General features: G+C 65.6%; 52 protein-coding genes (2 of these 52 only partly in view). 27 read left to right on the forward strand and 25 right to left on the reverse strand.

Annotated elements, in window-relative coordinates; translation table 11 throughout:
• A protein-coding gene (locus MJ606_RS12770) for a primosomal protein N' (RefSeq protein ID WP_243049914.1) crosses the window boundary here: on the reverse strand, positions 1 to 1,912 show its 5' portion. Its footprint begins 257 nt before the window's first position; 1,912 of the gene's 2,169 nt are visible here — the first part of the coding sequence; it begins with the start codon at positions 1,910 to 1,912; its stop codon lies beyond the left edge, outside the window.
• Between the two features lie 462 nt (positions 1,913 to 2,374).
• The gene (locus MJ606_RS12775) at positions 2,375 to 3,484 is read right to left on the reverse strand and encodes a DUF3667 domain-containing protein (protein WP_243049915.1); all 1,110 of its coding nucleotides are present in this window, start codon (positions 3,482 to 3,484) and stop codon (positions 2,375 to 2,377) included.
• Positions 3,485 to 3,622: 138 nt separating this feature from the next.
• Between MJ606_RS12775 and MJ606_RS12780 the strand changes: the two genes are divergently transcribed.
• A complete protein-coding gene (locus MJ606_RS12780; protein ID WP_243049916.1) occupies positions 3,623 to 4,990 on the forward strand; it encodes an MATE family efflux transporter in 1,368 nt (455 codons plus the stop codon).
• Between the two features lie 130 nt (positions 4,991 to 5,120).
• Positions 5,121 to 6,986, forward strand: coding sequence for a signal peptide peptidase SppA (gene sppA / locus MJ606_RS12785; RefSeq protein WP_243049917.1), 1,866 nt, complete (start codon positions 5,121 to 5,123; stop codon positions 6,984 to 6,986).
• A gap of 59 nt (positions 6,987 to 7,045) precedes the next feature.
• Here the strand turns inward: sppA and MJ606_RS12790 are convergent, their stop codons facing one another.
• Both MJ606_RS12790 and MJ606_RS12795 read right to left on the reverse strand, forming a co-directional pair.
• Entirely contained in the window at positions 7,046 to 7,867 is an 822-nt protein-coding gene (locus MJ606_RS12790) for an ATP-binding cassette domain-containing protein (RefSeq protein WP_243049918.1), read from the reverse strand.
• A 48-nt stretch (positions 7,868 to 7,915) separates the two neighbouring features.
• Positions 7,916 to 8,134 (reverse strand): hypothetical protein, encoded by a 219-nt coding sequence (locus tag MJ606_RS12795; RefSeq protein WP_243049919.1) that lies wholly within the window; start codon positions 8,132 to 8,134, stop codon positions 7,916 to 7,918.
• A 102-nt stretch (positions 8,135 to 8,236) separates the two neighbouring features.
• Here MJ606_RS12795 and MJ606_RS12800 point away from each other — a divergent pair, with 102 nt between their 5' ends.
• Positions 8,237 to 9,019, forward strand: coding sequence for an SDR family oxidoreductase (locus MJ606_RS12800; protein ID WP_243049920.1), 783 nt, complete (start codon positions 8,237 to 8,239; stop codon positions 9,017 to 9,019).
• 228 nt (positions 9,020 to 9,247) lie between these two features.
• Here the strand turns inward: MJ606_RS12800 and MJ606_RS12805 are convergent, their stop codons facing one another.
• From MJ606_RS12805 to MJ606_RS12815, 3 genes are all read right to left on the reverse strand, one after another.
• A complete protein-coding gene (locus tag MJ606_RS12805) occupies positions 9,248 to 9,883 on the reverse strand; it encodes a DUF4124 domain-containing protein (RefSeq protein WP_243049921.1) in 636 nt (211 codons plus the stop codon).
• A gap of 38 nt (positions 9,884 to 9,921) precedes the next feature.
• A complete protein-coding gene (locus tag MJ606_RS12810) occupies positions 9,922 to 10,866 on the reverse strand; it encodes a DegV family protein (RefSeq protein ID WP_243049922.1) in 945 nt (314 codons plus the stop codon).
• Positions 10,867 to 10,969: 103 nt separating this feature from the next.
• Positions 10,970 to 13,384 (reverse strand): acyl-CoA dehydrogenase, encoded by a 2,415-nt coding sequence (locus MJ606_RS12815; RefSeq protein ID WP_243049923.1) that lies wholly within the window; start codon positions 13,382 to 13,384, stop codon positions 10,970 to 10,972.
• Between the two features lie 183 nt (positions 13,385 to 13,567).
• Between MJ606_RS12815 and MJ606_RS12820 the strand changes: the two genes are divergently transcribed.
• The 3 genes from MJ606_RS12820 (at position 13,568) to MJ606_RS12830 (ending at position 19,517) form a co-directional block, all read left to right on the forward strand.
• A complete protein-coding gene (locus MJ606_RS12820; protein ID WP_243049924.1) occupies positions 13,568 to 14,359 on the forward strand; it encodes an AMP nucleosidase in 792 nt (263 codons plus the stop codon).
• 342 nt (positions 14,360 to 14,701) lie between these two features.
• Entirely contained in the window at positions 14,702 to 17,623 is a 2,922-nt protein-coding gene (locus tag MJ606_RS12825; RefSeq protein ID WP_243049925.1) for a TonB-dependent receptor, read from the forward strand.
• A gap of 64 nt (positions 17,624 to 17,687) precedes the next feature.
• Positions 17,688 to 19,517 (forward strand): tetratricopeptide repeat-containing sulfotransferase family protein, encoded by a 1,830-nt coding sequence (locus tag MJ606_RS12830; RefSeq protein WP_243049926.1) that lies wholly within the window; start codon positions 17,688 to 17,690, stop codon positions 19,515 to 19,517.
• Positions 19,518 to 19,541: 24 nt separating this feature from the next.
• Here MJ606_RS12830 and MJ606_RS12835 read toward each other — a convergent pair whose 3' ends face one another.
• Together MJ606_RS12835 and MJ606_RS12840 are read right to left on the reverse strand one after the other, a co-directional pair.
• Positions 19,542 to 21,119, reverse strand: coding sequence for a tetratricopeptide repeat-containing sulfotransferase family protein (locus MJ606_RS12835; RefSeq protein WP_243049927.1), 1,578 nt, complete (start codon positions 21,117 to 21,119; stop codon positions 19,542 to 19,544).
• Positions 21,116 to 22,696: a sulfotransferase gene (locus MJ606_RS12840; protein ID WP_243049928.1), complete on the reverse strand. Its 1,581-nt coding sequence runs from the start codon at positions 22,694 to 22,696 to the stop codon at positions 21,116 to 21,118. The genes MJ606_RS12835 and MJ606_RS12840 overlap by 4 nt, the downstream gene beginning before the upstream one ends.
• 194 nt (positions 22,697 to 22,890) lie before the next feature.
• Here MJ606_RS12840 and MJ606_RS12845 point away from each other — a divergent pair, with 194 nt between their 5' ends.
• Positions 22,891 to 24,171: an aspartyl/asparaginyl beta-hydroxylase domain-containing protein gene (locus MJ606_RS12845; protein WP_243050107.1), complete on the forward strand. Its 1,281-nt coding sequence runs from the start codon at positions 22,891 to 22,893 to the stop codon at positions 24,169 to 24,171.
• A gap of 53 nt (positions 24,172 to 24,224) precedes the next feature.
• Here the strand turns inward: MJ606_RS12845 and MJ606_RS12850 are convergent, their stop codons facing one another.
• Complete coding sequence (locus MJ606_RS12850) at positions 24,225 to 25,148, reverse strand: sulfotransferase (protein ID WP_243049929.1); 924 nt, start codon at positions 25,146 to 25,148, stop codon at positions 24,225 to 24,227.
• A gap of 219 nt (positions 25,149 to 25,367) precedes the next feature.
• Here MJ606_RS12850 and MJ606_RS12855 point away from each other — a divergent pair, with 219 nt between their 5' ends.
• A complete protein-coding gene (locus MJ606_RS12855) occupies positions 25,368 to 26,330 on the forward strand; it encodes a quinone oxidoreductase (protein WP_243049930.1) in 963 nt (320 codons plus the stop codon).
• Between the two features lie 11 nt (positions 26,331 to 26,341).
• Here the strand turns inward: MJ606_RS12855 and MJ606_RS12860 are convergent, their stop codons facing one another.
• Genes MJ606_RS12860 through MJ606_RS12870 form a run of 3 tightly spaced genes read right to left on the reverse strand, consistent with a single transcriptional unit; the run spans position 26,342 to position 28,113 of the window.
• Positions 26,342 to 27,256 (reverse strand): ion channel, encoded by a 915-nt coding sequence (locus tag MJ606_RS12860; protein ID WP_243049931.1) that lies wholly within the window; start codon positions 27,254 to 27,256, stop codon positions 26,342 to 26,344.
• 54 nt (positions 27,257 to 27,310) lie between these two features.
• Positions 27,311 to 27,835: a YgjP-like metallopeptidase domain-containing protein gene (locus tag MJ606_RS12865; protein ID WP_243049932.1), complete on the reverse strand. Its 525-nt coding sequence runs from the start codon at positions 27,833 to 27,835 to the stop codon at positions 27,311 to 27,313.
• Entirely contained in the window at positions 27,832 to 28,113 is a 282-nt protein-coding gene (locus MJ606_RS12870) for a hypothetical protein (protein WP_243049933.1), read from the reverse strand. Before MJ606_RS12870 ends, MJ606_RS12865 begins: the two co-directional genes overlap by 4 nt.
• Before the next feature lie 64 nt (positions 28,114 to 28,177).
• On the opposite strand from MJ606_RS12870, the gene MJ606_RS12875 reads away from it, so the two are divergent.
• From MJ606_RS12875 to MJ606_RS12885, 3 genes are all read left to right on the forward strand, one after another.
• Entirely contained in the window at positions 28,178 to 28,636 is a 459-nt protein-coding gene (locus MJ606_RS12875) for a PIN domain-containing protein (RefSeq protein WP_243049934.1), read from the forward strand.
• A gap of 75 nt (positions 28,637 to 28,711) precedes the next feature.
• A complete protein-coding gene (locus MJ606_RS12880) occupies positions 28,712 to 29,134 on the forward strand; it encodes a hypothetical protein (protein ID WP_243049935.1) in 423 nt (140 codons plus the stop codon).
• A gap of 25 nt (positions 29,135 to 29,159) precedes the next feature.
• The gene (locus MJ606_RS12885) at positions 29,160 to 29,348 is read left to right on the forward strand and encodes a CPXCG motif-containing cysteine-rich protein (RefSeq protein WP_243049936.1); all 189 of its coding nucleotides are present in this window, start codon (positions 29,160 to 29,162) and stop codon (positions 29,346 to 29,348) included.
• A 5-nt stretch (positions 29,349 to 29,353) separates the two neighbouring features.
• Here the strand turns inward: MJ606_RS12885 and pncA are convergent, their stop codons facing one another.
• A complete protein-coding gene (gene pncA, locus MJ606_RS12890; protein ID WP_343214819.1) occupies positions 29,354 to 30,013 on the reverse strand; it encodes a bifunctional nicotinamidase/pyrazinamidase in 660 nt (219 codons plus the stop codon).
• A gap of 198 nt (positions 30,014 to 30,211) precedes the next feature.
• Between pncA and MJ606_RS12895 the strand changes: the two genes are divergently transcribed.
• Positions 30,212 to 30,583, forward strand: a complete 372-nt coding sequence (locus MJ606_RS12895) for a hypothetical protein (RefSeq protein WP_243049937.1) — start codon at positions 30,212 to 30,214, stop codon at positions 30,581 to 30,583.
• A gap of 81 nt (positions 30,584 to 30,664) precedes the next feature.
• A complete protein-coding gene (locus tag MJ606_RS12900; RefSeq protein ID WP_243049938.1) occupies positions 30,665 to 31,864 on the forward strand; it encodes an MFS transporter in 1,200 nt (399 codons plus the stop codon).
• Between the two features lie 2 nt (positions 31,865 to 31,866).
• On the opposite strand, the gene cls is transcribed toward MJ606_RS12900, so the two are convergent.
• Together cls and MJ606_RS12910 are read right to left on the reverse strand one after the other, a co-directional pair.
• Complete coding sequence (cls, locus tag MJ606_RS12905; RefSeq protein WP_243049939.1) at positions 31,867 to 33,270, reverse strand: cardiolipin synthase; 1,404 nt, start codon at positions 33,268 to 33,270, stop codon at positions 31,867 to 31,869.
• A gap of 65 nt (positions 33,271 to 33,335) precedes the next feature.
• Positions 33,336 to 34,265, reverse strand: coding sequence for a LysR family transcriptional regulator (locus MJ606_RS12910; protein ID WP_243049940.1), 930 nt, complete (start codon positions 34,263 to 34,265; stop codon positions 33,336 to 33,338).
• Positions 34,266 to 34,365: 100 nt separating this feature from the next.
• On the opposite strand from MJ606_RS12910, the gene MJ606_RS12915 reads away from it, so the two are divergent.
• Together MJ606_RS12915 and MJ606_RS12920 are read left to right on the forward strand one after the other, a co-directional pair.
• The gene (locus MJ606_RS12915) at positions 34,366 to 35,619 is read left to right on the forward strand and encodes an MFS transporter (RefSeq protein ID WP_279236839.1); all 1,254 of its coding nucleotides are present in this window, start codon (positions 34,366 to 34,368) and stop codon (positions 35,617 to 35,619) included.
• Positions 35,620 to 35,733: 114 nt separating this feature from the next.
• A complete protein-coding gene (locus MJ606_RS12920; RefSeq protein WP_243049941.1) occupies positions 35,734 to 36,753 on the forward strand; it encodes a zinc-binding alcohol dehydrogenase family protein in 1,020 nt (339 codons plus the stop codon).
• Positions 36,754 to 36,793: 40 nt separating this feature from the next.
• On the opposite strand, the gene MJ606_RS12925 is transcribed toward MJ606_RS12920, so the two are convergent.
• Both MJ606_RS12925 and MJ606_RS12930 read right to left on the reverse strand, forming a co-directional pair.
• Positions 36,794 to 38,161: an FAD/NAD(P)-binding protein gene (locus MJ606_RS12925; protein ID WP_243049942.1), complete on the reverse strand. Its 1,368-nt coding sequence runs from the start codon at positions 38,159 to 38,161 to the stop codon at positions 36,794 to 36,796.
• A 31-nt stretch (positions 38,162 to 38,192) separates the two neighbouring features.
• Complete coding sequence (locus MJ606_RS12930; RefSeq protein ID WP_243049943.1) at positions 38,193 to 38,771, reverse strand: cysteine dioxygenase family protein; 579 nt, start codon at positions 38,769 to 38,771, stop codon at positions 38,193 to 38,195.
• 224 nt (positions 38,772 to 38,995) lie between these two features.
• On the opposite strand from MJ606_RS12930, the gene MJ606_RS12935 reads away from it, so the two are divergent.
• Entirely contained in the window at positions 38,996 to 39,280 is a 285-nt protein-coding gene (locus tag MJ606_RS12935; protein ID WP_243049944.1) for a hypothetical protein, read from the forward strand.
• A gap of 72 nt (positions 39,281 to 39,352) precedes the next feature.
• Here MJ606_RS12935 and MJ606_RS12940 read toward each other — a convergent pair whose 3' ends face one another.
• On the reverse strand, positions 39,353 to 40,015 hold the full coding sequence (locus MJ606_RS12940; RefSeq protein WP_243049945.1) for an energy transducer TonB: 663 nt from the start codon (positions 40,013 to 40,015) through the stop codon (positions 39,353 to 39,355).
• Between the two features lie 173 nt (positions 40,016 to 40,188).
• Positions 40,189 to 41,016: a universal stress protein gene (locus MJ606_RS12945; RefSeq protein ID WP_243049946.1), complete on the reverse strand. Its 828-nt coding sequence runs from the start codon at positions 41,014 to 41,016 to the stop codon at positions 40,189 to 40,191.
• 303 nt (positions 41,017 to 41,319) lie between these two features.
• Here MJ606_RS12945 and MJ606_RS12950 point away from each other — a divergent pair, with 303 nt between their 5' ends.
• Entirely contained in the window at positions 41,320 to 41,748 is a 429-nt protein-coding gene (locus MJ606_RS12950) for a hypothetical protein (RefSeq protein WP_243050110.1), read from the forward strand.
• A gap of 101 nt (positions 41,749 to 41,849) precedes the next feature.
• Positions 41,850 to 42,518: a hemolysin III family protein gene (locus tag MJ606_RS12955; protein ID WP_243049947.1), complete on the forward strand. Its 669-nt coding sequence runs from the start codon at positions 41,850 to 41,852 to the stop codon at positions 42,516 to 42,518.
• A gap of 114 nt (positions 42,519 to 42,632) precedes the next feature.
• On the opposite strand, the gene MJ606_RS12960 is transcribed toward MJ606_RS12955, so the two are convergent.
• Both MJ606_RS12960 and MJ606_RS12965 read right to left on the reverse strand, forming a co-directional pair.
• A complete protein-coding gene (locus MJ606_RS12960; RefSeq protein WP_243049948.1) occupies positions 42,633 to 44,405 on the reverse strand; it encodes a DUF885 domain-containing protein in 1,773 nt (590 codons plus the stop codon).
• An 80-nt stretch (positions 44,406 to 44,485) separates the two neighbouring features.
• A complete protein-coding gene (locus MJ606_RS12965) occupies positions 44,486 to 44,965 on the reverse strand; it encodes a DUF456 family protein (protein WP_243050111.1) in 480 nt (159 codons plus the stop codon).
• 109 nt (positions 44,966 to 45,074) lie between these two features.
• On the opposite strand from MJ606_RS12965, the gene MJ606_RS12970 reads away from it, so the two are divergent.
• Positions 45,075 to 45,728, forward strand: coding sequence for an RIO1 family regulatory kinase/ATPase (locus MJ606_RS12970; RefSeq protein WP_243049949.1), 654 nt, complete (start codon positions 45,075 to 45,077; stop codon positions 45,726 to 45,728).
• Between the two features lie 18 nt (positions 45,729 to 45,746).
• Here MJ606_RS12970 and MJ606_RS12975 read toward each other — a convergent pair whose 3' ends face one another.
• Positions 45,747 to 46,523 carry a ferredoxin--NADP reductase gene (locus MJ606_RS12975; RefSeq protein WP_243049950.1) on the reverse strand — a complete coding sequence of 259 codons (777 nt, stop codon included), beginning with the start codon at positions 46,521 to 46,523 and terminating at the stop codon, positions 45,747 to 45,749.
• Between the two features lie 362 nt (positions 46,524 to 46,885).
• On the opposite strand from MJ606_RS12975, the gene MJ606_RS12980 reads away from it, so the two are divergent.
• The 5 genes from MJ606_RS12980 to MJ606_RS13000 all read left to right on the forward strand — a co-directional run bounded on the left by MJ606_RS12980 (position 46,886) and on the right by MJ606_RS13000 (position 52,465).
• Positions 46,886 to 47,518, forward strand: coding sequence for a TMEM175 family protein (locus MJ606_RS12980; protein WP_243049951.1), 633 nt, complete (start codon positions 46,886 to 46,888; stop codon positions 47,516 to 47,518).
• Positions 47,519 to 48,992: 1,474 nt separating this feature from the next.
• Positions 48,993 to 49,973 carry a tRNA dihydrouridine(20/20a) synthase DusA gene (dusA, locus tag MJ606_RS12985; protein WP_279236842.1) on the forward strand — a complete coding sequence of 327 codons (981 nt, stop codon included), beginning with the start codon at positions 48,993 to 48,995 and terminating at the stop codon, positions 49,971 to 49,973.
• A gap of 95 nt (positions 49,974 to 50,068) precedes the next feature.
• Complete coding sequence (locus MJ606_RS12990; RefSeq protein WP_243049953.1) at positions 50,069 to 50,389, forward strand: hypothetical protein; 321 nt, start codon at positions 50,069 to 50,071, stop codon at positions 50,387 to 50,389.
• Positions 50,389 to 51,081, forward strand: a complete 693-nt coding sequence (locus MJ606_RS12995) for a response regulator transcription factor (protein WP_243049954.1) — start codon at positions 50,389 to 50,391, stop codon at positions 51,079 to 51,081. Before MJ606_RS12990 ends, MJ606_RS12995 begins: the two co-directional genes overlap by 1 nt.
• Positions 51,047 to 52,465: an ATP-binding protein gene (locus MJ606_RS13000; protein ID WP_243049955.1), complete on the forward strand. Its 1,419-nt coding sequence runs from the start codon at positions 51,047 to 51,049 to the stop codon at positions 52,463 to 52,465. The genes MJ606_RS12995 and MJ606_RS13000 overlap by 35 nt, the downstream gene beginning before the upstream one ends.
• A 3-nt stretch (positions 52,466 to 52,468) precedes the next feature.
• Here MJ606_RS13000 and MJ606_RS13005 read toward each other — a convergent pair whose 3' ends face one another.
• Positions 52,469 to 53,236, reverse strand: coding sequence for a M90 family metallopeptidase (locus MJ606_RS13005; protein WP_243049956.1), 768 nt, complete (start codon positions 53,234 to 53,236; stop codon positions 52,469 to 52,471).
• 11 nt (positions 53,237 to 53,247) lie between these two features.
• On the reverse strand, positions 53,248 to 53,490 hold the full coding sequence (locus MJ606_RS13010; RefSeq protein ID WP_243049957.1) for a hypothetical protein: 243 nt from the start codon (positions 53,488 to 53,490) through the stop codon (positions 53,248 to 53,250).
• A 313-nt stretch (positions 53,491 to 53,803) separates the two neighbouring features.
• Between MJ606_RS13010 and MJ606_RS13015 the strand changes: the two genes are divergently transcribed.
• The 3 genes in view from MJ606_RS13015 to MJ606_RS13025 are tightly spaced (at most 38 nt apart) and all read left to right on the forward strand, a layout consistent with a single transcriptional unit that may run on beyond the window.
• Positions 53,804 to 54,775 (forward strand): biotin--[acetyl-CoA-carboxylase] ligase, encoded by a 972-nt coding sequence (locus MJ606_RS13015; protein ID WP_243049958.1) that lies wholly within the window; start codon positions 53,804 to 53,806, stop codon positions 54,773 to 54,775.
• Positions 54,772 to 55,530: a type III pantothenate kinase gene (locus MJ606_RS13020; protein WP_243049959.1), complete on the forward strand. Its 759-nt coding sequence runs from the start codon at positions 54,772 to 54,774 to the stop codon at positions 55,528 to 55,530. Before MJ606_RS13015 ends, MJ606_RS13020 begins: the two co-directional genes overlap by 4 nt.
• A gap of 38 nt (positions 55,531 to 55,568) precedes the next feature.
• Positions 55,569 to 55,981 carry the 5' portion of an SPOR domain-containing protein gene (locus tag MJ606_RS13025; RefSeq protein WP_243049960.1) on the forward strand. The gene runs 310 nt beyond the window's last position, so the window shows 413 of its 723 coding nt (coding positions 1-413); the start codon lies at positions 55,569 to 55,571; its stop codon lies beyond the right edge, outside the window.

The raw sequence follows: 55,981 nt of genomic DNA on the forward strand, positions 1-55,981 counted from the left end.
GCGCATCGGCGCGCAGCAGTACCTGATGGCCATAGGGTGGCAACTGCACGCTGCGCCGTTCGTCCAGCAGCGTGGCCGCTGCTGCGGCATAGCCTTGTGCGAGCAGCTGGCGCAGCAGCGGGTGTTCGGGATGGTGTGTCTGCAGCAGCACGCGGCCGGGTTTGCTGGCGCGACCGGCACGCCCCGCCACCTGCACCACCAGCTGGGACAGGCGCTCGCTGGCGCGGAAGTCCACGCTCAGCAGCCCTTCGTCCACGCCAACGATGGCGACCAGGGTGAGGTTGGGCAGGTCATGGCCCTTGGCCAGCATCTGGGTGCCGACGAGGATCGCGGGGCGGTCTTCGTGCAAGCCTTCCAGCAGCTGTTCGAAGGCATCGCGGCGGCGCGTGGTTTCACGATCGATGCGCAGCACCGGCACGTCGGGGAAGCGCGCGAGCAGCGCTTCCTCCAAACGCTCGGTGCCCTGGCCCTGCGGCTTGAGATCCGGCGCCTTGCACGCGGGGCATTCGGTGGGCACGCGCGTGGTGTAGTCGCAGTGATGGCAGACCAGCTGGCGCCGGCCGGCATGCAGCGTCATCGGATGTTCGCAGCGCGGGCAGTCGGCATGCCAGCCGCAGCTGTAGCACAGCAGCACCGGCGCATAGCCACGGCGGTTGCGGAACACCAGCACTTGCTCGCCGCGCGCCACGGTGTCGCCCACGGCGGCGAGCAGCGCGGGCGACAGGCCATGCTCCAGGCGTTGCGCACGCATATCCACGATCTGCACCTGCGGCGCGCGAATGGCCCCCGGGCGTGCGCGCAGATGCAGCGCGCGGTAACGCCCCGCCTGCACGTTGGCCAGCGATTCCAGCGATGGCGTGGCCGAACCCAGCACCACCGGCACGTTGAGCGCGCGGGCGCGCAGCAGGGCGAGATCGCGTGCGTGGTAGCGGAAGCCTTCCTGCTGCTTGTAGGCGCCGTCGTGTTCTTCATCGACGATGATCACGCCGGCGTTGGGCAATGGCGTGAACACCGCCGAGCGGGTGCCCAGGATCACCTTGGCCTCGCCGCTGCGGGCGCGCAGCCAGGCACGCGCGCGGTCGCCCTCGGCCAGGTTGGAGTGCAGCACCTGCACCGCCACGCCCAGGCGCTCGCGCAGGCGGCGCACGGTCTGCGGCGCCAGGCCGATTTCCGGCACCAGCAGCAGGGCCTGCCTGCCCTGGGCGATGACCTGTTCGATCAGGGCGAGATAGACCTCGGTCTTGCCGCTGCCGGTGACGCCATCGAGCAGGAACGGCTGGAAGCGGCCCAGGGCTTCGCCGATGTCGCTCACGGCCTGCTGCTGCTCGGCGCTCAGCGCAGGGGCGCTGGTGACGGGGTTTGGCACCGCGGCTGCGGTCTGCGCGCGCTCGATCAGCCCGGCCTGGTCGAGCCGGCGCGCGGCGTCGCGCCAGTGGGGCAGCATCTCGTGCAGCAGCTCGGCGGTCTGCGGGCCACGTGCCAGCGCCTCCAGCAGGGCGCGGCTGCCACCGCGGCGGCTGCCGGCGTCCAGCGCGCTGCGGCCGGCGGCGGTGAGCATCCAGGCTTCCTCGCGCCACTCGGGCAGGGGGCGGTCTTCGCGCAGGGCCAGCGGCAGGGCATTGGCATAGGCCTCGCCTGGGGCACCCAGCCAGTAGTCGGCGGCGCGGGCCAGGGTGGCCATCAGTTCGGCATCGAGCAGCGGGGTCTCGTCCAGCACCCGCAACACCTGCTTGAGCCGCGTCTGGCCCACGGCGGCTTCCACCCCCGTCTCGACCACTACACCCACCGCCTTGCCCTTGCCAAAGGGCACCAGTACCCGGCTGCCCACGTCGGCATGACCCGTGGCAGGGGGCAGGTAATCGAACAGGGTCGGTAGGGGAACCGGGAGGGCGACGCGTAGGACGGCGGGCATGAAAACCTCGTGGCGGCCCAGTGTAACCGGCCTGACGCACATCCGGATGGCCTGGCGGGTTGGGCACATGCGCCAGCGAATGGTCTGCTGGCGGCGGCTTGCGGCCGGTTGCTGCCCCGTCATCTAGGAAGCGAGGCTAAGTGGCTAACGGAGCGGCGCTTTTGCCGTTATCCACAGCAGCTGTGGATAAGTCTGTGGATGGTCCGTTGAGGGAGCCCCTCCAGGCGCATGAAAACGGCCTTCATGACGTTCTGCGCAAGTTTTAACCATGAAAAAAAGGTCTTTCAATTCAGTTGATTATAATTTTTACTCGGCTGGCGTTCATACAACTGCCATAGGCACGGGACTTGCCTTGACAGCCATGTGACGCTGTGCAAAACCCTCCCGCGAACCCTCTTGAAGTCGCTCGTCGCCCGCTCGTTTGCGGGCCAGGTGTGTGATCGCCATCACGATGGCGACGTTTCATCGCGTGAGCCCAAGCAGGGTGGCGAAGGCCAGCGCCAGTACGATCAACCACAGGTAGCACCAGCCCACGAACAGGTATTTCACCGTCGTCATGAACCAGCCCTGGCGATAGACCCGCTTCTGCATGAGCAGCAGGTAGAGCGGCACCCAGATCAGCAACGCCCAGATGATCACGCTCAGCGGCGCGGCGGCCCAGCCGGCGTGGGGCACCAGCCAGCCGCGCAACAGGGTCACCAGCATCACCAGCAGGACGGACAGGAAGATCATGGCGTGGCTATGCAGCGCCACGATCAGGTGCTCCATGTACAGGCGTCGCTTGAACACGTAGGTGAGCTTCAGCAGCAGCGCGAACAGCGGCATCAGGATGAACATGGTCTGCGGCAGCACGGCGAAGGCGCCCGCCATGACGCGCTCGCGGGCTTCGGCCGCCGCCTCGCCGCCCTCGCTGATGCCCTTCATATTGGCCACGGCATGGCCGATCGCGCGATTGAGGCTGGCGTTCATGCCATCGGTCATCCAGCTCACGTGGACCTGGTCGGGCAGCTTGGTCCAGCCCGTGCCACTCAGCGGCGCGGCGCCCAACTCGGTGAGCCGATGGTCGGCGTGGTCGCGATCGGTGCTGAGCAGTTTTTCCAGCTTCTTGGCGCTGAGATCCGCGTTGCCGGGAACGGCTTCGATGTCCTTGCGCTTCTGCTCGAAATGCGCGCGCACCGCTTCGGGCGTGGTGTCCTTGGCGAACTCGCCGGTCCCCGGGTTGGCGCCCGTGTCGACCTGGATGAAGTTGAAGTTGTCTATGGCCAGGTGGCAAACGAAGAAGGCCAGCAGGCATAGCACGAACATCAGGCGGAACGGCGGCACATAGCGCTGGCGCCGGCCGGCGAAGTATTCCAGGGTAAGAAAGCCCGGCCGGCACAGCAGCGGCGGCACCGTGTGCACCACGCGGCCATCCACGTGCAGCAGCATCTCCAGCGTGTCCTCGACCATGTGATGCATGGGCCGCAGCGCGGTGTGGATGGATTGCCCGCACTCGTGGCAGAACTCGCCCTGCATCGGCGCGGCGCAATTGGCGCAGTGCACGCCCTCGAACGACACCAGTTCCTTCTTCATGTGTCTCCCCCGAGCTGACAAGCCGGTGATCTTGGCACAAGCCGATGACGCCGGCAGCTTCCGTCAGTGGATCGCTGGTGAAGGTGCAAAGGGGTTCCGCGGGCGGTGAGCTAGAATGCGCGGCCCAGGAGTTTCCATATGCTGTCTTTCCGCCCCGATCGCGCCAGGGTGGCGCACGAGGTTGGCGCCATCATGCGCCTCGCCCTGCCCCTGATGGCCGCGCAGCTCGCCGCGGTGGGGCCCAATTTCGTCGATGCCGTGCTGGCGGGCCACCTCAGCGCGCATGTGCAGGCTGCCGTCACCACCGCGGTCAGCATCTGGGCGCTGGCCCTGGTCAGTGGCCTGGGCATGATGATGGCGGTGCCGCCTTCGGTGGCGCAGCTGGACGGCGCCGGCCGTCGCCGCGAAGTGGGCGCGGTGTTCGTGCAGGCGCTGTGGCTGGCCTGGGGCATGGGCATCGTGATGTGGTTCCTGGTGCGCCATGCCACGCCGATGCTGGACTGGATCGGCGTGGTGCCCACGCTGCGCACCGACGTCATGCACTTCCTGCATGCCATCAGCTGGGCGGGGCCGGCGCTGACCAGCTACTTCGCGCTGCGTGGCCTCTCCGAGGGGCTGTCGATGACGCGCCCGTCGATGTATTTCAGTTTTGGTGGCCTGCTGGTGCTGGCGCCGCTGGGCTACGTGCTGATGTACGGCAAGTTCGGCTTGCCCGCGCTGGGTTCGCTGGGCAGCGGCATCGCCACCGCCGCGGTGCTGTGGCTGGAGATGCTGGGCTTTGGCCTGTATGTCGCCAGGCATCGGGCCTATCGCGACCTGGGCCTGCGCGAAGGCCTGGCCTGGCCCAGGCCGAAGATGATCCTGGAGCTGCTGAAGATCGGCGGCCCGATGGCGGTCACCCTGCTGGCCGAAGGCGGCCTGTTCGTGGCCGTGGCGTTGGCCATCGCGACGCTGGGCGAGACGGTGGTGGCGAGCCACCAGGTGGCGCTGAGCGTGGCGACGGTGGCCTTCATGATTCCGCTGGGGCTGTCGATGGCGATCACCGTGCGGGTGGGCAATGCGGTCGGCCGTGGCGATGCGCGCGGCGTGCGCTATGCGGGTTTCTGCGGCATCGCCCTGGCGCTGTGCATCCAAACGGTGTCGTCGTCGGTGATGCTGGGCATGCCGCAGGTGCTGGCGCGCCTGTACACGCACGACGCCGGGGTGATCGCGCTGGCGGCGCAACTGATGCTGCTGGCGGGCTTGTTCCAGTTTTCCGATGGTATCCAGGTGACCTCCAACGGCGCGTTGCGCGGCCTGAAGGACACCCGCGTGCCGATGGTCATCACCTTGTTTGCCTATTGGGCGGTCGGCATGCCGGTGGGCTGGTGGCTGGCATTCCACCAGGGCATGGGCGCGCGCGGCATGTGGATGGGGCTGATCGCCGGGCTCAGCATGGCGGCCGTGCTGCTGTTCACGCGCTTCTGGCGCAACGCGTTCCGCGAGAGCTGGCGCTGCCCGGGCTGAACCGCGCCGGCCGCTTGCGCCTGGCCGGCGCGGGTGGACTCCCTTCGCCCATAGACATGTGTCATCAGCACCACATGACCTTCATCGCGCGAACGGCTACGCTGTTGCGGACATCTTGAGGAAACTTCGCATGACGGAGCGCCGCCCCAACGGTTTCTGGGCTTTTCTCTGCGTCCTCGGGCGCGGCATCAACGCGGTCAGGCTGGTGATCCTCAACCTGATTTTCTTCCTGTTCCTGTTCATCGTGCTGTTGCTGTTGTTCGGCGGCTACCTGGGCAGCCGCAGCGAGCACCTGATCCAGGGCGACAGCGTGCTGGTGATCAAGCCGCAGGGCGAGTTGGTCGAGCAGTACAGCATCGATCCGCTGCAGCGCGCGCTGGCCCAGCTTTCCGGCAACCCGCCCAAGCAGGTCCAGTTGCGTGACCTGGTGGCCGCCATCGATGCGGCGGCCAAGGACACGCGCATCACCCGCATCCTGCTGGAACCGGGCGAGCTGCAGGGTGGCGGCTTTGCCGCGCTGAGCGAGGCTGGCGCAGCGCTGGATCGCTTCCGCGCCGCCGGCAAGCCGGTGATCGTGTGGGCGCCCAGCTATGACCAGGGCCAGTATTACCTCGCCGCGCATGCCGACCGCATCCTGGTCGATCCGCAGGGCGGCGTGATGATCACCGGCCTGGCCAACTATCGACTGTTCTACAAGGACTTGCTCGACAAGCTCGGCGTGGACGTGCACCTGTTCCGCGTGGGCCAGTTCAAGAGCGCGGCCGAGCCGTACATCCTCGACCATGCCTCGCCCGAATCGAAGGAAGCGGACAGCTTCTGGATGGGCGGCCTGTGGGACACCTACGTCAACGAGGTGGCCAAGCTGCGCAAGCTGGACGCCACCGCCCTGCGCACGGATATCGACACGCTGCCGGAGACCATCGCCAACGCGCGTGGCGACCTGGGCCAGCTGTCGCTCGACCAGCATCTGGTGGACGGCCTGGCCACGCCGGCCGAACTGGAAGCGATGATGCGCAAGGAAGGCGTGCCCGCCGGCAAGAAGGGCGAGGGCTTCCGCCAGGTATCGCTGCAGCGCTACGCCACCAACCTGCCCGACGATGACAATGGCACGGCGCCGGGCGTGGCCGTGGTGGTCGCCGAGGGCGAGATTTCCGGCGGCAAGCAACCGCAGGGGACGGTGGGCGGCGAGTCCACCGCCGCGCTGGTGCGCGCCGCGCGCGAGGACAAGCGCACCAAGGCGCTGGTGCTGCGCGTCAACTCGCCGGGTGGCGAGGTGTATGCGGCCGAGCAGATCCGCCGCGAAGTAGCGCTGACGCGCGCGGCCGGCATTCCGGTGATCGTGTCGATGGGCAACGTGGCCGCCAGCGGCGGCTACTGGATCTCGATGAACGCCGATCGCATCTATGCCGAGCCCAACACCATCACTGGCTCCATCGGCATCTTCGGCATGGTGCTCACCGTGCCGGGCACGCTGGACAAGCTGGGCGTGAAGAGCGACGGCGTGGGCACCAGCCCGCTGGCCGGGGCGTTCGACATCACCCGTCCGCTCGATCCCAGGGTGGGCACGGTGATCCAGGCCACCATCGAGAAGGGTTATCGCGATTTCGTGGGCCAGGTGGCCAAGGCGCGCGGCAAGCCCTACGACGCGATCGACACCATTGCGCAGGGCCGCGTGTGGACCGGACAGCAGGCACTCGATCGCGGGCTGGTCGACCAGCTCGGTGGCCTGGGCGAGGCTGTGGCCGATGCGGCGACGCGCGCCAAGCTGGGCAAGCAGTATCCGGTGCGCTACGTGGAAGAACCGCTCGGTGGCTTCGAGCAATTCCTGATGGGCCTCAACGAGAGCGCCATGGTGCAGGTGGCGCAGGCTTATGGCTTGCACCTGCCCGCGTGGGCGGCGCATATCGACACGATGGCGCCGGAGTTGAAGCTGTTGCGTTCGGCGCCGTCGGGCCGTCCCAACGTCTACGCCTATTGCTTCTGCACGCCGCGCTGAGCAGCTAGTCCCTCCCCAACCCTCCCCTGCAAGCAGGGGAGGGCGTCCGGGTGCCGGGTTTATTCGATCGCCGCGCTGTAGTACTCGCCATGCCGCTGCACGCGCACGGGCATGCCGAAGGTCGCCGACAGCGTGGCGTCGTTGAGCACCTCGGCCTTGTCACCCTGGCGAAGCAGACGTCCATCGCGCAGCGCGATCACCTGCCCGATCTCCGGCAGGATCTCCTCGATGTGGTGGGTCACCAGCAACAGCGTGGTGCCGCTGCGGGCGAGGCCGCGCAGGCTTTCCAGGAAGTGCCGGCGGCTGGCCATGTCCAGGCCCGCGCAGGGTTCGTCGAGCAGCAGCGCGCGGGGGCGATGCACCAATGCACGGGCGATCAGCACGCGGCGGGCTTCGCCGGTGGACAGGCTGGCCATGCTGCGGCCGAGCAGGTGGGTGGCGCCGGCCTGTGCCAGCGCTTCGTCGGCGCGCTGGCGCATGGCCGGGGTCACCTGATGGTCGAGGCCCAGCCGGCGCGCGGCGAAGAAACTCGACAACACCGCTTCGGCGACTTCCAGCGTCGCATCGCTGGTGCAGTCGTCCTGCAGCGAAGGCGAGACGATGCCGAGCAGGCCGCGCAATTCTGATACGTGCCAGCGCTCGCGTCCGAATACACGCATCGACGCGCGCCCGTCGTCGCGCGCCAGTGGATAAAGCTCGCGGGTGATCAGGCGCACCAGGGTGGATTTGCCCGCGCCATTGGCCCCGAGGATGGCGGTGTGCTCGCCCGCACCGATGCGCAGGCTGAAGCGGTCGAGGATCAGGCGATCGCCACGCATCACGCTGGCGTCGTCGATCTCCAGCAGGGGCAGGGCGTGCAGGTCAGGGTAAGCGGCATTCATGCCCCACACCATGCCGGTTGGGACGTCGATTTGCCAAGCCCCCTCCGGTTATTGCCCGGCCGCATCGATTTGTTGTTGCTGTTGCCTGGCCTGGTCGTCGACGGTCTTCTGCACGTCGCGGGCGCGTTGCTCGTCCTTCTTCAGGTCATCCCATGGCGTGGCCACGCGTGCCGTGCTGGCCGTCGCGGGTTGCGACTCGGGGGCGGGCGGCTTGCCGGAGCAGGCGGCGAGCGCGCACAGGCAGAACATCGGGACGAGCCATTTCATGGGCGATCCTCGCGGGACGGAGCATGAGTGTCCCGCGCGGCGCCGGGTCCGGCAAGCACGTCTCACTAGGCGTCAGGCCGGAACAGGTTTTAAGCTCGGCGCATGAATACACGCATCGATGCCTGGCAGCTGCAAGGTCACACCGCTTTGATCACCGGCGCCAGCAAGGGTATCGGCTACGCCACTGCACGCGAGCTGGCCGGCCTTGGCGCCAACCTGCTGCTGGTGGCCCGTGATGCCGATTATCTCGAGCAGGTACGGGTGGAGCTGGTGGATGATTTTCCGGGCATCGAGGTGCTGGCGTTCGGTGCCGACCTCAGCGAACAGGAAGAGCGCCTGGCGGTGTTCGACTGGATCGCCGACCTCGGCGCGCCGTTGTCGCTGCTGGTCAACAACGCCGGCGGCAACCAGCCGGCGCCGACGCTGGCCTATCGCGAGGACGAGTACCGCGCGATCTTCGAGCAGAACCTGTTCTCGGCCTTCGAGATGTGCCGGCTGGCGCATCCGCAGCTGGTGCAACACGCCAATGCGGCCATCGTCAACGTGGGTTCCGTCTCCGGCGAAACGCATGTGCGCACCGGTTCGCCCTATGGCATGACCAAGGCGGCGCTGCACCAGCTCACGCGCAACCTCGCGGTGGAATGGGCCACCGACGGCATCCGCGTCAACGCGGTGGCGCCCTGGTATATCCGCACGCAGCGTTCGGAACCGGCGCTGGCCAACGATGAGTACCTGGACGAAGTGCTCGATCGCACACCGCTGCGCCGCATCGGCGAACCGGAAGAAGTGGCCGCGGCGATCGCCTTCCTGTGCTTGCCGGCGGCGAGCTATATCACCGGCCAGGTGCTGGCGGTGGATGGCGGCTTTCTCAACTACGGCTTCTGATTGTCCACAGCCTGTGTGGACAGGGCCGGGACAAGCCTGTGGATAGGTAAGCCAAGTGCCCGCCAGCGTGGCATTTTCACCATCGTGGTCATTTTGGCGACAGCGCTGGCGCGGGTTTTCCACAGCCGCTGGGGAAAGCCTGGTGGCAAGCCTGTGGATAACGGCCAGTGCCCGTTATGCAGCGGGCACTTGCGACGCGCTGCGCAAGAAGTGCGCAACTCCTGCGAGTCAACAGTTGCGCAGCTGCGCGCGCAGTTGCTCGTCGCGCTGCTCCAGCGGGGGCTGGTCGCTCTTGAACGCACGCTGCAGTTTGCTGGCGTTGTCGTCATAGGCGTCACGCAATGCGTGGCAGGTTTCGGCATGCGTCAGTTCGCGGCAGGTGTCCTGGACCCACACATAGTTGTTGGCGATCAGGCCCGGTGTCACGCGGCCGCGGTTGAGCACGGGCGCCGATGCGCCGGCGCTGTTGGGCGGACCGTACACCTGCGACAGCGATGGGGATGCGGCGCCGAGGATGCCGTAAGGCACCTGATACGGCTGAGGGGCACCGTTCTCGCTGAGATAGGTCTTGCCATCGGTGGCACGCACGCAGGCATACATCACCGGCAGCGGTACCGCGGGCGTGGCGGGTAGCGGGGCGGTTTTCGCTTCGACCGGCGTGCTGGTCGCCGGCTCGCGTGCCGGCGGTGGCGTCAGCGGTACCGAGTCGTCGAGCTGCAGGGTTTCCTGGTGCTGGCCGCCGGGACAGGGCTTGTCCTGGTAGACCGCCTTGCCGTCCGCCGCGGTGCACTTGTAGGCCGTACCGGCCCATGCCGGCACGCTGAGGCAACCAAGTAAGGCCAAGCCACACAGACGCCATAGCATGCGCGAACCTGCTTCCTGATGGGTGGCGCCCGCCGGTTTTAGAACTCGGCGAGATGTTCCTCGGCGGCGAAGCCCAGCGTGACGGCGCCTTCGCCCACATTGACCATGCCGGTGATGCTCATGGGCGCTTCCATCAGTTCCACGCCGCATTCCTCGCAGGCGGTGCGCAGGCCGGCATAACCCGGCAGCTTGGGCAGCTCGGACAGGTCACCGCCATAGCTGACGCAGACCGCAGGCACCAGCAGCCCTGCATGCACGCGTTCGGCGGCGTAGTTGAACAGCGTTTCGGCGCCGTGTTCGAAGCCGCGTACCTTGCCCACCGGACCGGTCTCGCCCCGATAGCCGCGCAGCAGCGGCTTGATGTCCAGCGCCGAGCCGAGCACGGCACTGAACAGGCCCACGCTACGGTCGCCCTTTTTCTTGGCGCGCGCGCGCAGGTAGTAGAGGTCGCGCGGCAACATGTAGCCGTAGGAGTTGTTGGCGATATAGGTCAGGCGTTCGCGGATGGCGGCGGGCGCTTCGCCGGCTTCGATCAGCCGGGTCGCCTCGATGATGGCGGGGGCGGCGCCGGCGAACAGGCTGCGCGTGTCGATCACGCGCATCAGGAACGGACCGGTGATGCCGTTCTTCTCGCGTATCGCGCGGTAATTTTTCAACACCGCGAAGCTGGCCTTGATCACGTGTTCGTTGATGGCGCTGCGCGTGGCGGTGATGGTGAGGCAGAACACACAGTCCTGCTCCAGCACCAGCTTGTCGAGGAACAGCTGCTGCACTTCCTCGATGGAACACGGTTCGGTTTCCGCCGAATGGCTGCGGCTGCCCATGTCGCTGTCGAGGAAGCGATGGAGTTCCACCTGGCTGCGGTCGTCCAGGAATACTTCGTCGTCGACGCGGATGGTGATCGGCATCACCGCGATGTTGTGCTTTTGAAGGAATGCCTGCGGCAAATCGCAGGACGCATCGATGGCCAGGCCCATCCGCATCTTGTCACCCCCAAGTGAATGGCGCGGCCAACATAGCATGCGCCGTGATAGCTGCCGACCCCCGACTTATGGGGCATGCGCCGGGACTTCTTCGCCGAGGCATTCAGCGCAGCTGGCGATACGTATCGGCGTCGAAGGCGTCCACTTGAACCACCGCGTCGCGCGCTTCGTTGGCTTCGCCCAGTGCCGCGTATTCCTCCGGGGTGATGATGCCGGCGGCCAGGGCGCGCCGGTCCAGCTCATCCTTGGGGGCGCGGTCGAGCCGGCCGGCCCGCACGGCGTCGCGCAGCTTGGTCTCCACCGGCAGGGCCCGCACCGCCTTGTCCAGGGCCGCCTCCAGCTCGCCCAGGCCGGGCTCATGCGGCCCCGGCACGTGGATGTCCTCGGTAAGGTGGAGGCGCGCCTCGCGGTCTTCCAGGATGGCGCGCGCCGCGCGCTGGCCGAGCAGGTCCGACGGCGGGCGGAAGCGGGCGCCCAATGGGAATACCAGCCACCGCGCGAAGCCGGCGGCGAACGCGGAGGGCAGGTTGTCCAGCACCCCGCGTAGCGCCTCCTGCGTGCGGAACAACGCCAGCGCCACGCCCCAGCGGGCCAGGTCGTAGTTGGAAGCGAGCTTGGGTTCGTCGTGGTAGCGCTTGAGCGTGGCGGCGGCCAGGTACTGCCAGGCCAGCGCGTCGGCCAGCCGGCCGGAGATCTTCTCGCGCCGCTTCAGCGAGCCGCCCAGCGTCGCCATGCACAGGTCCGAGATAAAGGCGAATGCCGAGGCGAAGCGGGTGAGGTGCTGGTACTGCCGACGGAGCTCGCTGTCAGGCGCCTTGGCCAGTCGCGCGCCGGTGAGGCCCAACAGCAGCGCGCGCACGCCGCGGGTGAACACGAAGTTGATATAGCCGAAGGTGCAGCGGTCGAACGCGGCGAGGTCCCTGGCGGCGATCGCATCGATCAGCTTCTGCACCCAGGGATGGCAGCGGATCGCACCCTGGCCGTAGATGATCATCGAGCGGGTGAGGATGTTGGCGCCTTCCACGGTGATGCCGATCGGCACCGACATCCACATGCGCGAGAGCGCATTGCGTGGCCCGCGCTGGATCGCCGCGCCCGCGCGGATATCCATGGCATCGCTTACCACTTCGCGCATGGCATCGGTGAGATAGGCCTTGGCGATGGAGCCGAGTACCGCGGGCTTCTCGCCGGCATCGAGCGCGCCGCAGGTGAGCGTGCGGGTGGCCGACATCAGATAGGTGAGGCCGGCGATACGCGCCAAGGGTTCCTCGATACCTTCGAAGCGACCGATCGGGGTGTCGAATTGTTCGCGCACCGTGGCGTAGGCGCCGCAGATGCGCGTGGCCATCTGCGCCGCGCCCACCGCCAGCGCCGGCAGCGAGATGGAGCGGCCGGCGGCCAGGCTCTCCATCAGCATGCGCCAGCCATGGCCGGCCTGTTCGACGCCGCCGATGATGGCATCCAGCGGTACGAACACGTCATGTCCCTCGATGGGGCCGTTGGCGAACGGCACGCCCATCGGATCATGGTGCCTGCCGATGACCACGCCAGGCAGGTCGCGTGGAATCAGGGCGCAGGTAATGCCGCGGTCGGCCTCGCCGCCGAGCAGCCCGTGGGGATCCTTCAGGCGGAAGGCCAGGCCGATCAGCGTCGCCACGGGTGCCAGCGTGATATAGCGCTTGTTCCAGTTCAGGCGCAGGCCGATCACCTGCTCGCCCTGCCAGCGGCCCCATTCGACGATGCCTTCGGACTGGGTGGCGGCGGCGTCGGAACCGGCTTCGGGGCCGGTGAGCGCGAAGCAGGGCACCTCGCGGCCATCGGCCAGGCGCGGCAGGTAGCGCTGTTTTTGTTCCTCGGTGCCGTAGTGCAGCAGCAGTTCGCCCGGCCCCAGCGAGTTGGGCACCATCACGGTGACCGCTGCGGCCACCGAGCGGGTGGCGATACGCGTGACCACTCGCGAGTGGCCGATCTCGGACATGCCCAGGCCGCCGTAGCGCTCGGGCAGCACCATGCCGAAGAAGCGTTCGCGCTTGATAAAGCCCCACACTTCGGGCGGCAGGTCGCGATCCTGCTCGATCTGCCAATCGTCCAGCATTGCGCATAGCTTGGTAACCGGGCCATCCAAGAAGGCCTGCTCGCGCGGGCTCAGCGGTTGGCATGGAAAGCGCAGCAGCGATGCCCAGTCCGGCATGCCGGAGAAGATCTGCGCATCCCACCACACGGTGCCCGCTTCCAGCGCGATGCGCTCGGTGTCGCCCAGGCGCGGCATGACGGCCGCCAGCTTCGGCAGCAGCGCGCGTGCGAACAGGGCGCGACGCAGTGGCGCCCATCCGGTTGCCAGGGCAACCAACCCCAAGAGGCATAGCAGTCCATATATAAGGTATGGCGAAGTCACCCCTAGCACGGCCCCGGTGGCGAACAGCACCGCTACGGCCGATACCCATGCCAGCCAACCTCGTCCCATGAAGGCAAAGCCCAGCAGGACGATCAGGGCAACCAGCAAACCGATAAGCAGCATGGCGTTCTCCTTTGGGTCCCGGCCATGGTGATGGCCCACGCTTCAAGAAAGTGCATACGAAGGGTGGCGGCCTCGATTCGGTCTATGCAGCAGGTAAGATGCGCGCACTTATCTGGCATCTCGCCGGCGTGGCGTCGCCGGTAACGCGCAGCGGGAAAAGCTGTGCTGACCTCATGGGGTCTTATGAAGGACAAACAGGAAATCGTCTCCAACTGGCTGCCGCGCTATACCGGCACGCCACTGGAGCAGTTCGGCCAGCACATCCTGCTGACCAATTTCGGCCACTACGTGGAACTGTTCGCGCAATGGCATGGGGTGGAGGTACAGGGGCGGGACAAGCCCATGCCCAACGCCACCGCTGACGGCATCACCCTTATCAACTTCGGCATGGGCAGCCCCAATGCCGCCACGGTGATGGACCTGCTCAGCGCCATTCATCCGAAGGCGGCGTTGTTCCTTGGCAAATGCGGCGGCGTAAAAAAGAAGAACGCCATCGGTGACCTGGTGTTGCCGATCGCCGCCATCCGCGGCGAAGGCACCTCCAACGACTACCTGCTGCCCGAGGTGCCGGCCTTGCCCGCCTTCCAGATGCAGCGCGGTGTCTCCACCACCATCCGCGACCTCGGCTACGACTACTGGACCGGCACGGTATACACCACCAACCGCCGGGTCTGGGAGCACGATGAAGGCTTCAAGGACTATCTGCGTCGCACCCGCTGCATGGCGGTGGACATGGAAACGGCAACCATCTTCGCGGCCGGTTTCGCCAACAAGATTCCCTGTGGCGCCCTGCTATTGGTTTCCGACCAGCCCATGATTCCCGAGGGCGTTAAGACGGAATTAAGCGACCGCAGTGTCACAGCGCAATTTGTTGAACGCCATATTCGCATCGGCATTGAAGCCTTGAAACTGGTGCGGCGCAAAGGACGGAGCGTAAAGCACCTGCGTTTCGAGGATGACGGCGGGGCGGACTGAACCCTTGTCAAATCAGCGGCCTGGCATGCCATCCCCGGTATATGCCTGGCCGCCTTCACCAGCGCTTCACCGCGTTGGAACGATGGTCGCCGCATCGCAATGCATCAGCCGGCGCCGGGGAACAGGGCGATCAGCTGACTGAATCGAAAGAAAATGCGATATCTGTCGTGGGGTGGCAACTTCTTGCTGTATAGATTTTATTGACTATCTGTAAGTAAAGCGTGATAAATGCGCAGCGCTGTAGACCACGGTCTACCCCTAATCTTTGGGTGGTTCGGGCGCGGGTTTGAGGTGGGGATCTCTGTCAAACCCAGTCATAAATAAATAACGGGAGGGTGTCTCATGAAGTTCGGGGAAAACAAACTGTGTACGTCGGTGCGCCTGGCTCTGTCGCTGGGCATGCTCGCAGCGAGCGCCTACGGCACCGCAGCATTCGCGCAGGACGCGCAGTCCAGCACCACGCCGCCGTCGGATCAGACCAAGAGCAAGACGCTCGAAACGGTCACCGTGACCGGTTCGCTGATTCGTCGTGTGGACGTCGAGACGTCCAGCCCGGTCGTCACCATTGACCGTGCGCAGATTCAGGCCACCGGCAAGCAGACGCTGGGCGACCTGGTGCAGCAGCTGCCGGCCATGACCGGCGGCAACGTCAACCCGCAGACCAACAACGGTGGCGGCACTGGCGGTTCGTCCATCAACCTGCGCGGCCTGGGTTCTCGCCGTACGCTGATCCTGGTCGATGGCCAGCGTCTGCTCAGCAAGGATCCGAACGCCATCCCGATCGATGCCATCGAGCGCATCGAAGTGCTGCCGACCGGCGCATCGGCGACCTACGGTTCGGACGCGATCGGCGGCGTCGTGAACTTCATCCTGCGCAAGAACTACCAGGGCGCCACGTTCACCGCGAACGTCGGTCAGTCCGACCGCAACGACGGTGACCAGAGCGGCTACACGTTCACCTTCGGCCAGACGTCCGACAAGGGCAGTATCATGGCCGGCATCAGCTACAACAAGCAGGATGGCGTGCTGGCGTCCAGCCGCTCGTTCTCTGAGAATTCGCTGACCCTGACGAAGCATAACAATGTTGTCATCGGTGGCTCGTATTCCACGCCGAACGACTTCCTGCAGTTGCCTGATGGCACGCCCGGTTTCAATGGTTGCGCCAATGCCTCCCAGCCTGGCTTTGTTGCGCTCAATAAGGGTGGCAACAGCAGCGTCCTGAGTCCGGCCAACTACCACTGCATCACCCTCGCTGACAAGTACAACTACGCGGGTGTCAACCTTGACATGACTCCGCAGGAGCGTACCGGTGGCTTCCTCAACGGTGATTACCACCTGACGGATCACATCACGGCCTACGTCGATGCGATCTACGAGAAGACCTCCGCCAACTTCCAGTTGGCTCCGGCGGTGTACGGCACGGACACCACGGGCGCGTCGATTACTGCCGGCAATGCGTTCAACCCCACGGGTCAGGCTGTCAGCGGCAGCAACCTGGCCTTCCGCACCCGTTTGACGTCGGGCGGTAACCGTTACGCGTTCAACGGTCGAGAGGATGCGCAGGTCAACACGGGCTTCCGTGGCGACTTCACCGTCTTTGACAAGGCTTGGAACTGGGATGTTGGCCTGAACTATGGCCACGAAAGCGTCGTCACCACGACCAAGGGCTTGGTGAACCAGAACCTGCTTTACACTGGCGACTCGACGCTGAATGCAGACGGCTCGGCCACCTGCCCGGCAGGTGTCAGCTCGGTTGCCTGCCAGTTCAATCCCTTCGACGCGAACGCGCCGGGTAACGCTGCTGCCGTCAAGGCAGCACAAGTCACTGCGACGAGCAACGTCTACGAGATCGAAAAGACCTGGCACGCTGGTATCAGCGGTGAGCTGTTCAGCCTGCCAGCAGGTGGTGTGCAGTTGGCCGTAGGTTACGAGTACCGCAAGGAATCGGAGCGCGTCAATCCGGATACCTCGCTGCTGCTTGATCCGACCACGGGTTCATGCGCCCTGGGTAGCCAGTGCGTGTCCGGCCTGTCCGGTGGCTACAACACTAAGGATCTGTACGCTGAAACGTTCATCCCGATCCTTGCCGGTGTACCTGGTGCACAGTCGCTTAACCTGACTATTGGCGACCGTTACTCGAGAGTCAGCACCTTCGGCAGTACGAACAACTTCAAGTTCGCGCTGGAGTGGAAGCCGATTGACGACCTGCTGTTGCGCGGTACGATGGAAGAAGTCTTCCGTGCGCCGACCGTCGGCGAGTTGTACTCGTCCGGTTCTGACGCTCCGAACCTTACCCGTGATCCTTGCGATGGCTATACGGGTGCTCCAGCTGGCTCGCCGCTGGCACTGGCTTGCCAGAACGTGCCCACCAATGGCACGTTCAAGAACAACTTCGATGGCTCCCAGGCTTCCGCGATCGTTCAGGGCGCAGCCCTGGCTGGTTTCCCAATCAAGCCGGAGAGCGGTAAGTCGTTTGACCTGGGCTTGGTATACAGCCCGTCCTATGTGGCTGGCCTGTCCACCACGTTGGATTTCTGGCACATCTACCTGAACAACACCATCACCTCAGTGGGTCTGCAGAGCGTGCTTGATCTCTGTGCTGCAGGTCAGACCCAGTTCTGCCCGTACATCAAGCGCAATCAGAATGGCCAGTTCGCACAGGGCTTTGTCGAGCCGACGGCCAACTTGGGTAGCCTGAGCACCGGTGGTATCGACTGGTCGGCGAACTACAAGCTGCCGCAGTTCGCTATCGGTCAGTTCAATATTGGTGTTACTGCGACCTACCTGAAGTACTTCAACCAGGATACTGCACCGGGTGAAGTGGGTAACGTGGAGTATAAGGATGCTGGTACCTTCCTGCGGTACGGCTCGGCCGCGGCGGCTGCCTGCCCGGATAATGCGGGTATCTGCTTGTTCCCGCGTTGGCGTGCACAGGGCTATGTGAACTGGCAGGCCGGTGGTTGGAGTGCCGAATGGCGTATGCGCTATATCGGTACCTTCTCGGCTGGCACCAATGGCGATGATACGTCGTTGAATGGCGTGCCAGGCACTGTGACCAAGTTTGGCTCGACTATCTACAACGATGTGTCGATTGGTTACAACCTGACTCCGATCAATACCCGTGTGGACTTTGGCGTCAACAACCTGTTCGACAAGCAGCCGCCCATGCTGTACGGGAACAACACGCTCAACGCCAACACCGATCCCAGCGACTTCGACCTGATGGGCCGTTACTTCTGGGCTCGCGTGACGGTTAAGTTCTAATCTGTCAGTTTTTGGTTAGGCTGAACGGGCCGCGTGGATTGTCCACGCGGCCCTTTTTTATGACATGACTTCAAACGACATACTTTCAGCTATTGTGGCGGCGCTTGGCGCCGGTCAGTTTCAGCGAGCGGAAACGCTTTGCCGGGAAGCGCTGCGCGATCATCCGCAGGATGAGCGCATATTGGTGTTTTTGGGCATGTCTCTACAGAAGCAGCATAGACTGGCCGATGCATTGGCGGTATTTGCGGAGCTGACCCGGCTGTTCCCGGAAAGCAGTATCCATTGGGGCAACTACGGTATGCTCGCTGCCGCCTTGGGAAACCGGGAAAGTGCAGAAAAGGCCTATCAGATAGCTATTCATGCCGATCCAAGTAATCCAGTTCCCAAGGTTCGCCAGGGGTTGCTCCTGCTGGAGCGAAAGGATTACCTCGCGGCGCGTAATCTGCTTCTCGATGCCGTTGTTTTGGAGCCCAACTCGGCATGGGCGCGTATCCATGCGGCGAGGGCTTGTTGCCTCGCACAAGACCTCGATGGTGCGGGCGATCTATTGAAGCCTTGGCGGAGCTGGACGCCACTGCAAAACGATCCTTTGCAAATGGAGCTGGCACAAGTCATGGTCCAGCATGGGGATGTGCCTGAGGCGGTTGAGATTCTGGAAGATCTATTGTCTCGGCAACCACATCTGCCAGAGGCCAGGCTGCTGCTTGCCAGTGTCTATGAGCGCTCCAACAAGCTGCTAGAGGCACGTGAGCTGGCGGATTCGGTTGCAAACGCGGAAAGCGCTTCAGGCGAGCAACGCAATGAAGCACATCATCTGTTGGCGATCCTGGCTCTCAGGGGCGCCAATCCGCAAGAGGCCAAGCGTATCCTGGAGCGCTGTGGACCGCAGGGACAAGATGACTACGCGCACTACTTCCAGCTTGCCGCTGCTTATGACAAATTGGGGGACACGGCAGCGGCGATGCAGGCACTCGCTGAGGCACATCGCCTTGAAGCCATCGAGCGACGTTTTGACTCGCCGGAATGCTACACGGCGGAGACTCCTGCATTGGCTACCCATGCACCGAGGGCGTCGGCCGAACAGTACCTCCGCTGGCCGAAGCTGCTGGCGCCGGAAGCCGAGTATTCGCCTGTCTTTGTCGTGGGGTTTCCGCGATCTGGGACCACGCTGCTCGAGCAGATGCTGGATGCGCATCCAGGCCTGCAGTCGATGGATGAAAATCCATTCTTCGGTCGTCTGGCCGATTTCCTGCGCAACTATGATCCACGCATCCTTGAGGATCTGAGTGTTTTGCGGCAATACGATTGCGACGAGTTGCGCAAGCGCTATTACGCCATGGTGGCCGACCGAGTGACTCTCAAAGAGGGCGTGCGATTGGTCGATAAAAATCCACTGAACATGCAGTGGCTGCCCTTCATCCATCGATTGTTCCCCGAGGCGAAATTTATCCTTGCCTTACGACATCCCTGCGATGTGCTGCTCAGTTGCTATATGCAGAGCTTCCAATCCAGCACGCTGGCCGCGGCATGCAGTAGTCTGGAGAGGTTGGCCCATGCGTACGTGGAAACCATGAATCACTGGCTGGAGGACGTGAATCTGTTCCGTCCAGACGTAATGGAGTCTCGATACGAGAATCTGGTCGACGATTTTGTGGGTCAGACTGAGCGAATCGCCCGGTTTCTGGATTTGAGCGATGCCCAGCCCATGCTGGGATTTGACCGGCACGCGCGCAGCAAAACCTATATCGGCACGCCCAGCTATTCGCAGGTCATCGAACCGGTCAATCGAAAGGCTGTGGGGCGTTGGCACCGCTACCGCAAGTACTTTGAACCCGTCTTGCCCATCCTTGACCCGATGCTTCGCCACTGGGACTACGACGCCTCGTCACCGTAAGTAGTAACAAAGTACGGGCGGTGATCAGCGGACGTTGATCGCCGCCAGCTCCGGCAAGTAAGGGGCGTAATGCCGCCAGCGCCCTATTGAGCTTGTATAGACCGCTTGTCGTGCCTGCCAGGCGCTGGCCGTGGCGATGCCTTCGGGCGTGGCCGGAGAGACGGATACGGGCTGCCGGCCCTGCAGGCCAAGCCAATGGGCGATAGTATCCAGTGTTTCGTCTGGCGAGGCGGCTAACTTCTCGTAGGACACGCTGAGGAACGCCGTGGCATAGCGTTTGCGCCAGTGTGCGGCGAGGCGTCGGCAGTCGCGGATGACTGTGACGATGTTGCTGAAGTCGTAGGCGTAGTCGTGCGCGCTATCGTGGAAAGACTGAGACCATAGGGAAAGTGCGGTGTCGCGTGGATCGCGTTCGCAGTGGATGAATCGCGCGTTGGGCCACAACGCCATCGCCAGGTCGACATGCAATAGATTCAGCGGCTGCTTGTCAATGTACCAGTGGGCCTCGCCATCGTCCTGGCGCAGCTGTTGCGCATAGGCTTTTGCGGCATCTTCAAGCTCGCGGCGTGACGACGGGCGAGACGAAATCCGCTGTTCCCAGAATGACAGCCAGCCGAGTTCGCCGCGATTCTTCACTCCGGGATAGCGTGCCAGCTGTTGCGCCAGCAGTGTCGTTCCCGACCGAGGCACGCCGACGACGAACACCGGTGTCCAGTCCTGGGCAGGAGGGAGCATCATGGAGCTTACCGGCGCAGCGAGGCGTGCCTCTATGTTCCGTTTCCATGCTTTGCGCGACCAATGGCTGCTGGCGTGCGCCATAGCGTTCGCCTGTCTAAGATACGTACTGGCGACCGCGAAGTCGCCGAGGTCGTCATAAACCTTGCCCAGCGCAAAGAGCACCGTGCAACGAGTGGCGTCAAGCGTGCCGGGGCGCCGCAGCAGTTCCTGAAAGAAGGCGATGTCCGGATGACGCGGGTCGGTGTAGCGCTGCAATCCCGCCAATCCGAGCGGAATGTTCCAATCAACGGCGTCAGGCACCTGTGCAAGCGCACGGTCGTAGTGGGCGCGCGTGCGTTCGAACTGACCCAACTGGATCCCAAGCATGCCGGCATAGGCATGCAGGCGAGGATCGTCCATAGCCGTGCGGATGGCGTTTTCGCAGATCGTCAGAGCCTCGTTTGGACGCCCATAGTCATCAAGCATCTCGATAGCACGGATGACGGTATTCACATCGTGATGGCCGTACTCAAACAGCGCGAGCAGGGTTTGGCTTGCTGCCTGCAGACGGCCCTGATCCCGTAATAGCGTGGCCAAAAGAAAGGAGGCGCCAGCATCCCAAGGTTTGGTCTGCAGCCATTCGCGGAGAATCTGCTCCGCGCGTGTGGGGCTGCCGGCCTGCCAAAGCAGCCCCGCCCATCCGAGTCGCACGTCACTGGAGCTGGGAAAGCGCGATGCAGCTGCTTCAAAAATGAAGAGTGCGTCCGATAGTTCGCCGCGCAGCACGAGCGATCGCCCCCGTTCCAGCCAGTCATCTTCCGGCGCATCCGCCAGCGCGACAAGACATGCCGACGTGTTTCCGGAAGGCGCTGCGCCGGTCGTCACGAGACGTAGGCCGGCAAGCCCAGTGCCGCGCGCAACGGGTCGAGTAATGCGCCGTAACGCTGCGAACGCGCCGTGTCCCCTCGCATCGGCTGGCGTACCTGAGTGGCGCTGGGCGAGCGCACCACGCGCCGGTTTTCGTGGAAGTTCATGCAGGCTTCTTCAAAAGGTAGCCCACAGAATTCCAGCAGCTCGCGAATTTGCGTTTCGGGATCGGCCACCATCGCCTCGTAGCTGTGTTGACGCACGAAGCCTGGATGGAGCGCGGCACTACGCGAGACGCTGCGGTCGAAGTCACGCCAGAAACTGGCGAGGTCCTCGAAGCTGCGGCTGTACCCATTGTTGCCGTCTAGTGGCTGGCGATAGCACGAAAAGCAGTTTTCCAGCGGGTCGCGTCGAACGGCGATGATATGCGAGCCCGGAAGCATGGCGCGAATGGCACCAATGTATATCCAGTTACTAGGCAACTTGTCGGTGAATATGGGGCGTTCGCCGCGCCAGCGCGCGGTCCGGTCGAGATAACGCTGACCGAGGCGTTGCCAGTCTTCCGGCGTGGCCTCGCGTGCCCATTGTGGAATAGGTCTTCCGCCAAGCCTCCGTGTCTCTTCGGCGAGTACCTGCGCAAGGTCCGGCAATTCGCCCGCGCCTTCGACGAAGGAGTGCGAGGCGAGGATCTGTTCGACCAGCGTCGACCCCGAGCGAGGCAAACTTACGATGAAGATGACTTCGCTGCCCTGGGGCGCCTTATTCCCAGAGGGCACCAGTTCAAACGCATCGGAAATCGACCTAACGCCTGCTGAGAAGCGGGGCGCATCCCACACCTGATAGCGGCGCGCCGTAGCGTTGGCACTGGCGAGCGCATCGATGGCTTCTGCGTATTGACCCCGTTCGTCAAAAACCTTGGCCAGCGCGAAACCTATCATGACGCGATCGCTTTCGGTGGCATCCGGTCGGTGCAGGGCGGACTGCATGCCGGCGATGTCACTGTCATCGAAGCGCTGCGTACGAAGCTCGGCGAGCCCCCACCACGCCAGGCCAAAGCTAGGGCGCGTGGCGATCAGTCGACGATATTCAGCTGCTGCCGCCGCGACTTCGCCGCGCGTGCGTAGCAGGTCCGCAAGCAGCGCACGTGCGGCGATCTGGTCGGGCGCGAGTGTCACGGCACGCTGCAGTGCTTCGGTCGCTTCTTCATTGCGTACCGACTTGGTGAGCATCACGCCAAGGTTGTACCAGGCTATGGCCAGCCTGGGCTCGAGCTCGCAGGTGCGGCGTAGGGCGCGGATCGCGCCTTCGTAATCACCGGCCGTGCCCAGTAGTGAACCGAGGGTGTTGTGGTAGATGGCGTCTTGCGGGCGCAGAGCTAGGGCGCGCTGCATCAGTCGCACGGCATCCTGATGTTGCCCCCGCAGGCTATGGATGCCGGCCTTCATGCGCAGAACTTCGGGGTGGTCCGGATAGGCGGCGAAAGTGCGCTCAAGCTGGCGATCGGCCTCATCGGCATGCCCGGCCTCAATGGCCTGGGCAGCGATTATTAATTGTCGGGCGGCCGTTGGCCCTAGCCCTTGCAGTCGCGAATTCATCAGTGGCCCGTTCAAGGATGTTCCTACGGCTCCCCTTGTTGCCAGGAAAGAGCGAGTGCGATTCATCGAAACGCGTTTATTATGCCCATATGCGCCGTGATGGGGATGACGGCTGCAGTCGAAAACACGATGTCGGAGGCAGCGGGGCAATGATGAATGGCGAAGTGAGAGCGGCAGTGTCTACGTTGCGTGAGATGGCGCTCAACGAATTGCGGCAGGGAGACGTGGCGCAGGCTGAGCTATATTTCATGCGCCTGTTGGAACAGGTATCCGACGATGCCGAAGCGCTGCAGTTCTTGGCTGCCCGCCACGTGGCAAGAGGCCAGGCCGGGCAGGCGTTGGCCCTGCTGCTGAATGCGGTCCGGATGCACCCGAAACATCCGGATCTGTGGCATCAATTGGGTGTGGTGCAGTCCGCGATGGGTGACCTCAAAGGGGCGGCGGAAAGCCTCCGGCGCTGCCTGGATTTTGCACCCGGTATGTTCGTGGCGCGCCTGCGCCTAGGCATGGTGCTGGAACAGCAGGGAGAAACGCATCATGCCTTGCTGGCCTACTTTGGCGCAGTCAACAACGCGCAGGCGGAGGGGCGCTGGATGAGTGACGCCTCTACCGCGCCGGGACTCCGCCAGCCGGTGCTGCACGCCATGGCCTTCATCAATGCCGGACGGCACCGTATCTTCGATGCGGTGCTGGAGCCATTGCGCCAGCGCTATGGACATACGTCTCTTGCCCGCGTGGAAGAATGCCTTGCCATCTATCTGGGCGACCGTGCCGCCAACATTCCCGATCCCCGGCAGAAGCCCAAATTCCTGTACTTCCCAGGTGTGCCCAGCCAGGCGTACTACGGCAGGGATCGCTTTCCCTGGCAGGCGGAGTTCGAAGCGGCGACCGACATGATCCGTGAGGAGCTGCTTTCCGTACTGGCGGACAACCAGCCGCTGGAGCCCTTTCTTGGCCATCAAGCGCCTGAGGTCCTCAAGGGGCACCTACACTCGTCGAGCGCACAGCCGGCAGCCTGGGACGCCTATTTCTTCTATCGCCACGGCGATCGTTTCGACGAGCATTGCGCCCGTTGTCCGCGCACCACCGAGCTGCTCGATACCTTGCCGCTGGTGCGCATCCGTGACCATGCGCCGGAGACGCTCTTTTCCGTGCTGCGGCCGGGCACGCATATCCTGCCGCATCGAGGCGTGACCAATACGCGCCTGGTGACGCACCTGCCGCTGATCGTGCCGCCGGACTGCGCGATCAATGTGGGCGGCGAACTGCACGAATGGCAGGAAGGGCGCTGCGTCACGTTTGACGACACCTTCGAGCACGAAGCGTGGAATCGCAGCGGGGAGACCCGCGTGGTGCTGATTCTCGACAGCTGGAACCCCGACCTCACCGAGCTTGAACGCGTGGCGGTGACCGATCTGGTTGAAGCTATCGGCGACTTCAATCAGGCCAGCGAAGTGCCCGTGCTGGCCGGCTGACCCCCTGTCCGGCGGCCCGGCATGGGCACGGGCCGTCGGGCACCGGTAAAGGTTCAGCCCGCTCCAATGGCCTGGGCAGCCGGCACCACCCGGAACCGGGGTGGCGCCGCGCGCCGCGCGTCGGTGCGGCACTGCGCGCGCAGGTCGTCGTACGACGCCAGGTGGGTCTGCAGCCAGTGTTGCATCTTGGGGCCGAACAGGCTCTCCACCTTGCGATCGGCCTCGCGCAGCTGGCCGTGAATGGCCGAGACCTTCCAGGGCTCGTGGTTGAGGTCGGCGATGGTCTGCTGGCAGGCTTGGTCCAGCGGGGCGTCTACCGGCAGCTCCAGAAAACCGCACAGCCTGGCCCACTCGGCCTCCGGCTGCCGGACCAGGTCTTCCAGGAAGACGAAATGGTGGTTGGCGCGACCCACATGCTGGCTATGGATGTGCACGGCGCGATTCCAGCGTCGTGCCCAGTGCACGGTACCGCCGCCGAACACATGATCGTTTTCGAAGCGCAGGTATACGTCGATCAACGAGGCCAGCACGTCGGCGCCCCGGCGGACCACGTGGACGAAGCGCGCATCGGACGCCAGCGCCTCGATCTCCGGGATATAGAGCAGGTGGTTCGGGGTTTTCTCCAGCCACATGCTGCGTCCGGCCGCCGCTGCCGAGCTATCAAGCAGGCTCAGGAAGCGCCGCGAAAGCGTGCTGGTCTGCAATGGTCCCCGCACCGAGGGGAGACGGCCGGTGAGCTGGTGGTGCAGGGCAGCGTAGGCTTCGCGCACGTGCCGGCGAGTGAACCCCAGACGTTGCCGCCAGCGGCGACGCCTGGGGGCGGCCAACGCGTCACCCCAGCGCCATTCCAGGTCGCCGTGCATCTGTTCGAAGAAGGCCGTTTCCGGCAACGTGTAGACCGCAGGATGGCGTGCCAGCAGGGCCTGAACGATGGTCGTGCCGGAACGTGGGCACCCCACGATAAAGGTTCGCCGCATGGCGTCGTCTCCAGAACAGAGGCCGTGGGCAACACGGCCAGTGGACGTGAACAACGCGTGATCTTGCGTGCGGTTGACTGAAAAGTACAGCTTCACGCAAGGAAGCAATCGAGAGATCGTCACAATTTGCCATGCCGCCGGCAACGCACAAGCCAGCCCGGCTCCCACCGCGGGCATGCCATGCTTAGCCCGCTAACGCCCACAGCCAGGATCCGCCCCATGCATGCACTGACTTTCGACCACTTTGGATCAGCCGAGGTATTGCGCTGGTCCCAGCGGCCGGACCCGACACCAGGCCCTGGCCAGGCGCTGGTGCGCATGCAACGCGTGGGGCTGAATTTTGCCGATGTCTACCGTCGCAACGGCACCTACCACCTCAGCGGATCGGCGCCCTGGGTGCTGGGTTACGAGGGGGCCGGCGTGATCGAAGTCCCCGTGCCGGGGGACTCGCTGTTCCCGGCGGGTACCCGCGTGGGCTTTGCGGACATGCCCCATGCCAACGCCGAGCTGGTGGCGGTGGACCGCGAGCGCCTGATTCCGTTGCCGGATGACATCGATGCCGATACGGCTGCCGCCGTGCTGCTGCAAGGCCTGACCGCCCAGTACCTGGTGACGGACAGTTTCATGGTGCGGCCGGACGACGTGGCTGTGGTGCACGCCGCCGCCGGTGGCGTGGGTCTGCTGCTGGTGCAGATGCTCAAGAGCCTGGGCGCGGTCGTGCTTGGCGTCGCTTCGACCGAGGCCCGGCGGGACGCCGTGATCGCGGCGGGCGCCGACGTGGCGGTGGGCTACGACGAGTGGGTGTCGACCGCCCTGGCATTGAGCGGCGGTCACGGCGCGGACGTGGTGTACGACTCGGTGGGCCGCACGCTGGCCGACAGTCTGGCGGTGGCGCGCATCGGTGGCACGGTGGTGTTCTACGGCATGGCCGCTGGCGATCCCGACCCGGTGGATCCACGCCTGCTGATGGATCGCTCGCTCACCCTTACCGGTGGCGATCTATGGAACGTGCTGACCAGCGCCGAGGTGCGGCGTGAACGCGCGTCGGCCCTGTTCGAGCAGGTCCGTCGCGGCGTGGTCAAGCCGCATATCGCCGCGCGTTTCGCGCTGCGTGACGGCGCGCAGGCGCATGCCTTCCTGGAAAGTCGCACCGCCATCGGCAAGGTGCTGCTGACGCTGTAGGGGCGGCGTGCTCAGAAGAGGTCGGTGTCCTCGTCTTCCGTCACCGGCAACACCTGGTGGAACACGCCGTAGTCGATATGGCTGACACCGAATTCGTCATCGTGCACCAGGTCGACATAGCGGTGGTTCCAGCGCCATTCCCGGTAGCTCCACTGGCGTCGGCCCCGCATCGACTGCGACGTGGTTTCGTCGATGCCTTCGATCGAGAGCATCACGGTGGCCTCGGTGGCGGCGAGTGCTTCCTGGGTAAGGCCGTACAGCGGGCTGCTTTCGTCGATCACGTGCATCAGGGTCCAGCTCAGGGTGAACACCGGATGCCGTTCACGCATCAGTTGCAGATCGTGGATGCGGCGCAGGCGGAAGCCCTCGGGCGAGGTTTCGCGCAATAACAGGTGCAGCTTGGCCGATGCCTCGGCGATGATGTTCTGCCGTGCATTGGCGGCGCGGATCATCAGCGTGGACTGGCCATGGATGGGCCGGATCACCGGGTGGTCGGCAAAGATCATCTTGGCGCGGGGGCGCGAGAAACGGGCGAATACCAGGCCGGTGACCAGGGCGATGCTCAGCATGCCGATGAAGATTTCCACCGTCGCCACCACATGGCCATACACCGTCTGCGGATGCATGTCGCCATAGCCGACCGTGGCCAGCGTTTCCACGCTGAAGAAGAACGCGCCGCCGAAATTGTTCGGAAACTGGTTGGCGATGGGCTTGTCGCCCAGTTGGTACAGGCTGCCGAACAACACATTCAGCAGCACGAAGATGGCCGCGGCCAGGCCGAAGAACGACGGCCAGCGGATGGTCAGCGCGAAGTGGTAGATATCGTCCCAGATCCGCTGCGTCAGCCCATGGCTGACGAACGGCCGGCCGCCGATGCTGATAGTGCGCGGGCGTTGCTGGAACAGCTGCTTCAGCTTTTGGATCATGGAGCGACACCATTCCCTAGGATGGCGCGTCGCGTGAGGCGGCGCGGCGACATTCTAGCGTGGCGCTTGCGCGGTCGCGGCGCGTGAGGCGAGCACGTCGCGCCAGGTGAGCAGCAGGCGCAGGTCCAGCTCCTGCTGGTGGTAATCGGGCTGCATGTACTCGCAGAGCTGGTAGAACGCCTTGTTGTGCTCGAACTCCTTGAGGTGGGCCAGCTCGTGCACCACGATCATCTGCAGGAACTCCGGCGCCGCCTCGCGGAACAGCGACGCGATGCGGATTTCCTTGCGTGCCTTCAGGCGCCCGCCGTGCACGTGCGAGATCGCCGTGTGCAGGCCCAGCGCCCGCTGGATCACGTCCAGCTTGCTGTCGTACTGCACGCGGTCGATGCCAGGCGCGTTGCGCAGGTGCTCCTGCCGCAACGCATTGGTATAGGCATACAGCGCCTTGTCGCTCTGGATCTCATGACGGCCCGGATGCCGGCGCTGCAGGTAGTCGCCCAGCTCGTCGCGTTCGATCAGCAGGCGCACCTTGTCCAGCAGGGCAGGCGGGTAGCCGCCCAGGTACTTCAGGTGGGTCATGCTTGCGTCGGTCCGGGGGCCTCGTCGTCGAAGCCGGTATAGCCCTCCGGGAACACCGGCGTGCCATCGCCTTCCAGCGACAGGATCGCGGCCAGGGCCTTGGCCGCGGCCTCGTCGGCCTGCTCCTCGCTGCGGAAGCTGCGGTTCTCGCAGACCGCGTAATACACCGGGTAGCCGTGGCGGGCGGTGGGCGTGACGACGATGCAGGCGGTGAAGCGGGAGCCTTCGGCGACGGCCGTCGAGCGCACCACGTAGTCGTCGAAGAAGCGTTCGGTCATGGCGGCAGTCCAGTAGGCAGGGCGGCACAGTTTACCTGTGGACCGTGGATGCGGCTGTGCCACCATGCGCGCCATGTCCGCCACGCCGCCTCGCCTCGTCCTCGATACCAATGTTGCGCTCGACCTGTTCGTGTTTCGCGACCCGGGCTGCGCCCACTTGCTGGCGGCCATGCAGGCGGGCCTCGTCCAGGCCGTGGTGGATGAGATCTGCCGTGCCGAGTGGCTGGCCGTGCTGACCTATCCGGCGTTGGCGCTGGAAGCGCCAGCCCGGCGCGAGGCGAGCGAATCCTTCGATCGCTGGACGCGCCTGTTGCACGCCGCCGAACTGTCACCGCCAGGGGACGCGAAGCTGCCGCGCTGCGCCGATCCGGACGACCAGAAATTCCTTGAGCTGGCCCTGGCGAGCGGTGCGCAATGGCTGCTCAGCAAGGACAAGGCGGTACTGCAGCTGGCGCGGCGAACGGCGCGCGGGGGCTGGTTCCAGATCCTGCCGCCATCGGCATGGCAGCCGCCGGTCATGTGAGGACGCGTTTCACGCCGGTTTGACCGCGCACTCGCGATGCTCGATCCAGTGAATCGGCAAGCTGGAGCCAAGGCGATGAAGACGATGCGATATGTCATGGGGCTGGCGGTGACGGGCGCCATGGCGCTGGCCGGCTGCGGCACGGCCAACACCCACGACACGGCGATCAGGGACGCGGTGGCCAATCGCGTATTCATCGACCAGGCGCCGGGCGATGGCGATGCCACTTTGCAGATCGTGCGCGACAACGGACTGTTCGGCGGCGGTTGCTCCAGCCAGATCCGTATCGACGACAAGTTCGCCGCGCAGCTGGAGATCGGCGAACAGGCCAGCTTCCACCTGCCCAGCGGCCCGCACGTGGTGTCACTGGAGAATTCCGGCGCCTGCCGCAAGCCGGGCGACCATGCCCGCGTGGACACCACGCTGGCGGCGGGCGACAGCATCACCGTGCAGGTGAATGCGCACGGTTCGTCGTTGTCGCTGGCCAAGCGCGGATGAGCTTGCCCCTCCTGGGGTGACTCGCATGCTCGATCCGGTCCTTATCTACTGTCCGTACTGCGGCGAGCCCATCGAGATCCTGGTGGACGCGTCGGTGGACAGCCAGCGTTACGTCGAGGACTGTCAGGTGTGTTGCCGCCCGATCGAGATCGCCGTGGTCGTCGATGAGGACGGCGAGTTGCAGGTGAACGCCACCTCCGAGAACGACGGCTGATCGACTCAGGCCAGCGCCCCGGAATCGATCACCGTCACCCCCAGCTGTTCGTAGCGAAAGCGCGTGGCCAGATCGGTATCGGCATCGGCGGAGACCGGGCGGGTGAGGTCCCACAGCACGTGGGTGCGGTAACCCAGGTCGACCGCATCCTGCGCGGTCCACAGCACGCAGACATCGCGCGCCAGGCCGCACAGGTAGACCTCGTCCACGTCGCGCCAGCGCAGCCAATCGGCCAGGCCGGTCGCGGGGCGCTGGCCGTCGGGTCCATGGTTCTCGCGGAAGCCGCTATAGGAATCCACTCGGGGGTCGTCCCCCTTGCGGATCACCTTGTCCGCCACCGACCAGTCGATGGCCGGGTGCAATGCGGCGCCCGGCGTGTCCTGCACGCAATGATCCGGCCAAAGCGTCTGGGCGTGGCCATACAGCGGAATGCGCTCGAACGGTTCGCGGCCCGGATGCGAGCTGGCGAACGAGACGTGCCCGGCCGGATGCCAGTCCTGCGTGGCCACTACGTGCCGGAAGGCATGCTGCCTCAGCAGATGATCGATGCCGGGCAGGATGGCATCTCCCTCGTGGCAGGCCAGGGCGCCGCCGGGCATGAAATCCGGCTGCACGTCGACCAGGATCAGAGCGGCGTGGCGGCTGATGAGGTGGCTGGTGGACACGTCAGGGCTCGCGGAAGGTTGCGGCCCAAGAGTCTAGTAGGCCTTTTGGGGAGAACGATGTGATGGGTTCGACGGGTGGTCTGTACGTGATGCACGGGGTTCAGGGTAAGAAATTCCCTACGTGAAATCTTGCCAGCGCGCGGAATACGGTCCCTGGGGGCATAATGTCCCCAAATTACAACAATGGTGGACAGGGGCATGCCTTACGACCAGTCGTGGATGGGCTACGGCCTGATAGGTGGGCTGGAGGCCGGAGCCATCGCTCTCGCGGCGGGGCTGGTGTTATTCGGGCTGATTCACCTGCTCGGCCGGACCCAGGGCTGGAGCCTCGGCCTGGAAGCGAGCTGGGCCTATGTGCTGGGCCTGCTGCTGGCGGGCGGTGGCGACCTGTGGAACCTGTTCTACTTCAACTACGGGCGCTTGCAGTCGCTGCAGTTGCTGCGCGCGCGCCTGGCGGAAGTGCATGACCCCGATAGCATCGGCCTGCGCGTGCTTTTCGAATTCATTGGCGCGGGTGCGGGGGTGTTCCTCGGCTGGCTGCTGTTTGCACGTCGTCGTGCCACTCGCTAGCCGGACCTTGGTTTTGCGGCGTGCGCCCGACGTCATGCGCACCGCCGGTTTCGCCTTTCTCTTGCCCCGCGCGTTTTCCCCATGAATGCCCCCACTGAAGAACAGGCCAGCGGCTTGCCGTTGACCCTGCGCATTGTCCAGATCGTGTGCTTCACGTTTCTGGCCTACCTGGTCATCGGCATGCAGCTGGCCGTGCTGCCGCCGTTCGTGCACAACGAGCTGGGCTTCGGGGCGGTGCTGGCGGGGCTGGTGATCAGCACGCAGTACGTCGCCACGCTGCTGAGCCGCGGCTTTGCCGGGCGCACCTCCGATACCGCGGGACCCAAGCGCGCGGCGCTGATCGGCATGGTGGCCTGCGGTGGCAGCGGCTTGTTGATGATCGTCGCTGCCCTGTTGCGCGAATGGCCGGCCGTTTCGCTGGGCGTGATGCTGCTGGCGCGGCTTGCGCTGGGCATGGGCGAAAGCTGCGTGGCCACGGGCTGCATCATGTGGGGCATCGGCCGGGTGGGGGCCGAACACACCGCCAAGGTGATTTCGTGGAATGGCATCGCCACCTATGGCGCGCTGGCCGTGGGCGCGCCGCTGGGCGTGCTGCTGGCGGCCGCCGGCGGGTTTGTCACGATCGGTATCGCGGGGTCGGCATTGATGGTGGTGGCATGGCTGCTGGCCTGGCGGCGACCGGCGGTGCGCGTGGAAGCCGGTGAGCGCTTGCCGATGCACCACGTGTTCGGCCGCGTGGCGCCCTATGGCATGGGCCTGGCCCTGGGTTCGGTAGGCTTTGGCGTCATCGCCACCTTCATCACGCTGTATTACGCCAGCCGGGGCTGGAGCGCCGCGGCGTTGACGCTCAGCGTGTTTGGCGTTTGCTTTGTCGGCATCCGCCTGCTGCTGGGCTGGACCATTGCGTATTTCGGTGGCTATCGCGTGGCGCTGGTGTCGCTGCTGGTCGAATGCGTGGGCCTTGCCGTGCTGGCCACGGCGGGCCAGGTTGGCGTGGCGATGCTGGGTGCGGCGCTGAGCGGCATCGGCTTCTCGCTGATCTTCCCTGCGCTGGGCGTCGAAGCGGTGCAGCGGGTGAGCAGCAGCAATCGCGGCGCGGCGCTGGCGGCGTATTCGGTATTCATCGATGTGGCGCTGGGCATCACCGGCCCGCTCGGCGGCTGGATCGCCGCGGGCGGCAACTATGCGCCGATGTTCGTGGTGGCCGCGCTGATGTCGCTGGCGTCGGCATTGCTGACCGGTGGGCTGTATCTGGTCTACGGCAATACCATGCGCGGTTGATGCTATAGCACCGGATCAAACAGCCGCGCCACGTGCATCGCCAGGCGCCGGAGATACGGCGCCTTGAGGTACTCCGCCTCGGTCACTTCGTGCGCGTGCGAGAAATCCTCCAGCAACATCGCCTCCACCTGCGATGCGAAGGCGCGGTCCACGTTCAACGCGCCGATCTCGAAGTTGAGGCGGAAGGAACGGTTGTCGAGATTCATGCTGCCGACCGAGGCCGTGTCCTCGTCGATCAGCATCACCTTCTCGTGCACGAAGCCCGGCTGATAGCGGAACATGCGGATGCCGGCGCGCACCGCGTCGTGCGCGTACAGCCCGGTGGCAAGGAACACCGCGTGGTGGTCGGGGCGCGCTGGAATCAGCACGCGCACGTCCACACCGCGGAACACCGCCAGGCGCAACGCGGCCATCACGGCCTGGTCCGGCACGAAATAGGGCGTGGTGATCCACAGCCGCTTGCGCGCGGCATGGATGGAGGCGACGAAGAACAGCGAGCAGGTCTCCTGCCGGTCCGCCGGTCCGGTGGCGGCGATCAGCGTATGCGCGCTGCCTTGGTCCGGGTGAGGCGACAGCAGGGGGGGCAGTGCGCCGGTGACCCAGTGCCAGTCTTCGGCGAAGCTGCGTTGCAGGTCGGCCACGGCCGGCCCTTCGATCTGCAAGTGGGTGTCTCGCCATGGCGCCAACGGCGGCTTCAGGCCCAGGTATTCGTCGCCCACGTTGAGGCCGCCGACGAAACCGCGCACGCCATCGACCACCACGATCTTGCGGTGATTGCGAAAGTTGAGCTGGAAGCGATTGCTGCGGCGCTGGGTGGCGAACGGATGGATGCTCACCCCGGCATCGCGCAGCGTTTCCACGTAGTGCCGCGGCAGTGCATGGCTGCCGATGCCGTCGTACAGCACGCACACTTCGACGCCGGCCCGCACGCGTTCCAGCAGCGCCTGCTGCAGCCGGCGTCCCAGCATGTCGTCATGGATGATGAAGAACTGCAGCAGTACGCAATGCTTCGCTTCGCCGATAGCGGCGAGGATGGCGTCGAAGGTCGCATCGCCATTGATCAGCAACTTCAGTTTCTGGCCGGCGTGAAACTGCGTGCCGAGCATGTGCGCAATTTCGCCGTAGCGTGAGCAGGCTTCCGTGGAGGCCGGCCCCGCTGCCAGCTGCACGTGGGCAAGCGCCTGCATCTGCTCGCGGCGCAGGCGATGCAGGTCCACATAGCCATGGAAGCGACTGCGACCCAGATACAGGTAGGGCACCAGGGTGAGGTAGGGCAGCAGCACCAACCCCAGCGCCCAGGCGAACGCGCCCTGCGGTGTGCGCGTGTTCATCACGGCGTGCATGGCCGCCACCACGCCCGCCGCGTGCAGCAGTAGCAGGATGCCGCCGATCGCGCTGGTCAGCATGCCGGGAGCCCGGGTGCGGGCACGTGGCCTTGGATCGACATGATGTCCTCTGTGGTGGTCATGGCTCAGCCCATGGCGTGGCGTACGGCATCGAGCACGTCGTGCTCGCGCCGCTGCAACTCCTGTTGCAGATAATCCACGAACAGGCGGATGCGTGCAGGCAGGTAGCGACGGCTGGGGTAGATCGCATAGACGTGGGCGTCGGGCAGGATCACCTCGGGCAGCAGCGGCACCAGCCGGCCGGCACGCACATCGGCGGCGATATCCCAGGCTGCCTTGAAGGCAAGGCCGTGCCCGGCGACGGCGAGTTCGCGCATGAGGTCACCGTTGTCGCAGGTGATCGCCGCGTCGATGCGCAGCGTGCGCGGCCCTTCGGGTGTCTGCAGGATCCACGGCAGCACGCCGCGACCGGGGCGATGCAGGGTGAGGCAGTCGTGCTGCTGCAGGTCTTCCACGCTGGTGGGTCGGCCGCGACGGGCCAGGTAGGCCGGCGAGGCGCACAGCACGCGGAAATTGTTGGTCAACAGGCGCGACACCAGCCGCGAGTCGGTCATGACGCCGCCGCGCACCGCCACGTCCACGCCGTGTTCGAACAGGTCCAGCATGGCGTCGGTATTGGTCAGGCGCAGGGTCAGGTGGGGGTGTTGCGCCACGAAATCCGCGGCCATCGGCCCGATGTACTGGCGGCCCATGTCGACCGAGGCGGATACATGCAGCTGCCCGCGCACTTCCAGCTGGCCCAGGCCGACCGCCGAGTTGGCGTCGTCCACGTCGGCGATGATGGCCACGCAGCGCTCGTAGTAGATGCTGCCTTCCTCGGTCAGCGCCAGCCGCCGCGAACTGCGTTGCAGCAGCCGCACGCCGAGGGCTTGTTCCAGCCGGGTGAGGCGCTTGCTGGCGGCGGCCGGGGACAGCCCAAGCTCCCGCCCGGCGGCCGACAGGCTGCCATCGGTGACCGCGCGGACGAACAGCCGCATGTCTTCGAAATCGACCATCTTCAACTTTCAGGAAAAGATGCCTGTCTAGTTTGCTCAATTCACGCAGCTTGAGACAAGGTGCACAGTGCTGGACGTTTTCCACCGGAATCGTCATCCCATGAACTCCCGAGCACCCGCCGAGGGCTCCGGCTCCGCCCCTTCATCCGGCGACGCGCCGATCAGCGCGGCCTCGTCCCGCCTGGCCTTGTTTGCCTTGTCGGTGGCGGCGTTTGCCATCGGCACCACCGAATTCGTGATCATGGGCCTGCTGCCCGAAGTGGCTGGCGACCTGCACGTGAGCATCCCCTCGGCCGGCCTGCTGGTGTCCGGCTATGCGCTGGGCGTGGCCGCCGGCGCGCCGTTGCTGGCCGCACTCACCGCGCGGCTGGAGCGACGCAATGCGCTGCTGTTGCTGCTGGGCCTGTTCATCCTGGGCAACGCGTTGTGCGCGGTGGCGCCGAACTATGGCGTGCTGATGGTGGCGCGCGTGGTGGCGGCGTTCTGCCACGGCTCGTTCTTCGGCATTGGCGCGGTGGTGGCCTCGCATATCGTGCCGCGCGACCAGGCCGCCCGTGCCATCGCGCTGATGTTCACCGGGCTGACCCTGGCCAATGTGCTGGGCGTGCCGTTCGGCACCTTCCTGGGTCAATGGGCCGGCTGGCGCGCCACCTTTGGGGCGGTGACCATGCTGGGTGTGCTGGCGGCCATCGCCGTGTGGCGGCTGGTGCCGGCGCTGCCCGGCCTGCCGTCGCCGCATATGCGCCGCGAGCTGGGCGTGTTGCGCCAGCCCCAGGTGTTGCTGGCCCTGGCGATGACGGTGCTGGGCTTTGGCGGCGTGTTCACCGTATTCACCTATATCGCGCCGATCCTGCAACAGCAGTCGCATGTGAGCGTGGGCGCCACCGGCTGGGTGCTGATCCTGTTCGGCGTGGGTACGACGATCGGCAACATGCTTGGCGGGCGTCTCGCCGACTGGCGGCTGATGCCTTCGCTGGCCGGCGTGCTCAGCGTGCTCGCGCTGATCCTGCTGGTCTTTGCATGGACCATGCACGATACCGTTGCCGCCATCGTCACCGTGTTCGTGTGGGGCGTGGCCGCGTTCGCCACGGTGGCGCCGCTGCAGATGCGCGTGGTGCAGCAGGCCAGTGATGGACCGCACCTGGCATCGACGCTCAACATCGCCGCGTTCAATCTCGGCAATGCCATCGGTGCGTTCATCGGCGGCGCCATGATCAACCTGGGGCTGGGCCTGCCTGCCGTCAGCATCGCCGGCGCCGTGGTAACGGTGTTGGGTTTGCTGGTGACGCTGGTGAGCCTGGCACTGGAACGCAGGCGTACGACGTGCATGGCCAACTGTGTGGTCGGCGCCTGAGTCCACGGTTTCGCATTTCACGATGGCCTCCGGCGGCGATCGCTATGCTCGCCGCCGGAGGCCCTTTTATGTCGACCCGTACCTGAGCTGTGCCGGGTCCATCAGGAGAACACCATGAAAGCCGTTGCTTATCGACGCAGCCTGCCCATCGCCGATCCGCAGAGCCTGCTTGACGTGGAACTGCCCGCGCCGGTGGCACAGGGCCGCGACCTGTTGGTGAAGGTCGAGGCCATCTCGGTCAATCCGGTCGACACCAAGGTGCGCCAGCGCACCGACCCGGCGGGTGCCGACAAGGTGCTTGGCTGGGACGCCGCCGGTACGGTGGTGGCGGTGGGCGCCGACGTAACCTTGTTCAAGCCGGGCGATGCCGTCTATTACGCCGGCGCCATCGACCGTCCGGGCAGCAATGCCGAGCTGCAGCTGGTCGATGAGCGCATCGTGGGTCGCAAGCCGGGCACGCTGGATTTCGCGCAGGCCGCGGCGATGCCGTTGACCACGATCACCGCGTGGGAACTGCTGTTCGATCGTCTTGGCGTGGCTCGCGGCAGCAGCGCGCGCAGCGGCGTGGTGCTGGTGGTGGGCGGCGCCGGCGGCGTCGGCTCGATGGCGATCCAGCTGGCGCGACGTCTCACCAACCAGACCGTGATCGGCACCGCGTCGCGCGATGACAGCCGCGCCTGGGTCAAGGACATGGGCGCACATCACGTGGTCGACCATCGTGGCGACCTGGTCGCCGCGGTCAAGGCGGTGGCACCGCAGGGCGTCGACTATGTGTTGAGCCTCACCCACACCGAGCAGCATTTCCCCGCGCTGGTGGAATTGCTCAAGCCACAGGGCAAGCTGGGGCTGATCGATGATCCGACTACGCTGCTGGACATCCGCCTGATGAAGTCCAAGAGCCTCTCGCTGCATTGGGAATTGATGTACACCCGCGCGCTGTACCACACCGAGGACATGCAGGCGCAGCACCGGATACTGGACGAAGCGGCCGACCTGATCGATGCGGGCGTGCTGCGTTGCACCCTGCGCGAGAACCTCGGCGCCATCAACGCGGCGAACCTGCGTCGTGCCCATGCGCAACTGGAAAGCGCCAGCACCATCGGCAAGCTGGTGCTGAGCGGATTCGGCGGCTAAGCAGGCGGCCACGGACCTGACCGGTCCGTGGCCGCTTCGATCACGGCGCGAGGATGCGATCGGCCAGGTTGCGGGCCTGCTGGCGGATTTCCGGCATCGCGGTGGATTCCCACAGCGCGCCGCGCAGCAGGGTACCGATGGCGTAGAAGTGCGGCCAGGTCTGATCGTTGTGCTGCAGGCGGCCTTCGACGGTCGCGATGCAGCCAAGCCCCAGCGGATCGGGGGTCACATGGCCATTGGTGACCAGTTGGCGGACCAACGGGTGCTGGGTGCGGCGCACGTCGGTGTTGAGGCCGACGGTCTGGATCACCAGGTCGGCATCCATCGCGTCGATGCCTTCGCCGTGCGGCAGGCGGATGTCCAGGTGCAGCTTGTCGTTGCTTACCTCCACCGCCTGCAAGCGACCGCGACGGCGCTGCAGCCGGCCCGCCTGTTCCAGTGCCTGCATCGCCGTCATCACCTGCGGCGGCATGCGGTGACGCACGCGCTCCCAGGCCCAGCGGGCATGGCGCAGGAAACGCGAGCGCTCCACGTCGGGCAGCAGGGCCCACAGGCCTGGCGTATGCGGACGCAGGCTGTCGACCACCGTGCGCCAGTCGCTGCTTTGCGCCGCGGCCTCGCGCAACAGGCGGATCCAGCTGCGGATATCCGGCGCGTCGCGCATCGCCTCGATCAGTTCGCCGCTATCGTCCGCGGGCGCGGATGCGGTTTCCAGATGCGGCTCCGGCAGCAGGCCATGCCGTGAAACGGCCACGAACTGCGCGTTGGGCCATTGCTCCGAGAGTTCCAGCAGCACGTCCACCGCTGTCAGGCCAAGGCCGATGATCACTACCTTGCGCGGTCGCGCATCGGGCTTCACCGACGCAAGGAAGCCCCAGGGTTCGGTCACATAGCGTCCGCTGGCGAGCGCCGCCTCGCTGACTCCACCCAGCGGCTGCGGCGGCAGCGAGCCGAGCGCGAGCACGGCCGCGTCGACGCGCGTGTTCTCTTCGCCATGCACGACGGTGACGCCATCGCGCTCGGGCACCACCGCCTCCACCGCGAACGGCAGCACGCGCACGTCATGCCCGGCATCGCTGGCGCGTTCGAGCGCGCGCGCCACCTCCGCCTCCAGATAGTCGCCGTAGAGGCGGCGGGGCAGGAAATCGGTGCCGGCAATGGTGTGGTCGCCGCGCTGGGCGAAGTCGAGAAAGCCGCGCGGCCGGGCCGCGAACATGCTCATGGATGCAGCGCGTACATTCAGCAGATGCCGATCGGAGCGTGTGCCATAGGCCACGCCCCGCGCCGGCGTGCCGCCGCCGGTATACCAATCCAGATGCAACGGCTGCGCCGGCTGGCGTTCCAGCAGCTCGCTCAGCAGCGCTGCCGCTGCAGCGCCGCCGCCGATGATGGCGACCCGTCGATACATGCCACTCCCTTAAATGTTTTGCCAGGGACCGCTAGGCGTACAGGCGGCCCGCGATGGCACTGCGCTGTGGCCTGGCGAGCCAGGGGCCGGTGTCGCCGGCTTTCTCGTATGAGAAGTACTGTGCCAGATCGCCACCATAGACGTGAAGCGTCAATGCGGTTTCCTGTCGTGAGAGATTGCGACAACGGTGCGCATAGCTGTCGTCGGCATCGAACCAGCTGGCATCGCCGGGGCCCAGCCAGTCGCGCCCGCACAGGCGCAGGTTCTGGCCATGCGCGTCGCGTTGCCATGACTCCACTTCAAGCGCGCCATGCAGCGACATCTCAAGGCCCCACAGGCCGCCATGGTCATGGATGGGCGTGGCGAAATTGGCGGGCCATGCCATCACCAGCACGCTGAGTTCGGGTTTGCCGCGCTGCGCCACCAGCCAGCGCTCGAAACCATGGTTGCGCGTGCGCAGGTCGGCAAGGTCGCTGCCGAGCGCTTGCCGGTTCTGATGAACCATGCGGCTCAATTCCCTTGCCATGGAAGCAAGGTCGGGGTGCTCGCCCACGCCGTAGTCAAACGCGATATCACGCAGCGCCTTGAGGTGATGCATGTGTTTGGCCATGCGATGTCACTCGACGGGAACCGGGGGCGCAGTGGACCACGCCCATCGTTAAAGTCCCGTAACCCGGGAGTGGCTCCCGGGGCGCATGCGGCATGACTTTCGCGACATGCGCGGGGAGTGGCAAAAGCGCAGCATGCTGTTCGTCCGGGCCTTGAAATGCGCCCCGTGCGCCTGCATGAGGGCGGTGTGAAGCGGCCGTCGGACAGACCGCAAGGAGGAACGTCATGATTGCGATGAGCGTGCTCTTGATGCTGGTGGTGTCGCTGTGGATGGCAGCGGCGCTTATCGGCCTGGTATTCAAGCTGACCTTTGCGCTGATCGGCGGCCTGTTCAGTGTGGTCGGTGCCGTGCTCGGCATGCTGTTCGGTGGGTTGGCGCTGTTGGTCATGGCGCCGCTGGTGGCACTGGCCTTGTTGCCGTTCTGTCTGCCGGTGATGCTGCTGGTGGCGGTGGTCTGGGCGATTGCGCGTACGGCACGCCGGCCGGCTGGCCCGGCGCCAGCACGCTGAGCTTTCGTTTGCCGTGGAGTGGCCCGGCCTGGCGTGGTTGCCTGCAGGCCGGGCCTTTCCCTTCAGATCCGGCTAGAGCTGGTTGAGGTTGAAGCTCACCGGTACGCGGGCCCAGGCGCGCACCGCTTGCCCGTTCACCATCGCCGGCTGGAATTTCCAGCCCTGCAGCACCTGTTCGCGCGCACTGCGATCGAGCAAGGCATAGCCGCTGCTCTGTTCGACGGTGGCCTCCTGCGGCACGCCTTGTTCGTCCACCAGCACCTTCAGCAGCACGGTGCCCTGCATGTGTCCACGCAATGCCTGCGATGGATATTTCAGCGGAATGGCGCGATAGGCCAGGGTGGCCTCGACCGGGCCGGCCACGGTGGCCGACGGCGTGGCATGCCCGTCCGTGGCCAGGCTGGGCGGCGTGGCCGGCAGCGGGTTGGCGCTCGCTTCGCTGGTGAGCGCTGGCGGCGATATCGGCAGGGGCGGCGTATGCGGCTGCGGAATCGCCTTGGGCTGCACGATCGGCTTGAGCTCGATTGGCGGTGGTTCGACCGCCTTGGGCGGTGGCGGAATGAAATGGACTTCGGTCTGTGACAGCTGTTGCAGCTGTTCCACCCATGGCGGCGCCATCGGCCGCAGCACGGCCAGCAGGGCCACCAGGTTGATGGCTATCGCGAAGCTCAGCGCGGCGATGCGTGCGCTGTCGGGATGGGCATGACGGGGTACGGCCAGGCTTGCGGACGACATAAGCGACCTCCTGACGTTTCGATGTTGGATGGGCACCCGGCACGCTGCGTGGGGACGCAGTGGGGATCGTGTGGATGCGCATCCAGCCTATGCTCGTCGAAAGCGCTTGCACAAGTGGCCGTATGGAAGGCTATCCTGTGCGGCGCACTGCGGGAGTGCCTGCCGGGAATTTTTCAGTGCGCCACCAGCATGGGTACATCGCCGTGCATGAACAGGTGGCGGGTGGTGCCACCCAGCACCATTTGCGCCAGCCGCGAGCGGCTCCAGGCGCCCATCACGATAAGGTCGGCCCCGGTGCGATGCGCGATGTCCAGCAAGGCTGCGCCGGCGGCATGGCTGGGACCGCTGTCGAATACCTCGATGCTCGCTTGAATGCCGTGTCGCTGCAGCCAGTCGACCAGCCCCGGTGGTGGCAACACCGGCAACATCTCGGCGTTCATCTCGCTGCCGTCGAGCACGCGTATCTGCTCGGCCTTTTTCAGGATGGGCACGGCGGCGGCGAGTGCGAGAGCCGATTCGCGGCTGCCGTTCCAGGCGACCACTATGTTCGCGCCGAGGCTGGCGACGGGCGCCAGGTCCGGCACCACCAGCACCGGTCGCCCGCTGGCGAAGACACAGCGTGACACCGAGCCGAAGCCCACCGGTGCATCACTGCGTTGCTGGCTGCGCTCCATCACCAGCAGGTCGTAACCGGAGGCCGCCTGGCTGACGGTTTGCACGGTGTCGCCCTGGGTCACCCGCCAGGCACCGGTAAGCGCATGGGCGGCCAGCGCCTGCTGCCAGTGGCCCAGGTGAGCGCGTGCCTCGGCGACGCGGCGCTGGGTTTCCTCCAGCTGGACCGGCACGGCCTCGGGCAGGCTGAAGGCGGTGGCGGGGAGGTCGGCGACATAGAGGGCATCCAGCCGCGCGTCGAGCCGGCGAGCCAGCGCCAGGGCCGCCCGCGGCGCGGCAACGCCCAGGTCCAGGTGGTCCAGATGCAACAGCAGGTCGATGGCTGACATCGCGCGGTTCTCCTGATTCCCGATCCGGGTCCAGCTTAGAGCCTGCCATGGACGCCCGTGTAGCCCGCGTTGTCACGGATGGGGGCAAAAAAAAGCCCCGCACAGGGTGGCGGGGCGGCAAGGCCGGGCATCGGGGGAGAGAGAGGGGATGCCCGGTGTGGTGATTCTGCGGAACCGTGACTTGTGTTGGCGTACAGCGCGGGTGAAAGAAGTATTCACGTCGCAGACGGCGGCGGCTCGCCAGAATCGTCGAACCGTCTCGCCCTGGCGAAGCCGGCATCAGACAGGAGAGAGTGCATGACGATGTGGAAAAGCATGGGTGCGGTGGCGCTGGCACTGGCCGGTTGGGTCATGGTGAGTCCGGCGCACGCGGGCGACATCGAGTGCAAGATGAATTTCCGCCTGTCGGGCTGGTCAGTGTTCTATCAGACCGCCACTGGCAGCGGCACCGTCCATTGCAGCAACGGCCAGAGCATGGCCGTGCATATCCGCGTGAAGGGCGGCGGCATCACCTTCGGCAAGAGTCAGATCGATAATGGCGTGGGCAAATTCTCCGGGGTGACCAGCCTCAGCGAGATCAAGGGCCACTATGCCGACGCCGGCGTACACGCGGGTGCGTCCAAGTCCGCGGGGGCGCGGGTGATGACCAAGGGCAATGTCTCGCTGGCCCTCAGCGGCACCGGCAAGGGCTGGGACCTGGGCGTGGCGTTCGGGGCTTTCATCATCGAGTGACGCAGTTTCGTACGCCACGCCTGGCTTGCATTCGATCGCGGGCCGGCTAAGGTGGCGCAATCCGTACGCTTTGGTACGTTTTGTTCGACGAGGAACTCCCCATGTCCGCCCTCTCCGGCACGGCTCTCCCCCGTTATGGCTTCGGCGACGAACTCGCCAGCAGCGTCATCCATGGCATCGGCATTTTGCTGAGCATTGCCGGGTTGGCCATCCTGGTGGCCTTCGCCTCGCTTTACGGTGATGCACGTGACGTGGTGGCCTGTGCCGTGTTCGGCACCACGCTGATCCTCTGCTATACGGCGTCCACGCTCTATCACTCCATTCCCGGCGTGCTGGCCAAGCGTGTGCTGCGCACGTTCGACCATATCGCGATCTTCCTGCTGATCGCCGGCACCTATACGCCGTTCACCCTGATCGCGCTGCCCGGCGCGTGGGGCTGGAGCCTGTTCAGCATCATCTGGGCGCTGGCGATCATGGGGAGTGCGCTGGAGCTTGGCTTGCTCAAGCAATACCGCAAGCTGGCCGTGCTGATGTATGTGGGCATGGGCTGGGTGGGGTTGATCGCGTTCAAGCCGCTCTCCCAGCATCTGCAGACCGGCGGCATGGTGTTGCTGATCGCGGGCGGCGTGGCCTACACGCTGGGCGTGCCGTTCTACCTGTGGCGCAAGCTGCCGTATCACCATTCGGTGTGGCATTTCTTCGTGTTGGCCGGCAGCGTGCTGCACTACCTGGCCGTACTGTTCTACGTGATTCCCGACGCGCCGGCGTGAATCACGCGCCCGACGCGCTGCGTCGAGATCCCGTTTTGTTTCAAGCGGAAGAAAAGGCCGCGCGCGAAGGCGCGGCCTCGATGGGCAACGGGGACAGCGAGGTCCCCGCCGACATCACTTCTTCTGTTGCGACGGGATGAACTGTGTGCGCACCGCCTCGGCGAGCTGTTCGGGCGGCAACAGGCCCTGGCCGATCACGAAGTCGTTGAAGGCCTGGCGGTTGAAGTTCTTGCCCAGTGCCAGCTCGGCATTCAATCGGGTCTGTTGCAGGCGCATATAGCCGTAGAAGTAGGCCGTGGCCTGGCCGGGACTGTCGAAGGTGTAGCGGTCCAGTTCCTGGCGCGTCATCGCTTCGGACAGGCCCACGTCATTGCGCAACACGTCGTGCGCGCGTTCCTTGCTGATCAGGCCGAGGTTGAGCATCGGGTCGAGGTATGCGCGGGCCGCGCGCATCAGGCGGGCCTGCAGGGCGGCGAACTGGCCGGCCGGCGGCTCGTACGGCAGCATTTCCGATTCGGCATACAGCGCCCAGCCTTCCACGTTGACGCTGTTGAAGGCGAACAGGCTGCGCGCCAGCGACACGCCGCGCTCCACCATCGCCGCGAACTGCAGTTCGTGGCCCGGGCGACCTTCATGCGAGGTGAGCGTCCAGGCTGCGGCTTTATAGGTGAAGTCGTCATACGCATCGGACTTGTCGCCGCTGGCCGACGGGTTGCCCATGGTCAGCACGAAAGTGCCTTGTTCGCCGTGGTTGTTGATGAAGGGCGGCGGGTCCATGTGCGGCGCGGGCACGGCGGCGGCTTCCGCTTCCGAGGCCAGGCGCATCTGCATCTTGCGCTGCGGCAGCGTCACGATGTGCTCGCGGCGGATGATGTCTTCGATCTTGCCGATGATGTCGTGATACCACGGCACCACATCGTCCTTGCCCAGTTGCTGTTGCTTGAGCGCCTTGAGCACGTCGCGATAGTCGGTGGCCTGGATGCCCTCGGCCTTGGCCACCACCGGCGCCATCATCTGCATGGTGGAACGCAGCTCCACGAACTCCAGCTGCGCTTCCTTGATGAGCTGTTCCGGCGGAATGTCGATGCCGACCTGCTTGAGATCGTAGGCATACATCGGTTCGGGCAGGCGGAAGTCCGCGCGGGCGCGCGGCACGATGGTGGTGCGCACCCAGGCGTCGTAGTCCTTCAGCTGGCTGTCCAGTGCATCGAGCGCGGCCTTGCCCTCGGCATCGTCGAGCTTGTACTTGGTGAACAGCTGGCGGATGCCATCGGCGTAGCGCTGGGTGTTGGAAAGCTTCTGCTCCACTTCACCCTTGTAGGGGCCGATCAGGTCCTTCTCGCCGAGGCGGGCCGTGGTCTGCGCCTTGGCCAGCTCGGTGATCGGCGTGCAGCCCGGCGCCTTGCCGACATAGCATTCCAGGCGCTTGAGCGCGGACGGGCGACGCTTGGCGTCCACGTCGTCCTTCAGCAGCACGAACTCGCCGTTGAAGATCAGCTCGCCGACGTCCTGGTACGGCAGCATGTACTTGTGGTTGAGGTCGATGCCTTCGATCTGCAGGTCGGCGGCCTTGATCAGGATCTGCAGATCCTGCCGCACGTTGGTGTCCTTCTCGTCGGCCAGCATTTTCCCCAGCCTGGTCTTGGCGTCCACCAGCGCGGCGCGCGAGCGCGCATCCACGTCCGGCTTGAGGTCGACCACCTTGTCGTCGAAGCCGGGCAGGCCGACCTGCGAAGCGAATTCCGGGTTGAACCTGGCCAGTACCTCCAGCATCACCTTGGAGTCGGCATTGCTGCGTTCGATCCAGCTGGGCGTCTTCGTATCGGCTTGGGCCGAGCCGGCCGCGGCGAGCGCAACGGCCATGGTTAGGGCGAGACGTTTGATCATGATTGGAGATCCCCGGGGAGGAAGTGCATCGAGCCTAAAGGGGGCCGTGCGTCCCGCCATGTGCCGAAGGTCGCAGGCCGTCAAACCAGCATGGCGAAGGCGAACAGCCCGATCATCATGAAGGAGATCACCAGCTTGACCAGCGTACCGAACAACAGTCCCAGCCAGGTGCCCACGCCCACATGGGCCGAACGCAGCACGCTGGTACCCGAGGCCAGCTCGCCCAGCACCGCGCCGACGAACGGGCCGAGCAGCAGGCCGGCGATGCCGAGGAACATGCCGACCAGCGTGCCCAGCGCAGCACCCCACAGCGCCAGCTTGCTGGCGCCCACGCGCTTGGCGCCGAGCGTGCTGGCCACCAAGTCGACCACTACGCCCAGGGCGCCGAGCGCACCGATCACCACCAGCCAGCCCGTCCTCAGGTGCCGATAATCATCCACCGCCGCGACCAGCCAGATGCCGCCGAAGATCATCGGGATGCCCGGCAGCGCCGGCAGGATGGTGCCGGCCAGGCCCGCCACGATCAACGCGGCGGCCAGCAGGTACAGCACGATCTCCAGCATGGTGTTCTCCGCGCGGTGGCAGCGGGCGGCTGCCGGATCGGCGACAATATGCCCGAATGCGGTGCCGGCCACGAATGCGCGCCGCTCGATGGCTGGCGGACGACCTGTGGATACCTCGCGCGACACCTTGCTCAAAGCCGACGAACTCGGGCGCATCGAAATGACCGAGCGCGGCGGTGTGCCCGTGATCCGTCGCGACATTGTGGCGGCACGCTGGTGGGCGCGTTCGTTCGCGCGGCGGGCGGCGGCACGCGAGGCGCGCGCCCTGGCCAAGCTCGACGGCATCGACGGCGTGCCGGCATTGCTGGGCTGGAACGGTCACGAGCTGCTGCGCGGCTACATCGCCGGCGCCCCCATGCAGCAGGCGCAGCCTCGCGACAAGGCTTATTACCGCGATGCCTTGCGCCTGCTCGCGCGCCTGCATCGGCGTGGCATCGTGCACAACGACCTGGCCAAGGAACCGAACTGGCTGGTGCGTATCGATGGCCGCCCGGCGCTGGTGGATTTCCAGATTGCCTGGACCCGGGGGCGGCGTGGTCCGCTGTTCCGCTTGCTGGCGCGTGAAGACGTGCGTCACCTGCTCAAGCACAAGCGCACGTATTGTCCGCAGGCGTTGAGCGCGCGCCAGCGCGCCATCCTCGGCACGCCCGCGCCCCATGCGCGAGTGTGGCGTGCGACCGGCAAGCGTCTCTACAAGCTCATCGCCCGCCGCGTGTTCGGCTACTGGGACAACGAAGGCCAGGGCCGCGTGCGCGATTGACCACGCGGCCCGCCGCGATCACTTCTCGACGAACGCCCGCTCGATCACATAGTCGCCCGGCTCGCGCGTACGCGGCGACACCTGGAAGCCGCGGCTGTCGAGCAGGGCGCAGGTATCGTCCAGCATCGAGGGGCTGCCGCACAGCATCACGCGATCGATGGCCGGGTCCAGCGGCGGCAGGCCGGTGGCCTTGCCCATCGCGCCATCCACGATGGCGTCGGTGATGCGACCCTGGTTGCGGAACGCTTCGCGCGTCACCGTGGGGTAGTAGATCAGCTTCTCGCGCACCAATTCGCCGAGGTACTCGTGCTGGGGCAGTTCCTGCTCCAGATAGTCCCTGTAGGCCAGGTCGTTGACGTTGCGCACGCCGTGCGCGATCACGATTTTCTCGTAGCGCTCGTAGGTTTCCGGGTCGCGCACCAGGCTCATGAACGGCGCCAGCCCGGTGCCGGTGCCAAGCAGGTAGAGGTGCTTGCCCGGCTTGAGGTCGTTGAGCACCAGCGTGCCGGTGGGCTTGCGGCTGACGATCAGCGGGTCGCCCGGCTTGAGGTGCTGCAGGCGCGAGGTCAGCGGGCCATCCGGCACCTTGATGCTGAAGAACTCCAGGTGCTCCTCGTAGTTCGCGCTGGCGATGGAATAGGCGCGCATCAGCGGGCGCCCCTCCACCTCCAGCCCGATCATCACGAACTGGCCGCTGTCGAAGCGGAAGCCAGGGTCGCGCGTGGTGCGGAAGCTGAAGAGACTGTCGTTCCAGTGGTGCACGTCGATCACGTGCTCCGTCGCCAATGCCACCATTGCCGGTTACCGTCGCTAGGAAAGAAGGGGCTGCGGGCAAGCCATCGACCAGAGGCCGACGCCGGACTCGTATGGGGAAGGCGGAACGCCGCTGCGCCTGACGAGTGCTGCCCTTAGGTTGCAGCGCATAAGTGCGCATTATGCCATTGCCCGGCACGCTGTTCATGCGGTGCCGGGCGCGCCGTCCGCATCGGCGCGGGCGGGCTCCCGGCAAGGCCCCGCATGGCGGGACGCCCGGCGCGGGCGGCTTTTGGGACTCGCGGCACGCAAATTACTGCGGCATCATGCCGCGCGGAGGGTCGGCGGGACGCCGGGATGGCCTGCCACGACATCCTCGATCCGACATCGCCAGGGGATAGGGCATGACGCAGGACGTGGAGCAACCCATCATCGATCGGCAAGCGGGGCAGCGGCATCTCGAGCGGCTGGTGATGCTGTCCGATGGCATCTTTGCCATTGCCATCACGCTGTCGGCGATCGAAATCAGGCCGGAGCAGCAGGACGGCGCCTCGTTGTGGCAGGCGTGGGCCGTGCCGCTGGCGATCTATTTCCTGAGCTTCTTCCTGATCGGGCAGGTGTGGATGGTGCACCGGCGCATCGTGTCGCATCTGCGCGACATCGACGGGCCCGGCACCGTCATCAACATGCTGTTGCTGAGCCTGGTGGCGCTGGTGCCGGTGGTGGTGCGCTTCACCATCACCCATCCCAGCCAGGGCCAGGCGGTGATCGTCTATGCGCTCTCCTTTGTCATCACCTATGGCTGCATGGCGCTGCTGTGGGCTTATGTCGCCTTCATCGCCAGGCTGGCGCCCGAGCTGCCGCGCGCGGCAGCGCGCGAACTGCTGTTCAAGCTGATCTTCGCGGTGGTCCTGTGCGCTGCCGCGATGCTGTACCTGCTCGGCTCCCTGGTGGGGGCCTGCGTGTTTGGCCTGGCCGCGGCGGGGGTGCGCTGGCTGGCCTGGCGCCAGGGCCGGCGGGCGGCCACGGTGCCCTGACCGAGCCGGTACAATAGGCCGCATGTCAGCCCCCGCCTCACCGCTTCGCCAGCCGCTGCAAAAAGACGACTGGCGCCTCACCGTCGCGCCCATGATGGATAGGACCGGGCAGGGAACATAAGCCTTTAACGGCAATGGTTTAGGGAGCATAAGCCTTTAACGGCAATGGTTTAGGGTCATACCTGCTTTCCCATGTTGCCCCCTTGTTGCCCCGAAGGGCTTGCCGTGGAGCGGCTGGGCCTTGCCGCGCTGATGGTGACTCGGCAAGCTCGGAGCGTCCGCTTCCGACCCAGAGCGGACAGTTCATGGAGAACAACGTAGGGCGGGTCTTGAGGCGGCGGTAGGAAAAGTCAGCCTCGATCTCAAATGACTCATCAACCGCAGGGAGAAGTGTTGTGGCGCTCGCAACGGAAGCATTGGCCATTTTTCTAAAGGGGTCTGGCGATGTGGGCTTGGTCTACTACCGAAGTGAGCAGCCAGGGGCTGGTTACCTTTTCATCGCACTTCTAGGTTTTTTTGTCGCTCTATTTCTATATCAGGCGTATCGCAGGAAGAAGACTGCAGCAGAGGGGCCTCCAGATCCCTCGGCGTACTGGCGGGCGGGTACCGAGCCACGGGGCGGCAGAGGTGTAACAAGCTTCGGATACTCAAGAGGCACACTCGTCTTCTTGCGCTACTTCACCTTACTGCCCTTGCTTTTTGGCCCAGCCATCTATTTATTGTCGTCACCGCGGCCAACGGGAGTGGACCTTTTGGGATTGGCCGGGTTCGAAATATTCGTAGTGCTTGCGTTCTATATGGGTTATCGAGCGTGTGTCGCGTACTCGATCAAGGTGACGCCTGATTCCATCTTGATCAATGGCCTTTTCCGACAAAGAGAGTTTCTGTTCTCTTCGCTCGGCAAAGTGGCTCTTCTGGAGGGGGCGGTAGAGGGCCACGCTACGTTTTGGCGTTATACGACCAGAAAGAAAAGCAGCTATGCACACTAAGTAATGGGGTTGAGCGGTTCGAAGAGATGGTGGCTCTCATCAAGGAGGCCGCTTTCGCGGCAGGCACGCCGTACCGCTATCGAGACATGTGGGGATGCTGGACAACCTGACACGAGAATATGTCCGCTTCCGACCCGAAGCGGACGCTCAAGTAAATGAAATTTGGAGGAGCACTAAATGCCAGTAACGAAGCATCCGACTGTCGTTTGGCTGGTACTCCTTGGTCTGTTGATTATTTGGGCCGCTACCTACTATGTCGCCTGGCGGCTTGGAGCGCCGCGTTGGGGGTTAACAGCGATCTCCTGTATCGGGGGGGCTGCTATAGGCATTTTAGTAGGGCGCCTACGTTTAGCTAGGCGAAACAAGAGTGCTGGCGTTGAGGTCAGATAAAACTGTCCGCTCCCGACCCGTAGCGGACCTTAGGCAGATGATCCCGCTGCCTGACTCGGGCACGCCGTCTCGGCCGGCCGGGTACAATTCGCGGCATGTTTAGACGTCATCGAGAAGATTTCCGGCTCGCGGTTGCACCGATGCTGGACTGGACGGACCGCCACTGCCGGTACTTCCACCGGCTGTTGTCGCCGCATGCGCGCTTGTATACCGAGATGGTGACCAGCGCCGCGCTGGTGCGCGGCAAGCAGTTGCGGCTACTGGAGCACAGCCAGCAGGAGCACCCGGTGGCGCTGCAGCTGGGCGGCAGCGAGCCGCAGGAACTGGCCGTGGCGGCGCGCTATGGCATGGATGCGGGCTACGACGAGATCAACCTCAACGTGGGTTGCCCTTCCGACCGCGTGCAGTCGGGCCGTTTCGGCGCCTGCCTGATGCGCGAACCGGCGCTGGTTGGCGACTGCGTCAAGGCCATGCGCGACGCGGTGGACGTGCCGGTGACGGTGAAGTGCCGCATCGGCGTGGACGACCAGGACGATTACGCCGACCTGCAGCACTTCACCGAGACGATGCTCGGCGCCGGCGTCGAGGTGCTGGTGGTGCATGCCCGCAAGGCCTGGCTGCAGGGTCTTAGCCCCAAGGAGAACCGCGAGATCCCGCCGCTCGACTACGAGCGGGTGTATCGCCTCAAGCGCGAGTTTCCGCAGCTGGTGGTGGTCATCAATGGCGGCATCACCACGGTGGATGAGGTGCAGGCCCATTTGGCCCGGGTCGATGGGGTGATGCTGGGGCGCGCCGCCTACCATGATCCCTACGTGCTGGCCCGGGTCGAGGCCGCGCTATATGGCGAACCCCTGCCCACCCGTGAGGACGTGCTGCACCGCATGCGTCCCTACGTGGAGGCCGAGCTGGCGCGGGGCACCGCGCTCAAGCACATCAGCCGACACCTGCTTGGGCTCTATCAGGGCGAGCCGGGCGCGCGTGGATTCCGCCGACGCCTGAGCGAGGGCGCCCATCTGCCCGGTGCCGGCTGGTCGCTGCTTGAGCAGGCCATCGCCCAACCCCGGGTGGCGGCGTGACGGCGCCCGCTTGTCCGGTCAATATTCAGCCCCGCTTCCATAGTCTGAACGAAGATGCGTTCGGTTCCGCAGGCGACCTGGGCTTGATTAACGAAATGAAAACAATCCTGCGCCCCCTGGCATTGCTGCTGATGTTGTCGGTGGGCGTGGCCGCGCATGCGGCCCAGAGCGCCGAGCCGGCCATGTCGCTGGAGCAGGCGGTGAGCCAGGTGCAAAAGGAGACTGGCGGCAAGGTGCTGTCGGCCAGTACCGTGCGGCGTGGGCGCAGTTCTTTCGAGCACCGTGTGAAAGTGCTGACACCGGCCGGCCACGTTCGCGTGGTGACGGTGACCACGGAGGCCAGCAAGGGGCCGGCTTCCAATGATTCGACCAAGAATCCGTCCAGTGACGGCGAGAGCAACAAGGAGAAACACTGATGCGCATCCTTTTGGTTGAGGACGAGGCGCCGCTGCGCGAAACCCTCGCCGCACGCCTGAAGCGCGATGGTTTTGCCGTCGATGCGGCTCAGGACGGGGAAGAGGGCATCTACCTCGGACGTGAGGTGCCATTCGATCTGGCCATCATCGACCTGGGACTGCCCAAGATGTCGGGCATGGACCTGATCAAGGCGTTGCGCGAAGCCGGCCAGCGCTACCCCATCCTTATCCTCACCGCCCGTGGCGGCTGGCAGGACAAGGTGGAAGGCCTCAAGCACGGCGCCGACGACTACCTGGTCAAGCCGTTCCATGTGGAAGAACTGCTGGCGCGCATCAATGCGCTGGTGCGCCGCGCCAGCGGCTGGTCCAAGCCGGTGCTCGCATGCGGTCCGATCAAGCTCGACACCACCGCGCAGACGGTGACGGTGGAAGGCAAGCCGGTCGACCTGACCAGCTATGAGTACAAGGTGCTGGAGTACCTGATGCTGCATGCGGGTGAGCTGGTCTCCAAGGCTGACCTCACCGAGCACATCTATCAGCAGGATTTCGATCGCGACTCGAACGTGCTGGAAGTCTTCATCGGCCGCCTGCGCAGGAAGCTCGATCCGGACGGCAACCTCAAGCCCATCGAGACGGTACGTGGACGCGGATACCGCTTTGCCATCCCTCGCAGCGAAGCCGAAGACGAGTGATCCGGCCCCGCCGCGCCGCCCGTTTTCACTGGCGGCGCGTGCGGCAGTGGCCACCGGCTTCGTGCTGGCGGCCTTTCTCGGCGTGGTCGGACTCACACTTACGCGCACGGCTGCCGACAGCGCACTGAAGGGGCTGCAGGATCGCCTGCAGAATTTCGTCGTGGCTTATCTGGCGGGCACCGAGGTCGGTCGCTCCGGCAAGGTGCTGCTGCCCGACACCCCGCCCGATCCGAGTTTTTCGCGCCCGGGTTCGGGCCTGTATGCCGTGGCCATCGGCGACAACGGCTTCAAGTGGGAGTCGCCCTCGGCGATCGGGCGTGACTTCGGTTTCCTGAAACCGCTGGAACCGGGCGAAGGCCAGTTCGTCGGCCCCGTCGATACGCGCATGGGGCGCCTGTACTACTACACCTATGGCGTGGCGCTGGACACGGCCGAGAAGAAATCGGTGCATCTCACCTTCATGGTGGCGCAGACCGAGGACCAGCTCGAAGGCCGCAACGCCGTGTTCCGCCGCAGCCTGATCTTCTGGCTGGCCTCGCTGGGCGTGATGCTGATCCTGCTGCAGATGCTGCTGCTGCGCTGGAGCCTGACGCCCCTGCGCAAGGTGGCCAGCGAGATGTCGCGCGTGGAGCGTGGCGAGCGCGAGCACCTGGGCGACCAGTATCCGGCCGAGCTTACCGGCCTGACCGAACGCATCAATGCCTTCATCGACAGCGAGCGCGAGCAGCGCGTGCGCACGCGCAACACGCTGGCCGATCTTGCGCACAGTCTGAAGACGCCGCTGGCGGTGATCCGTTCCGGACTGGAAACCGTCAGCGGCGAGTCGGGCCTGCGCGACCAGGTGCTGGACCAGGTGCGCAAGATGGATGAGCTGGTGGCCTACCAGTTGGCTCGCGCCGCCACGTCCGGGCGACAGACGTTTGCCGCCACGGCGATTCCGATTGCCGGCTATGCCGAAGACCTGGTGCAGAGCCTGGAGAAGGTCTACGCCGCCAAGAACGTGCTGTGCGAATTCGACATCGACGACAACGCGGCCTTCTATGGCGAACAGGGCGACCTGCTCGAACTGATGGGCAACCTGCTGGAAAACGCCTTCAAGTGGGCGCGCCATCGCGTGCTGCTGGTGGTGAAGATGCGCCCCGTCGCCGGGCGGCAGCGCCCAGGCCTGTGGTTAAGCGTGGAAGACGACGGCCCGGGCATCGACGAGGACAAGATCGACACCATCCTGCAGCGCGGCGTGCGCGGCGACGAACGCGTGCAGGGCCACGGCATTGGCCTGTCCATCGTGCAGGACATCGTGCGTGCCTATAAGGGCGAGCTGATCGTCGATCGTTCGCCGGAATTCGATGGCGCGCGCTTCAGCGTGAAGCTGCCGCCAAGCTGATCGTCAGTGCGGCGCGGGCGAGGGGCCGTAATACGCCGTCAACAGCTCCGCCACCGCCGCATCGGCGCGACGCAGCACCGCCGGCTGCGACCAGTGCAGCTCGCTGACCACGGCGAAGAATTCATCGGCGCTTTCGGCCGCGTAGGGATCGATCAACGTGTCGCGTCCGCGCGCCACGTCATTGGCGAGATGATCGAACGCGCGCTGGAACGCGACGATCCAGTGTCGCCGCACGATATGTGGCGGCAGCGGCGGCACCCCGTCCGGCGGGCCATCGAGCATGTCGAGCTTGTGCGCAATCTCGTGCACGACCACGTTGTAGCCATCCCAAGGCTGTTTAAGGTCCAGTTGCACATCGGCCAGCGACAGCACCAGCGGGCCGTGCTCCCAGGCTTCGCCGATCAGTACGTCCTCGCCCTCGCTCACCACGCCGGTGCGATCATCGTGGTGGCTGCGTTGCACCTTGAACTCGCCGGGATAGATCAGCACGTCGCGCCAGCCGCGGAGGGCGCCTGGCCCCTGCCGCAGCACCGGCAGGCAGGCTTGCATGGCAATCAGCACCTGCAGCTGCTCGGTCAGTTCGGCCCCGGCGAGGGCGTGAAAGCGCTTGCGCGCCAGGAAGGTGGCGACCAGCTGGCGCAGGGTTTCCTGGTGATCGCCATCCAGTCGCTGCGCCAGCGGACAAGCCGCCAGCGCCAGGCGCCAGGGCGGCTCAGCGAGTCGGGGAGGGGATAAGTAGGCGCGAACGCGCCGCCACCAGGAGGCCTGCACCGGCCGGAGGTTTACTGGATGGAACCGGGCAACAACGACTGCCAGCCAATAGTGGCGCGACGGCTGCGCGGGGCAGCGGCCGGGGGCGTCTGGCTGGGGCAGTTGTCGTTGCTGGACGACGAGCTGGGGCTGGAGGGCGAGGCCCCCTCACGCGACAGGCCGAGCGCATCACCGCCGCCGGACCCGTCACGACTGCTGGAGGAGGCGTCCACCGAATGCTGCATCGTGGTCAGATCCTGGGCGTCCGCATCCATGGCCGATGCAGCACCGATGCTGCCGACGCACAGAACACTGCCTATCAAGAACTTCCCGACACACATGGCGGCTCAACCCCTTGATCCGCAATCGAAGAATCCGATGCTGGCAGAAACGGGTGGTCGATGCCAGTGCCCCCGGCGGGGCGTGAGCGGGGCGGCGAGTCCCAGAAGTCATGGGGCGCGGAGTACGCCTCGGCCTGTGGGGCGCCCGCGCGGCAGGCTAGAATCGCCGGATGTCCCACCTTCTCCCCCCGTCCGATCTCCCCACCGGCGGCCGTAGACGTGGCCTGCCTGGCATGGGCTGGCACTGATGCAGGCCCAGGACCTGCTAGCCGCGCTGGCGGACGGCGGCACGGTGTCGGGTGCGCTGCTGGCCGAACGTGCCGGCGTCACCCGTGCCGCCATCTGGAAACAGATCGAGGCCCTGCGCTCGCGCGGCGTGCCGGTGCAGTCGCGGGGCACGGCGGGTTATCGGCTGCCATGGCCCGTCCAGTTGCTGGCGCAAGCAGCCATTCGGAACGCCCTGCCGGCCTCGGTGCAGCAGCGACTGGGCACGCTGGAGCTGCATTGGGAGATCGACTCCACCTCCAGCGAGATCCAGCGCCGCGTGGCCACGCTGCCGGACCTGAGCGTGGTGCTGGCGGAGACGCAGAGCGCGGGCAGGGGACGGCGCGGTCGTACCTGGCTGTCGCCGCCGGGGCTCAATATCTACCTTTCCTGCCTCAAGCGCTTCGACGCCGGCTTCGCCGCGCTGTCGGGGTTGTCGCTGGCGGTGGGCGTGATCGTGATGCGCACGCTGTCCTCGCTGGGCATTATCGGCGCAGGCCTCAAGTGGCCCAACGATGTGTTGAGCGATGACGGCAAGCTGGCCGGCATCCTGGTCGAGCTCAGCGGCGAATACCAGGGCCCCTGCGCCGCCATCATCGGCGTGGGCCTCAACGTGCGGCTTACACCGGCCCTGCGCGAGCAAGCCGGGCAGCCGGTGGATGATCTGGCCTCGCTGGCGGGTGCGGTGGTGCCGGATCGGAATACAGTGGCCGCGGCGCTGATCACGGCGCTGGTCGACGGCCTGGGCCAGTTCGAACGCGAAGGCTTTGCGGCGTTCATCGACGAATACGCCCGTCACGATCGGCTTCGCGGGCAGGCGCTGCGCGTGCAAGGGGCGCTTGGTGCGCTGGATGGCATTGGCGCGGGGGTCGATGCGCGTGGCGCACTCCTGCTGCAAACCCCCACCGAATTGCGCGCGATCGACAGCGCGGATGTCACGGTGCGTCGCGTATGAGACTGCTGCTGGACCTGGGCAATACCCGCCTGAAGTGGGCGCTGCGCGAGGGCGCCCACTGGCATGCGCGTGGCGCGCTCGGCTGGAACGAGGACGTGGTGCTGGCCCTGCATGACGCCTGGCGCGGATTGCCGATGCCGCAAGAGGTGTTCGGCGCATCGGTGGTCGACGGCGAGCGTGAAGTGCAGGTGGCGGCGGTGGTATCGGCGTGCTTCTCCCGTGTGGTCGAGTGGCTGCGCACGCCGGCCGAAGCCTGCGGGGTACGCAATGCCTATGCGGACCCCTCGCGGCTCGGCGTGGACCGCTTCCTCGCCATGGTGGCCGCGCGTGCCGACAAGCTGGCGCCGTGCGTGTTGGCCGGGGTGGGTACGGCGCTCACCCTCGACGCCCTGGCCGCCGACGGGCAGCACCTGGGTGGACTGATCGCGCCGGGCCCGCAATTGATGCAGCAGTCGTTGCTTGGTGCGACAGCGCGGGTGCGTGTCGAACGTCCCGGCCAGGTACTCGAGGTGGCCGACAATACGCCCGATGCCGTCGCCTCCGGCTGCTGGCAGGCGGCGGCGGCCTTGATCGAGCGCTTCGTGGCGCATATGGGGCCATCGCTCGGCGGTACGCCATCGCTGGTGCTGGGCGGCGGCGACGCCGAGGCCTTGCTTCCTTTGGTGTCCGTGCCCGCCTTGTTGAGCACGGATAGCGTGCTGTCCGGCCTGGTGGTGTGGTCGGATACACATTCCCCGCTGGCGCCGGCTCTCTAGAATGCCGGCTCCTGTCGCGTTTGCCTGACGGATCGACGATGTTCCTGCGCCTGCTCTTCGTTCTACTGATTGCGCTCAACATAGCGGTGGGTGCCTGGTTGCTGCTGGGGCAGGACGATGTGCACGGCCGTAGCGCGAGCGACCCGGGCGTAGCGCCGTTGCGGTTGCTGTCCGAGGTTCCGCCCGCGCATGCCGCCACCACGCCAGCGCCGGCGGCACCCGCCTCGGTCGCCAAGGCGGTGCCGGCTGTCTCCGCCCCGGTGCCACCGGCCGCGCCGACGCCCGCACCTCCATCTCCGCCGCGCCAGACCAGCTACACCTGCATGGCGTTGGGTCCGTTCGCTACGCCGGTCGACCTGCGCAACGCACGCAATGCGTTGGGCAGCCAGGCGGCACGCATGCGTTCGCGTCAGGAACAGACCACGCAAACCAGCGGCTGGTGGGTCTACCT

Origin of the sequence: Dyella sp. RRB7, assembly GCF_022761115.1 — a bacterium.
Lineage (GTDB): Bacteria > Pseudomonadota > Gammaproteobacteria > Xanthomonadales > Rhodanobacteraceae > Dyella.

Excerpts from the sequence above, each read along its gene's own strand:
- MJ606_RS12955 (WP_243049947.1), top strand. The coding sequence starts at position 41,850 with ATGTCCGCCCTCTCCGGCACGGCTCTCCCCCGTTATGGCTTCGGCGAC.
- MJ606_RS12940 (WP_243049945.1), bottom strand. The coding sequence starts at position 40,015 with ATGTCGTCCGCAAGCCTGGCCGTACCCCGTCATGCCCATCCCGACAGC.
- MJ606_RS12865 (WP_243049932.1), bottom strand. The coding sequence starts at position 27,835 with ATGACCCACCTGAAGTACCTGGGCGGCTACCCGCCTGCCCTGCTGGAC.
- MJ606_RS12805 (WP_243049921.1), bottom strand. The coding sequence starts at position 9,883 with ATGCTATGGCGTCTGTGTGGCTTGGCCTTACTTGGTTGCCTCAGCGTG.
- cls (WP_243049939.1), bottom strand. The coding sequence starts at position 33,270 with ATGCTGACCAGCGCGATCGGCGGCATCCTGCTACTGCTGCACGCGGCG.
- MJ606_RS12845 (WP_243050107.1), top strand. The coding sequence starts at position 22,891 with ATGGCGCTCAACGAATTGCGGCAGGGAGACGTGGCGCAGGCTGAGCTA.
- MJ606_RS12880 (WP_243049935.1), top strand. The coding sequence starts at position 28,712 with ATGAAGACGATGCGATATGTCATGGGGCTGGCGGTGACGGGCGCCATG.
- MJ606_RS12800 (WP_243049920.1), top strand. The coding sequence starts at position 8,237 with ATGAATACACGCATCGATGCCTGGCAGCTGCAAGGTCACACCGCTTTG.
- MJ606_RS12840 (WP_243049928.1), bottom strand. The coding sequence starts at position 22,696 with ATGAATTCGCGACTGCAAGGGCTAGGGCCAACGGCCGCCCGACAATTA.
- MJ606_RS12775 (WP_243049915.1), bottom strand. The coding sequence starts at position 3,484 with ATGAAGAAGGAACTGGTGTCGTTCGAGGGCGTGCACTGCGCCAATTGC.
- MJ606_RS13020 (WP_243049959.1), top strand. The coding sequence starts at position 54,772 with ATGAGACTGCTGCTGGACCTGGGCAATACCCGCCTGAAGTGGGCGCTG.
- MJ606_RS12900 (WP_243049938.1), top strand. The coding sequence starts at position 30,665 with ATGAATGCCCCCACTGAAGAACAGGCCAGCGGCTTGCCGTTGACCCTG.
- MJ606_RS12875 (WP_243049934.1), top strand. The coding sequence starts at position 28,178 with ATGCGCGCCATGTCCGCCACGCCGCCTCGCCTCGTCCTCGATACCAAT.
- MJ606_RS12810 (WP_243049922.1), bottom strand. The coding sequence starts at position 10,866 with ATGCGGATGGGCCTGGCCATCGATGCGTCCTGCGATTTGCCGCAGGCA.
- MJ606_RS12790 (WP_243049918.1), bottom strand. The coding sequence starts at position 7,867 with ATGAATGCCGCTTACCCTGACCTGCACGCCCTGCCCCTGCTGGAGATC.
- MJ606_RS12915 (WP_279236839.1), top strand. The coding sequence starts at position 34,366 with ATGAACTCCCGAGCACCCGCCGAGGGCTCCGGCTCCGCCCCTTCATCC.
- MJ606_RS12860 (WP_243049931.1), bottom strand. The coding sequence starts at position 27,256 with ATGATCCAAAAGCTGAAGCAGCTGTTCCAGCAACGCCCGCGCACTATC.
- MJ606_RS12920 (WP_243049941.1), top strand. The coding sequence starts at position 35,734 with ATGAAAGCCGTTGCTTATCGACGCAGCCTGCCCATCGCCGATCCGCAG.
- MJ606_RS13010 (WP_243049957.1), bottom strand. The coding sequence starts at position 53,490 with ATGGATGCGGACGCCCAGGATCTGACCACGATGCAGCATTCGGTGGAC.
- MJ606_RS12885 (WP_243049936.1), top strand. The coding sequence starts at position 29,160 with ATGCTCGATCCGGTCCTTATCTACTGTCCGTACTGCGGCGAGCCCATC.
- MJ606_RS13015 (WP_243049958.1), top strand. The coding sequence starts at position 53,804 with ATGCAGGCCCAGGACCTGCTAGCCGCGCTGGCGGACGGCGGCACGGTG.
- MJ606_RS12870 (WP_243049933.1), bottom strand. The coding sequence starts at position 28,113 with ATGACCGAACGCTTCTTCGACGACTACGTGGTGCGCTCGACGGCCGTC.
- MJ606_RS12825 (WP_243049925.1), top strand. The coding sequence starts at position 14,702 with ATGAAGTTCGGGGAAAACAAACTGTGTACGTCGGTGCGCCTGGCTCTG.
- MJ606_RS12895 (WP_243049937.1), top strand. The coding sequence starts at position 30,212 with ATGCCTTACGACCAGTCGTGGATGGGCTACGGCCTGATAGGTGGGCTG.
- MJ606_RS12995 (WP_243049954.1), top strand. The coding sequence starts at position 50,389 with ATGCGCATCCTTTTGGTTGAGGACGAGGCGCCGCTGCGCGAAACCCTC.
- dusA (WP_279236842.1), top strand. The coding sequence starts at position 48,993 with ATGTTTAGACGTCATCGAGAAGATTTCCGGCTCGCGGTTGCACCGATG.
- MJ606_RS12950 (WP_243050110.1), top strand. The coding sequence starts at position 41,320 with ATGTGGAAAAGCATGGGTGCGGTGGCGCTGGCACTGGCCGGTTGGGTC.
- MJ606_RS12910 (WP_243049940.1), bottom strand. The coding sequence starts at position 34,265 with ATGGTCGATTTCGAAGACATGCGGCTGTTCGTCCGCGCGGTCACCGAT.
- MJ606_RS12855 (WP_243049930.1), top strand. The coding sequence starts at position 25,368 with ATGCATGCACTGACTTTCGACCACTTTGGATCAGCCGAGGTATTGCGC.
- MJ606_RS12960 (WP_243049948.1), bottom strand. The coding sequence starts at position 44,405 with ATGATCAAACGTCTCGCCCTAACCATGGCCGTTGCGCTCGCCGCGGCC.
- MJ606_RS12930 (WP_243049943.1), bottom strand. The coding sequence starts at position 38,771 with ATGGCCAAACACATGCATCACCTCAAGGCGCTGCGTGATATCGCGTTT.
- MJ606_RS12820 (WP_243049924.1), top strand. The coding sequence starts at position 13,568 with ATGAAGGACAAACAGGAAATCGTCTCCAACTGGCTGCCGCGCTATACC.
- MJ606_RS12925 (WP_243049942.1), bottom strand. The coding sequence starts at position 38,161 with ATGTATCGACGGGTCGCCATCATCGGCGGCGGCGCTGCAGCGGCAGCG.
- MJ606_RS12780 (WP_243049916.1), top strand. The coding sequence starts at position 3,623 with ATGCTGTCTTTCCGCCCCGATCGCGCCAGGGTGGCGCACGAGGTTGGC.
- MJ606_RS12980 (WP_243049951.1), top strand. The coding sequence starts at position 46,886 with ATGACGCAGGACGTGGAGCAACCCATCATCGATCGGCAAGCGGGGCAG.
- MJ606_RS12935 (WP_243049944.1), top strand. The coding sequence starts at position 38,996 with ATGATTGCGATGAGCGTGCTCTTGATGCTGGTGGTGTCGCTGTGGATG.
- MJ606_RS12830 (WP_243049926.1), top strand. The coding sequence starts at position 17,688 with ATGACTTCAAACGACATACTTTCAGCTATTGTGGCGGCGCTTGGCGCC.
- MJ606_RS12975 (WP_243049950.1), bottom strand. The coding sequence starts at position 46,523 with ATGGTGGCATTGGCGACGGAGCACGTGATCGACGTGCACCACTGGAAC.
- MJ606_RS12945 (WP_243049946.1), bottom strand. The coding sequence starts at position 41,016 with ATGTCAGCCATCGACCTGCTGTTGCATCTGGACCACCTGGACCTGGGC.
- MJ606_RS12795 (WP_243049919.1), bottom strand. The coding sequence starts at position 8,134 with ATGAAATGGCTCGTCCCGATGTTCTGCCTGTGCGCGCTCGCCGCCTGC.
- sppA (WP_243049917.1), top strand. The coding sequence starts at position 5,121 with ATGACGGAGCGCCGCCCCAACGGTTTCTGGGCTTTTCTCTGCGTCCTC.
- MJ606_RS12850 (WP_243049929.1), bottom strand. The coding sequence starts at position 25,148 with ATGCGGCGAACCTTTATCGTGGGGTGCCCACGTTCCGGCACGACCATC.
- MJ606_RS12815 (WP_243049923.1), bottom strand. The coding sequence starts at position 13,384 with ATGCTGCTTATCGGTTTGCTGGTTGCCCTGATCGTCCTGCTGGGCTTT.
- MJ606_RS12990 (WP_243049953.1), top strand. The coding sequence starts at position 50,069 with ATGAAAACAATCCTGCGCCCCCTGGCATTGCTGCTGATGTTGTCGGTG.